Raw genomic sequence first — 53,929 nt, 5'->3', positions numbered from 1 at the left:
CAATGAACGTGTACAAAGAAGGTGCTATTGACTTTAAAAGTCAGGCGCAAAAAACATTGCAGGTTGCATGACATGTATAGGAATAAGAATTTTTAAAAAACTGTATTGACACTTTGGGGTAGAATAACTTGATGTATCTTTCTCTTTCCAAGAACATATTCTTGTATCCCCATTCTTAAGCTTAATGGTGATGGTATCATTTTTTGCTTTGCTATTTGCCTTACAGTTATAAGGGTATACCTGTATATCTCTTGGGGTTAGATTTGTCATCTCAACATTCCAACCTGTTCCCCAACCTGCAAATGCCTGACTGGTTATACCTAAACCTATTAAAATTGAAATAGATGTTCTTATTTGCATTTTCTCTCCTAAGTGTCTATAAAATTTACTTTAATTTCGAAATCATTATATTTACACTTAATGTCTTAAATACAATCAAATATCTTTATGGGTATATTAGGCTTTTTGATCAAATGTATTTACTTTAATATGGGAAAAAGTGCCGTAACTCCACCTGCCATCATCTGAATGGCAATAGCCGCTAAAATAAGTCCCATAACACGCGATATTACCGATAACGCTTCTTCACTAAGAAAGCGTGCAAGCTTAGGTGTGAATTTTAGTAATAACCAAAACAAGACTGAAATCACAGCACATATAATGCTTGCCATCAAAAATTGCCACAAAGTAAAATCATGTGCATGGGTAATAATAACCGCCATAGCACCAGGACCTGCAATGACGGGAATTGCCATTGGTACCACAGCAATAGATGGTTGCTTTTCATCAGCTATCTTCTTTTCACCTTTTTTATGTGTATGATTGCCCCCTTGAATCATCGATAAAGCAATGCGTAAAACGATCAGACCACCTGCTAATTTAAACGCCCCAATACTGATCCCAAAGAAGTTTAAAATCGGCCAGCCAATCCACAGCGAAATCATTAATAATACAAAAATAGCAATGCCACAGATTTTAGCGGTTTTATTACAGTCCTTTTCATCCCGACCTGTAATCAATCCAATATAAATGGCTAAATTACCAATAGGGTTCATAATGACGATTAACGCGATGGCGAAACTTAACATCTACTTTCCTTACTTTCTCTTAACCTATCTAGCTTATTTAGCCTAGCTTATTGTTAGAGTTTTTTCATTAAAGCATTCAATAAATTTAGGCAATAATGATCATATTACAGCCCACCTTGATTGTATAAGCGCTGGCTGAGCATAAGTCGAAGCCTCTATGAAGTGTGATTTTTCCAAATTTCCCCTTCGACTTACGCTCAGGGCACGATGAACACTTGTGAGTGAATATTTAATTTTAGCCTAAATTTATATTCATCGATTGTTTTAATAGCAGTGAAATTCACCAGCTGCTACAATCACACCATCTTTGAACTGATCAAAAAAACAAACTTATGCAGGAAGTATTTAAGGTTTATTTTACGCATCGCACCGTACAGGTTCTTTGGGTGCTTTTTTTCGCCTTTTTAGCACTTAGTATTTTTATAGGTGTATTTGGCAGTCACTGGTGGTGGTTATTTTTACCGATTATCATTGCACCTTTTTATGAATGGTATGCCCATAAATATTTATTGCATGCCAAGCTTACTGAAAAACACGGAGTTTTCCGCAATTTTCAAATAAGGCTACATCATGGTCATCATAAATATCCACAAGATGTTGAGCTATTATTTGCACCATGGTCAGCCATTATCTTGCATCTTATTCAGACTTACCTTTTGTTTGCACTTATTAGTTGGAGCTTTAGTGTAGCACTTGTGCCATTTACATTTGGCATTTTATATTATCTTTTCTATGAATGGATGCATTTGGCTCATCACACCCCTGCATATCAACCCATGACGCAGGTTGGACACAGGTTAAAACGCGCGCACATGCGCCACCATTTTCATAATGAAAACTACTGTTGGGGTATTACTAACTATCTAGGTGACTTATGCTTTGGCACATTTAAAGAACGTAATGATGTTGCCAAAAGTCCAACGGCTAAACAAATCTCTGGGTTTAACGAGTAAGATTAATGCAATATACCGCTCGTTAATCATTTTGCGGTGTTTAATGTCAAAGAAGTTTTTGATGCTTCTGAATGATTGGATTACAGGTAATAGCTAGGACTATTAGCAAAATCAAATCATTCAGAAGTGCGAAAAATTCAATGATAGAAATTCTGTAAAATGGTTTGCGGGCGGTATATAACCCACTTGCGACTTAAGATATTATATTTATTTAATTCTTGCTCATGAAATTTATTCATAAACTCACGATTATTGATCTCAGTATTTAGCTCTTTCTGCGCAAGACTAATTCCATAGCGACGGCACCAGCGCTTAACCGTCCAGACTTGATAACCCATCAGTTCAGAAGCTTCACTGTAAGAAACGCCTTGGTCATGTAAATCATTTAAAACTTTCTCAGCAGGCTTGCCATATTTTTTAAGAACATTTAACTCAAAGTTATTACTGTATTGATTCGGCATTTTGTGCTCCTAAATGAACAATTCTCTCGACACAAGATGAATTGTCACATAGAACACTTGATCAATCCAATAAAATAAAATAATCAAGCACATAACAAAAAGCTATGCCTGAGTTTGTGCATCTTGACTTTGCATATCCTCTAGCGTATTTGCTAGATTAATTTTCAGCTTATCCAATGTCGCGATAAGCGCATTTTTTTCATCTAGATCCACGCCAACTAAGATCTGCGCATAATGCTGTTTTACTGCTTTATCCAGCTCTTCCAAAACAGCAAGTCCACGCTTAGTAACAATAACGCATTTTGCACGACGATCACTCTCATGTGCAATGCGCTCAACAAGACCTTGATCACTCAAGCGATCAAGCACGCGAATAAGATTTTGTGCCTCGATCTCTAGATGTCCTGCTAACTCAATTTGAGTAAGCTTTGGACGAAACCTTGCATGCACCAGTACACGTCGATCTAAAACATTTAAACCTAATTCTTTTGCATGAAAATTATAAATCTTACGAATTAACAATCCTGTATCGCAAATCGCAAATTCTAACAGTTGTGTTGTCGCATCTGACATGCTTAGCTTATTACCTTTTGACGTTGTGCCTGAAGCTGGATTATAACAATGGCACTCATAATTGTCAGCACTATTCCCGCAAGTGTCAGCCAGTCATAACGATCTGCGAAAAAAAAGACGCCAATGACTGCCGCAAAAATAACATTAGCATAGTATAGCACAGAGAAACTTTGTACTTGAATATAACCTAATGCCAACACCAAAAGATATTGTACAAAGAAAAACAACACCCCAATTGCAACGAGTATTAAAAGTGCATAAAGCCATATTTCTTGCCAAAAAGGAATACTAACAACTCCAGCAATAATACTTGAAAACAAAAAGTAATAAAAAACAGTCGTCAAGCCATTATCATAGCTTGAAATTTTACGCACCATAATAATTGATAAAGCCATGGATAAACCCGCACCCAAAGCAACAATGGCGTAAGGATTCATGATTTTAGCATCTGGCTTTAGAATCATCATAACACCAACAAAACCAATAATTAACGGCAACCATAAGGCATGCTGAAACTTTTGTCGCATAAAAATGAATAAGATAAATGGCACAAAAAATGGTGCCGTATTTGCTAACAACACACCATCGACTAGTGGCACATGCATAATTGCAATAAACAAAAAATAGCTGATCCCCAAACTAAAAATCGTTCTTGCCAAATGCTGCCATGGCACTTGGGTTTTTAATAAATTGACCTGCCATTGATGCTTTTTATACAAGATAATTGGCAATATCAAAATCAACGCAACTAAACTCTGACTAAATACAATCACAGGCACGCTTAATCCGATATTAAACTTCTTAATCAAGGCGGCTTGAAACGCATAAATTAATGCACTTAGCAACGTGAAACTAACCCCTAAATAACTATTTCTCATTCGATTTAACTTAAGCATATATTTTATAATTAATGATTATTATAATTTTTAATTTTTAAAATGCAATATTTACATTTTGGCTTTCTGGCTAAGACTAAATATTCACCCATAAGTTCTCACCGTACCCTGAGCGTAAGTTGAAGCGATGCACTAAGCATCAGTCGAAGTGGGTAATCTTGGTAAAATCACACTTCATAGAGGCTTCGACTTACGCTCAGCCAACGCTTACACAAACAAAGTGGGCAGGAATATGGTCATAGCCTACATTTTAAATATAAAAAGACGGCGCACGAGTCAGGTGTTAGGAGTTAAGGAGATAGGTGTTGGGAGTTGAAATAATTATTTTGAAGTTTGGTGTGCGAGCAGCAACTGATTCTGTAACGAAATTTTCTCTAAAGCTAAAATAATTTTATTATTTTGCTCAAGTAGCAACTGATTTTGCTGTGCCTGTTTATAGGCTAGATATAAACTATATTGCTGATATTTCGTGAGATCATCTGCATTTTTGTCCGCTTTAACAAACATATTGCTAAGCTCCGTTTGCAGCTGATCAATCTGCCCTTCATTGCCAACCGTTACTGGATAATTAATTTGTGCTGTTTGTGAAACTGCAACAGGATTTTCAGGCATAATGGCTTGAGGTGCCTGCACACCTCTTAGCTGATCTTCCAAAGAGATCGATTGATTTCCCGGAGAGATGACCTTCATTCGACTACCTGTTTGCGATGTGTCACTGACAATTGTTGCTTGCTGCTGAGGTTGCGATTCAGCCATAGCGCTATGTGTTGGACTAGCTGTCGGCTCTGTTGCTGCAAAAGCTGATGACACACTAAAAGCACTTACGGTTAAAAGAGATAAAACAATGCATATTTTTGTCATTATGGTTGAGACTTTAATGAATAAACATAGCATCACCATAACTATAAAAGCGATAGTTGTCATCTATTGCATGGCGATATGCTTTTTTTATCATATCAATTGAAGAAAAGGCACTAACTAACATAATTAATGTTGATTTTGGCAAATGAAAATTGGTAACCATTGCATCAACAACATGGAATGTTTTCCCAGGATACAGAAAAATATCACTCTCACCATAAAATGCCTTTATCTCACCATTGCCATTAGCTGCCGCGGTTTCCAATGAGCGCACTGAGGTTGTACCCACAGCGATTACACGCCCGCCTTGCGATTTGGTTTTACAAATCTGATCACACACGTTTTGTGGCACATCAATCAATTCACTATGCATAATATGTTCATGAATATCATTCGTTTGCACTGGCTTAAAGGTGCCAGAGCCGACATGCAACGTTACATAAGCAATATCAGCACCTTTGTCTTTTATTTTTTGCAATATCTCTTTTGTGAAATGAAGCCCTGCAGTTGGTGCTGCAACAGAGCCAAGAAGCTCACTATAAACCGTCTGATAGCGTTCTATATCAAAGGTTTCGTCTTGACGCTTCATATAAGGAGGCAGTGGCATATGACCATGCTCAGCCATTAACTGCCATACATTGCCATCAATTAATTCAATATGATATAACCCGTCATTTTTCTCGATCACACGTGCTTTAACATCAGCGATTTCAACCACTGAGTCGAGTTTAGGTGCTTTATTAGCGCGAACATGACTAATAAAAAGCTTATCATTTACTACTTTTTCAATCAGAAATTCAAGTTTGGCACCGGTTTCTTTTTGTCCAAAAAGGCGCGCTGCCATCACCCGTGAATTATTAAAAACAACCAAATCACCTGCTTGTATATAATCAACAATCTCACTGAAAATATGATTTGTTAGTGCTTGTTTTTGGCGATCAAGTACCAATAAACGACTTTGATCACGCTCTTTTGCTGGATAGCGCGCAATAAGATGCTCAGGTAGTTCATAATCAAAAAGTTCTGTTTTCACAAGTGTCACATCCTCTATAAACAATACAATTTAATGAGATAAACTTCTCAAGGGCGTATGCAATACGCCCTTGTATAAAACAAATAGCAATAAAAAAGGCGCCAATCCGGCGCCTTTTTTATTTGTTTGCTTTCGCTAATCGATAATTAAGCGTTAGCAACTGCTTCGATTGAAACGAATTGACGATTTAAAGGACCACCTGTGTGGAACTTAACAACACCATCAGTCGTTGCAAACAATGTGTGATCACGACCACAACCAACGTTAACACCTGCGTGGAATTTTGTACCACGTTGACGTACGATAATTGAACCTGCTTTAACAGTTTCACCACCATAGCGCTTAACACCTAGGTACTTAGGATTGGAATCGCGACCGTTACGAGTACTACCGCCTGCTTTCTTATGAGCCATGTTTTATACTCCTTAAATTAACCTTGAATTGCTGTGATTTTTACCGCAGTGTAATACTGACGATGACCTTGACGTTTCATGCTGTGCTTACGACGACGAAACTTGATAATCTGAACTTTCTTATGACGACCTTGCTCAACGATCTCAGCAACCACTTTGGCACCATCAACAACAGGACAGCCAACTTTGATCTCATCGCCATTTTGCAACATCAACACATCAGTGAACTCAATCGTTTCTCCAACGCCTTTTTCAATTTTTTCTAGCTTAAGTACACCACCTTCTTTGGCTTTGTACTGCTTACCGCCACTTTTAATAATTGCGAACATAGTATTCTCCGAATGCTCAAGCTGACATAATGCCGCTTGACTTTTTGTTATCATAATTTAAAGCGCTTTTTAAAAAGCTCGCAAATTCTATTGTTTTTTGTAGCAAATAGCAATATTCATGGCTTAATAAATTCAACAATATTGCCTGATGGATCTTTTGCATAACATGATACAGTGCCATCGCGATGTTGTTTCAACTTGCCAAAACTCTCTGCTTTTTCAGAATTAAACGCAATATGCGGCGGATGCTGATGCGGCACAACAAACGCAAGCTTTATATTTTGAAATTCAATCATTGCCCACGTATCATCCTGATAAATCAGTTTGGCATTAAAGTGCGACAAATACCATGTAAGTGTTTCCTCTAAATCTTTGACCACAATAGCAACATGATCAATTCTATCCATTTCATCGCCCTTTACTTATAAAATCTTGTCTCTAGTATAAAAACTATTTAAGCAATAGCCAACACTCCGTTAAAAGTTCTGTATCAGCCACTTCATGGTCAAAATTGTAATAGCAAAATATACACGGCAAATCAGCAAGCTCCTCACCTGAGTTTGGCAACCAATCTCTATAAAGTGCATATATTAGCTGGTCAATATTATCACGTGAGCCTTTATGCAAAGCTGTCGCATAGCGCCCCGCTGGTAAATATTTCTCTACAACATCCTGACTCATTTTTAAACTCTCAGGCACGGTAATACCCAAATCAAATCGAAACTCAGTGACAGGTGTTGTCTTTGGATCATCATAAGCAAAACCGAAAGCCTCTCCAGGTTTGGGTTTTAAATCCATCGTTTGCGCTTTTGCCCAAGTGACTAATTGATTGACACTAGCTCCCATAAACTTAGGATCACCTCTATGCTCAACCACTGCTAAACGTCTTGCCTTCATTTCTTTAATTTCAACATTCATTTCCTTTATTCCTTCTTGAGATAACTGATAAGGTACTTTTTCCCATAAAGACCAGTCTTTTTGCATACGAAATGCCTTTGGACTGATACCTGAAGTCTGCTTAAAGGCTCTGGTAAATGCTTCATGGGATTCAAAACCTGCATCAATTGCAATATCAATAATTGATTTATCCGACTCAACAATCAACTGATGAGCTGCCCTTTTTAAGCGCAACCAACGAATGTACTGCTGCACAGACAAACCGACATGAGCAGTAAATAAACGATGAAAATGGTACTTAGAAATGCATGCAATATAACTTAATTGATCCAAGCTAAGTTTCTCATCAAGATGCTTGGCAATATAAGTAATCACTTTTTGTAATTTATCATTCATTTTCAAACTCAACCTCGCTTACTTACTGAGGTTTATGATAAGTCAGTTTATTTCTGATTTTTTGATCATTCTTGCTAATTACAGTTTTTATCTATTTAGTTAGAAAATAAGCTTTTCTAGCTCATTAACATTTTTCGCACAAAGCCTAGCAACAGATAAGACTTTATCTCGCTGAACATGTTCAATATAGGCAATAAAATCATCAGCAATCCTAGCATTATAAAGCTCATAATCCGTAAAGCCATCGCCAACAATTACGGTTTTGCCCGTTAACTGATTTTGGATTTTTGTAGCACCAGTAACTTTTGAATCACAAAAGCCATTGTCATTATTTAAGCCATCAAAGTATCCGTTTTCATCCCAGTTTAAATTCACCGCAAAAACGTGTGATTCTGGAATGCCCAGATACTCAGCAAAAGGTAAAATAAGCTCACTAAAACCACCACTAATAATCCATACTTTGATATGTTGCTCATGCAGTTGCTCAATTAATTTCTTGATACCTATAGTTAATGCGCTAGGGCAATGCTGAGCAACAAACTCATTTACTGTCGCCTTTGTTGGCTTTGCTACTTGTAAACGCGCTTCCAGACTATCACGAAAACTTATCTCACCATTCATGCCGGCATTCGTTAAGGTTTCAATTTGCTGTATTTTAGACCGATCTCCTTGAAGCAACTTAGCCATGATAAACTCTAGTGATTCAAAGCGAATCAGCGTTGAATCAAAATCAAAAATCACATTATTGTACTTACACATAATATTTGCCTTACTTGCTCACTTATTCACTCATTATTTCGATTAATTTGACATCCAAGCACGACAGCATAAATTCAGTCATCGCTGTTTTATGACCTGTTTGATAAAAATCAAGCATCAGTGTATTAAACTCAAGTTGGCGCTTTACGGGTAGATTAATCGCCGGATAGCCACGATCTGATAACTTATGCCCACCAACAGTAACACCATCGAGCAAGGTTTGAACCTCTGGCAAAGTATAATGAATACCCTCTAAGTTTACCGCATCATACACAAACTCGGCTAACTGACGTTTGGCTAAAAATAGCGCTTTCTGACGACTGGGTTTTATTGCTCTTAATAGATCAAATTCCATGTATACCTTCCGTTTTATTAATTTTTAGCTGGATGCAAAATAGTAGGTTTTAAAAACCGTGGATCTTTTTGCTTATAATCCAAGGTAAAATGAAGCCCTCGACTTTCCTTCCTGCGCATTGCAGACTCAACCATCAATTCAGCAACTAACACCAAATTTCTAAGCTCCAACAAATCAGCAGTTACCGTGAAATCAGAATAATAATCAAACACCTCTTGGCGCAACAGCTTAATGCGATGCATTGCGCGCTCTAAGCGTTTATTGCTTCTAACAATTCCCATAAAGTCCCACATGCAACGTCTGATCTCACGCCAATTATGGCGAATAAAAACCTCTTCATCTGAGTCAGTGACTAAAGCGTCATCCCAGCGTGGAATATCTGACATTGGCATTAATTTTGAGAGATTTTGTTTAATATCATTAGCAGCAGCAAAGGCATATACAAGACACTCTAATAACGAATTACTTGCCATGCGATTAGCGCCATGAAGTCCTGTATAAGTCACTTCTCCTGCAGCATACAATCCGACAACATCGGTGCGTGCCTTATCATCAACCACAACACCACCACAAGTGTAATGCGCCGCTGGCACGACGGGAATCTGGTCTTTAGTCAAATCAAGTCCATATTTTAATAAACTTTCATAAATCATCGGAAAGTGTTCTTTAATAAACGCCTCTGGCTTATGTGTAATATCCAAATAAACACATTCTAAGCCATATTTTTTCATCTGCAGGTCAATAGCACGTGCAACCACATCACGTGGTGCAAGCTCAGCACGTTCATCAATCTCAGGCATAAAGCGCTTACCATTAGGTAGACGCAAATATGCACCTTCACCACGCAATGCTTCACTTAATAAAAATGATCCAGCTTTTGGGTGATAAAGGCAAGTCGGATGAAATTGATTAAACTCCAAATTTGCCACACGACACCCAGCACGATAAGCAATGGCAATACCATCGCCACTAGAAACCACGGGATTAGTCGAATATTGATAGACGCGTGAGGCACCTCCTGATGCCAAGACAACAGCACGCGCACCAAAAGTTTCAATTTTGTTTGATTTAAGATTTAACGCATAAGCACCAACACAACGCTGTTGCTGTAAAATCAAGTCAACCACATTGTAATATTCATAGACCTTTATATTCGGATGACTTTTAACTAAAGCCGTTAACGTCGTTTGTACTTCTTTGCCAGTAGCATCCGCAGCATGCAAAATACGTCGATAAGAGTGTCCTCCCTCCATCGTCAGGTGGTAATAATTTTCATGCTCACTATCTAGCGTAAAGTGCACACCTTGATCAATCAGCCATTCAACACATGATTTAGCATTCTCAACAGTAAAACGCACTGCTTTTTTATCACATAAACCATCACCAGCAATAAGCGTATCTTCAATATGCGCCTCTAATGAGTCACCTTTGTCCATCACTGCGGCAATCCCACCTTGTGCGTAAAGGCTAGAGCCTTCACCCAAGGCTGATTTACACAATATCGCCACGTTACACTCATCCGCTAAATTAAGAGCAGCTGTCAGTCCTGCGGTACCTGCACCGACAATTAATACATCTGTTTGTTCAAGCATGTTAATTCATTCACTATTCCGTCAAAACTAAAGCGATTATACGTGATTCTAAGCCCATGTGTTAATATATACCGCTCACAAACCATTTTGCAGCATGTCTGCCATTGAATTTCACACCCCTTTGGGTGATTGATTGAGTTATCGATTTAAGAATTATCCAAAACACACTTGTAGTTATGTAGTTACAAAACTATACTTAGTGACACCTGAAGGTATTGGAGTTTACGACAATGAATATTAACACCTTTACAAGTAGAGAGTTTAATCAAAACCCAAATAAAGCAAAGAAAGCATCTAAAGACAGTATCGTTTTCATCACTGAGCGCGGAACGATTTCGCATGTTTTACTCAGTGTTGATGCATATCATAAATTGCAGAAGATCAATATACCGCAAACCAATATTGTTGATATGTTATCAATGCAAAATGATCAAGACATCGAGTTTGAACCAACTAAGCTTGGGCAAGATCTATTTAAAAAGGACATTTTTTAGATGTATTTACTGGATACCAATGTTATTTCAGAGTTAAGAAAAGCAAGCTCAAACAAAGCAGACCCCAATGTGGTGAACTGGGCTTCATCTATTAGCCCTGTTGAGCTTTTTATTTCAGTCATCACCATCCTTGAGCTGGAGATGGGTATTTTATCCGTGCACCGAAGAGATTTTAAACAAGGTAATATATTACGCAACTGGATGGATAACCACGTTATGACTGCTTTTGCCAATCGAATTATCGCTTTTGATCTCTTTGCTGCCAAACGCTGTGCTCAACTGCATATCCCTAACCCAAAATCAGATCGCGATGCCATGATCGCAGCAAGTGCAATTACTCATGGAATGACTCTGGTAACGCGTAATGTCATTGATTTTAAAGACATGAATGTAACATTAATTAACCCTTGGGATGAGTAACAAGTATAAATAATAGTTTCATTAGTAAGTATAGATATCCCATTCAAGCTCAAATACGATCGCTCAATGTTTTGCTATCATTCTTGGATTTGATCCAAAAACCCAAAACACCTGATGTAATAAATCAAGAATAAGTTGCGTTTTACCCCTCACCCGCGCAGCTTAAGCTGCACGAGCAATCCCACAAGGGGAGAGGTGCTAGCTGGTGCAACTTATTTTGATGAATTCTCACCTAACTCAAAATACCTACTAGTACGTGTTTCTGGCATTTTATAAATCACTGCCAAAGTAATGATTGAGGTAATAATTAAGTAATAACAAGGCGCATAATGTGATCCTGAAACATCTACCAACATTAATGAGATCATCGGTGTAGTACCTGCAAATAAGGCATTACCTACATTATAGGCTGCCGACATCCCGCTATAGCGACATTCTGTTGGGAAAAGCTCGCTAATTGCCACCTGAAAAGATGCTGTCATCGCTGCTACTAATAATGCAAAAATCGACTCAGCAATCAAAATCTGAACAATGCCACCATAATTAAGCCAAATAAACATGGGATAAGCGAGAATGAGCAATAAGAAAATCGGGACGTTTAGCATTACTTTGCGCCCCCACAAATCGGCAAACCAACCAAATAATGGTGAGAACACAGCATAGACAACAGATATAACAACAGTAATCCACATCACAATACTGACATCTAAATGGCGCGTTGCGATAAAGTTATTCGGCAAAAAAGTCGCCATCATGTAATAAGCAATACCAATATAACCAGTTAACACGAATACCCATACAAGTGGCATCTTAGGTCCTTTAAGCGCCGTCATTAATGGGTTTTTTAAGGCTTTTTTCGACTTCTTTATTTCCTCAAAAAATGGCGACTCACGCACTGAATGCTGCAGGAACATTGAGGTTAATGCAAAAATAAACCCAATAAAAAATGCCACACGCCAACCGTATTCAAGCATTTGTGCTTTGCTAAAAACTGTGGCTAACACACCCACCACTACCGCGCTTAGGATCGTACCAACTTGTGATGACATCGCCGCTAAAGCTGTTGCAAATCCACGATATTGCTTTGGTGCACTTTCAGCGAGCATAATCAACACTCCAGTATACTCACCACCAACCGAAAAACCCTGAATCATACGCGCTAAAATTAAAATAACTACCGCCCAAATACCAAAACTATTATACGTTGGCATAATCGTCATAATAAACATCGGAATACACATAAGACCAATGCTCAGCGTGATCGCATAGCGTCGCCCAAGTCGATCACCAATAGAACCTAGGATAAAACCGCCTAATGGACGCATAAAATAACTCGCGGCAAAGATACCAAAAACAGTAATCAAACCGACAGTTCTATTTTCATCGGGAAAAAATAAAATACTTAAGTAAGTCGCCAAATAACCATATAAACTAAATTCAAACCACTCTAAGGCAGCACCCAAAGTCGTAATCGCAACGGTTTTCTTGGTGCTCGCCTTCGTTATCTTTTTTGTCATCCGATTAATTACCTTTTATCTTATCCCGCGCTGAGTCTAACAAACTTCTAAAAATTAATTAACGGATTTCCTATTATTTATTTTGGCTTAAATACTGCACTCGGCGTTTAAGCACAGCAAATTCCTTTTCCGGCGTTAAAATACGCTCAAACTGCGCCTTGGTTTTTAGACACACGGATTCATCTAATTCAATCAGTGAGTCGTTTACACTTTGCAATTTAATTTGCAATTCACACACTTTCTCTAGGTAATAGAGCAAGTAAAGCGCCTCATAGATAGTTTTGCCGGTTGTTAATAAGCCATGATTACGTAAAATCATGACTTTTTTATCCTGCAAACTTTGAACAATTTCATGCCCTTCATTCGCTAATGCAAGACCATTGTAATCATGATAGGCAACATCATTATAAAATCGTAACGCCTGCTGATTACAAAACAGTAATCCCGACTTCAGTGATGATACCGCAACGCCATAGGTGCTATGGGTATGCATCGCACTATGAATACTGCTACTTGCTTTGTAAATCTCAGCATGAATATTAAATGCTTGCGGCATTACCGTATAGCTGTTTTGTGATAAAACTCGTCCATTTAGATCAACTTTAACGAGGTTTTCCGCGCTCACTTCTTCAAAGGGGACATTATGTGGCGTAATTAACACCGCATTTGATTGTGGTATGCGCACACTTAGATGCGTTGCTAATAAATCATCCCAGCCATAGTGGTAGACTACATGGTGACTTGCCGCGAGATCCTCACGCAGTTGTTGCTCTAAATCAGTCATTTTAAAGCGTATCCTTATTGTTCTAAGCTCATCAATGAGGCATTACCACCTGATGCGGTAGTATCAATGCTAATCGTGCGCTCAACAGCCAAGCGATGTAAGTAGAAGGGGCCTCCAGCTTTAGGTCCTGTACCGGATAAACCTTGACCGCCAAAAGGTTGCACGCCAACAACCGCACCAACAATATTGCGATTGACATAAATATTGCCAACGCGAATATGTTTTTTGAAGAAATTAACGGTTTCCTGAATGCGACTATGCACACCAAACGTTAAACCATAACCAGTTGAGTTAATATCTTTAGCAACTTTATCAAGCTCAGTCGCTTTAAAGCGCACAATGTGCAGAACTGGACCAAATACTTCACGCTTAAGCGCATGGATACTATCGATTTCAAACACGACAGGGTAAATATAGTTGCCTTTTTCAAGTGCCTTATCTTCACTCATCTCATGCACAAGCTTTGCTGATTGGCGCATGTTGTTGATATGTGCTTTAAGATTAGCTTGCGCTTCCTGATCGATCACAGGACCAACATCGGTTTCAATAAACGCTGGATCATGTACCTTTAATTCATCCATCGCACCCTTAAGCATGGTGATGACATTATCTGCTATATCTTCTTGTAGATATAAAACGCGCAAAGCAGAACAACGTTGTCCCGCGCTATCGAAAGCCGAGGATATCACATCACGCACTACCTGCTCAGGTAACGATGATGAGTCAACAACCATAACGTTTTGACCACCTGTTTCAGCAACAAATGGTACAATCGCACCTTTTTTGGCTGATAACGTTTGCTGAATGATTTTGGCAACTTCAGTGGATCCTGTAAAGATCACACCCGCAACACGTGGATCTTGTGTTAAGGTACTGCCGACTTCTTCACCTGTACCTGGCACGAATTGTAATACATCTTCAGGAATACCTGCTTGATGCAGTAGTTTAATCGCTTCATAGGCAATAATAGGTGTTTGCTCAGCCGGTTTAGCAACGACTGTATTTCCAGCAGCTAATGCGGCTGTTACCTCGCCTAAGAAAATAGCTAAAGGAAAGTTCCACGGACTGATACATACTATAGCACCGCGACCATGTAGGCTAATTTGATTAAGCTCGCCTGTAGGACCTGGTAAGGTTTTAGGTGCTGCAAACTCAGCACGCGCTTGTGCCGCATAATAACGACAAAAATCAACCGCTTCACGAATCTCATTAACCGCATTTGCCAAGGTTTTACCGGCTTCACGCACAGCAATTGCCATAAATTTTGGCATATTTTCTTCTAATAAATCCGCACACTTATCCAAGGCGTCAGCACGCTTTTCAGCTTCAACCAAACTCCAAGCGTCAAATGCATTATGCGCAACTTCCATGGCTTTTTCGGCCATTGCTTTATCCGCATGATAGACTTTGCCAAATACTTGATTGTTTGCTGGGTTAAAAATATTTTCCGCAGTAAGTTTTGAGGTATCAACACCTTTTATTAACGGCTTAGCAACATAATCATCACGATCAAATTGACTCATTTGTAGTGCTAGTTTTTCTAATGTGCGTGTGTCATTTAAGTTATAACTTTTTGAATTCATTCTTTCTTCTCCAAACATATTCACAGGTAACGCAATTTGCGGATGCGCTTTAAAGCCTAGACGCTTTGCTTTTTCAACAGGATCTTCAACCAAACTTTCAATCGGTGTTTGCTCATCAACAATACGATGAACAAATGATGAGTTGGCACCATTTTCTAATAATCGTCTAACCAAGTAAGGTAGTAGATGCTTATACGTCCCCACTGGCGCGTAAATACGACATGGAATATTAAAATTATCCTTGCCTACAACGTGATCATATAGCGCATCGCCCATGCCATGTAAACACTGGAATTCATAATCGCGATAATCTCCTGCTAATTGCATAACCAATGCCGTTGTATAGGCATTATGCGTCGCAAACTGCGGGTAAATATGTTTGCCATTGGCAAAGAGTTTTTTAATACATGCCTGATACGATACATCGGTATAACATTTTTGGGTAAATACCGGATAACCCTCTAGCCCTTCAACTTGCGCATGTTTAATTTCCGAATCCCAATAAGCCCCTTTGACTAAACGAATCATAAATCGATGCCCTGTGCGCTCTGCCAAATCAATTAGGTAATCAAGTACAAAGCTGGCACGTTTTTGATACGCCTGAACGACAATACCAATTCCTTCAAAGCCTTGTAAAGACGTCTCATGTGCTAAACGACTCACCAATTCAAGAGACAACTCTAAGCGCTCAGTTTCCTCAGCATCAATGTTTAAGCCAATGTTATAACGCTGCGCTAACTCAACTAATTTTAATAACTTAGGATACATCTCAGTGTGTACACGATCTGCTTGTGCTACTTCATAACGTGGGTGCAAGGCAGATAATTTAACTGAAATCCCAGGGTTTGTGCGCACACTGTTTTTGGTGGCTGCAAATCCAATGGCATCAATCGCCTGACGGTACTCATTATAGTAATATTCAGCATCGGCTTTAGTCGTTGCCGCCTCACCCAACATATCATACGAATAGGTAAAGCCCATCGCTTCTTTTTCTTGGGCGCGCTTTAAGGCTTTATCAATCGTTTCACCCATGACATATTGCTGACCAAGAACTTTCATCGCGTGCATTACCGCGCGACGCACAACCGGACGTGAGCGCTTATCTAAGAAGCCTTTTAGTACGCCCTTGAACTTATTTTGATATTGACCTGGCTTTAATATCTTACCAGTTAACATCAAACACCAAGTAGCCGCATTCACAAATAGATACTCACTATCACCAACATGTTCATGCCAATTAGCACTCGTTAATTTATCTTTAATGAGTTTATCTGCCGTATGCTTATCTGGAATACGCAATAAGGCTTCTGCCAAACACATCAGCACAATCCCTTCATCACTTGAAAGGTCATACTTAGTCATAAAAGCATCTAATCCGCTTTTACTTAAGCGTGTTTCACGTACATTCGCGACCAAACCACTGGCAATATCCTGCACAGATAAACGCTCTTTATCTGTGAGTGCCGCTTGCTTGGCAAGCTTCTCTACAATCATTTGTTCATCACACAACCAGTGTTTTGATATCTCTTGCATCAAGACAGATTGATCAAACTTGTTATTTCTATCTAAAATCATCGTTAATTCCTGAGAAGGCAAACTTGTATTGTTTGCTTGCTGTTGAGCTATTTGTTTTTTGACTAACAAAATTTTATCAACCATCATTTGATGAGCATCATCTGCTGGTTTTGATTTAATAAACCAATTAAAAAGATCCTGATCTTCGCATTTAAGCAATGCATGAAATGCCTCTTTTTCAGCTTGTGGTGCTGCTAGATAAGCAAACTCTATATATGGCGAAAGAATAAGGTCTAATTCAAGCATCCCTCTTCTTGCTGCCCAGCGCAGGCGTGACAAGACTTCTTGATCCGTCACATTTTCATTTTCAACAATCATCGTTCTTTCCCCTTAATCACAGCAAAGATGGCGGCTATACTAGCATAAAAGATAAAAAAAACGTAAAGAAAACTAGCGATTCAAAATGCTTGTAATTTTTATCAAGCTTTGACACTGTCCATTTATCAAAGCCATGCTATTATTGTTACAGAACTTGCCAAGCCTCATCTAAGGATAGAAGGAAATAAATGAGTATTTTTAATTTTCTAGAGCTACATACATTTTTAGTTATTTGCGAGATTTTAATTTTAATCGTTGTCGTACGCATGGTTGCTGAGAAACAAAAACCAACCAGTATGATGGCATGGCTTTTAGCGATTATTTTGCTACCTTATGTTGCTGTACCTTTTTACTTTATTTTTGGCATTCGCAAACGTAAGCGCAAACGCCATAAACATGAGTTTAACTTACGTAAAATCGATCATATTGATACTTTCAACCCACACCCTATTCGCACAGTGCTCATTAATCAGGATATTCCAGCACCCACCAGCAACAATCACTTTGAGCTTTATCTTGATGGCATTCATGCCTATGAGGCACTGATTAATCAAATTCACCAAGCCAAAACAAGCATTTATATTAGCACCTATGTTTTTCAAAATGATCATGTAACTTTAAGACTTCTTGCCGCATTAACTGAAAAAGCCAAACAAGGTGTCACCGTTAAGCTTCTTATTGATTCTCTAGGCTCATATCGAGTGTACTTCAATCAGCGTATTTTTAAACGCTTGCGCAAAGCCGGAGGCAAAGTATCTTTTTTTATGCCAATTATTCAAATGCCTTTTCGTAATTATATTAACTTTAGAAATCATCGAAAAATCTACTTATTCGATAATTACACTGTACTGACAGGTGGTATGAATTTAGGCGACGAGTACATGGGACCCACCCCTTGCAATAAACGCTGGGATGACATTTTGTTTAAAATCCAAGGTCATGCAATTTGTCACTTCCACAATATTTTCGCCTCTGATTGGGAGTATTCGGCAAAAGAGCACCTTGATCATATGACCGAAGTTTGTTTGAAAAAAGACTATGGTCAAAACTTAATTCAAGTAGCTCCCTCAGGTCCTGATATCCCTAATGATGCTTTATATGACTCACTTATTGCCGGCATTTATGCCGCACAGACACGCATCTGGATTGTGACTCCCTATTTTGTGCCATCTGATTCATTGCTTGAAGCGCTACAAATTGCCTATCATCGTGGTGTTGATGTCAAACTCATCACCCCAAAAGTGTCCAATCATTTGATTGCTGATTTAGCGCGTAGTAATTTTATGCGCCAACTTGCAAAAACAGGTATTGAAATCGCTTTATTTGACAAGAAGATGATTCACGCAAAAGCCGTGTTATTTGATGATAAAGCCGTTATGCTTGGTTCAGTAAATCTTGATAATAGAAGTTTATTTTTAAATTATGAAGTCGTGACCTATGCTTATGAGGCAAGCATTATCCAACAAGTGAATGAGTGGATGAACGAATTTCTAAAAGATGCTGGCAAGACATTGCCAGCACCATCAAAAGCACGTAAGTTAGGGGAAAGTATGGTTAAAGTCTTATCCCCTTTATTATAGTTATGTTTAAGCCGCCGCAAATTACCCTAAGCTGTGAAAATCAGGTTAAATCTGCTTTTGTCCCTGATTTTTTTAGCATTTTGAGTTGGAACATTTACAAGATTAATCATAAAGATCCTGTTGAGTTTCAACATTTTATCAAGAGTTTACAACAAGCCTATAACCTTGGATTTTACTGCCTACAAGAAGCAAAACATAGCGATAGTGCAAGCTTTCCGTTGGATGACTTTTGCTTGCACTTTGCACCTAATCTGCAACTTAAGTCGCATGCCTACGGTGTGATGACCGCAAGCAGCATTATGAGTCATAAAGCGCAGCAAATCTTATCCAAGAAAACAGAAATTTTATTTAAAACACACAAGTCAAGCCTTGCCAATCACTACGTATTTGCTGACAACACACCACTGATCATCATCAATGTACATGCGATTAATTTTAATAACTCACGCATCTATGCTGAAGAAATTCTGCAACTGCATGATTATCTTGCCAACTATCAAGAAGCTGCCGTCATTATCGCTGGTGACTTTAACAGCTGGAATAAAAAACGTAATTCACTGATCCATGAATTCTGCTGCGCACTAAACTTAACGCAAGCACAATTTGAAGAAGATAAACATATCAAACGCTTTGCCAAGCATCCGCTTGATCTTGTCATGTATCGTAACCTTAATTGCCAATACGCCACGGCAATCGATAGTCGTAAAATTTCAGATCACAATCCATTATTACTTAAATTTCGTCGGGGTTAATGACTATGAATGAATAAAAACAAATTGTATTGCAATTACCCCCTCACCCGCGCAGCGTAAGCTGCACGGCCTCTCCCGCAAGGGGCGAGGCGCTAGCTGATGCAACTTATTTTCCCACCATTTCTATGGATATAAAAAAAGCACCCTTAGGTGCCCTTTTTATTATCAAAATTGCTCATCAATTTGAGCAATGCTACAGCTTATAGTTTACGAGACTTTAAGCTGCCAAAACGCTTCTGGAAGCTATCCACACGTCCAGCTGTATCAACCACACGTTGCTTACCAGTATAGAATGGGTGACACATTGAGCACACATCCAATTGAATATCTTGACACTTCGTTGAACGCGTTTCAAATGTATTGCCACAGCTACAGCTTACTGAAACTTTTTCATACTTTGGTTGAATCTCTAAATTCATCTTTATTTACCTCTTTAAATATATTCTTGCCGCCACCTAAGCCCATCTTAAGCACCGCAGAGTAAAAACGTTGCACATCATAGCGCAAAGCGTATCATCTCTCAAGCTTTTAGCTCGATTAAATTAATGAATTCACTAATTCGGCTATAACCATATTCCTGACCACTTTGATTGTGTAAGCGTTGGCTGAGCATAACTCGAAGCCTCTATGAAGTATGATTACCCACTTCGACTGATGCTCAGTGCATCGCTTCGACTTACGCTCAGGGTACGGTGAGCACTTGTGGGTGAATATTTAGTCTTAGCCACTAATTCGATGAAATATACTTCTCACGGCGCACACGCTTAGCATCAAAGCCACTCTCTGTTAATAGAGCAAACGCATCATCGATCATATTTGGATTACCACATAGGTAGACAACGTCTTCTTGAGGCATTAAATCCAATTGGTCAAACACATGTTGCACATAGCCTTTTTGCTCGTCAATAGCTAAAGTTTCTTGTTCACGAGATAAACATGCTTTGAAGTATAGCGAATTTATCTTTTTTGCATACTGACGGAAATCTTCTGCATAAATCGCATCTGCCTTATACTGCACACCAAGCAATATATGAACCTCTTTGACATCTTCAGCTAAAGCTTTTTCAATCGTTGGCAACATCGCACGATATGGCGCAATACCCGTGCCAGTGCCTACCAAAATAAGCTTACGGATTTTCTCGCCATCCTTTAATACTAGGCGCCCGGCAGGACCCATAGCATTGAACTTATCACCCACGCCCATGTTAAATAATTGCTCTGAAGCAATACCACCATCAACATAAGAAATGGCGATTTCAATCAAGTCCGTATCTTTAGGAATACTTGCGACACTGTAGCTACGGCGCCTTACTTTGCCATCTTCATGATCAAATAAGAAGGTAATAAACTGCCCAGGAACAAAGTTAAATGCACTGCCATCTGCTTTTTTAAATGTCAGGTGTTTAACATTGGGTGCAATCTGTTTTGATTCAACTAACTCTGCTTCAAATTTTTCAATTGCCATAAAATTTAGAATGATCATTTATCAATAATGGGCAACAGTTTACGAGTGTTATTATCAATAATCCATTACTTTGTATGTATTGATGTATAAATAAGTTGCATCAGCTAGTACCTCTCCCCTTGTGGGATTGCTCGTGCAGCTTAAGCTGTATGGGTGAGGGGGAGTTAAAACGCAACTTACTTTTGATTAATTACTATGCGGAAATGTAAATTTGGCTAAGACTTTTTTGACCTCTTTAACCGGCAAGCCAACAACATTATCAAAATCACCTTTTATCTCTTTGACAAAACGCTGACCAATTCCTTGAATGGCGTATCCACCGGCTTTATCACATGGCTCATTCGTCTGCCAATAATCCTTTATTTCTTCATCAGTCAATGATGCAAACAGTACATCGGTTATTCTATATTCATAACATACTGACTCGCCATCACCAACGGCAAAACCAGTAATTACTTGATGCCAGCATCCACTTAACTTATGCATATATTCACAAAACACCTCAAAATTTATCGGTTTTTGCAATATTTCTTCATCAATCACAACAATGGTATCAGCAACTAAAACAAGTATATCTAGTGACCTTATGCTTAACGCCGCCTTAAGCTTTGCCTTCACGACTCGCTCTAGATACATCAACGGCTTTTCATTAGCTAACGAAGATTCATCAATATCTACAGAAAACTTGCTAAACTCAATGGATTCACGACGCAGCAATTCTGCTCGCCTTGGAGATTGTGATGCTAAATAAATCATTTAGTTACTCGGTTGATCAAGAAGATCTAAAACTTCTGCATCACTATCAAAATGTTGAGTTTTTGCAGTATTGATTGGCTTAATTTGCAAGGTTTTATCCAAGTTATAATCATAATTTTGTAAGTACGCATTACGTGCCGCGACATACGGGTCAATTGAGCTATTCATTAATTTTTCATATAAAGATAGGTATTGAACACCTTCGTTTGCCTTATACACACCATAAGCACTCCAACTAACCAGCCTTGGCGCAACAGCATTATAACTTAATGGATTAAAAACAGTATCAACAAGATCGCCTGCTGAACCACCAAAAGTGTTAGGCCCTAAAATTGGCACCACAAAATAAGGAGAGTAACGATAGCCCCACTTTGCCATCGTGAAACCAAAGTTTTGTACGCGACGTGGTAATCCCATATTTTTAGCAACATCAAACAAACCAAATACACCAAAAATGGTATTGGCGACAAAGCGCGCGGTATCGCGCCATACATAATCAAAATTCCATTGCAACAAATCATTTGCAATGCGTCCAGGCTCAAGAATATTATTATAGGTATTATCAATTCCTAACTGTACCGGATCAGGCACGACATAATCATAGCCTTTTGCCATTGGAATTAAGGCATAATCATAAGTCACTTGGTTAAATTTAAAGACAGCACGGTTATAACCTTCCCAAGGATCCCGATTCTGTTGGGTGGCACAGCCACTTAAAACGACGACTGCTAAAAGAGCAATTACTTTATATTTCATTTTTCATGTGATTTTTTCCTGTTGCTGGCAAGTATAGCGGATTTTTCAAAAAGTCGTCAGTAGTTGTTTAAACAAAAGCAAACATGCTTGTTGCAAGCGGTAAATTCAGCAAATTTTGTTTTTTTAATTAACATGCTCCATGCTATACAACAAGAATAAAGCACTTTACAATAAAGTCTGATTTTTGATTTAAGCCAATACCCATGACACAAACCACACAACAAACAATCTCTCCTACAACCAAATGGTTAATTACGATTACCGTGATGCTCGCAGCAATGATTGAGATTATTGATACAACCATTGTTAACGTCGCCCTACCCGACATGGCAGGATCTCTTGGTGCGAGCACTGAAGAAATATCCTGGGTTGTGACTTCTTATATCGTATCTTCTGCGATTTGCATGCCACTTACTGGGTTTTTCGTGCGCACTATTGGACGGCGGCGACTGCTTTTGATCAACATCATTGGGTTTTTGATTTTCTCAATGCTCTGCGGTCTATCAAGTTCTCTTGGCGAGATGGTATTTTTTAGAATTATGCAAGGAATCTTTGGCGCCTCTTTAGTCCCTCTATCGCAATATGTCTTACGTGACACTTTCCCACCTAAAGAGCAAGTTAAAGCCATGGCAGTTTGGGGTGTTGGCATTATGGCAGCGCCTGTATTGGGTCCCACATTAGGGGGATACATTACTGACTGGATTAATTGGCGCTGGATTTTTTATATTAACGTTCCTGTATGCCTTATCGCAATTGTCATGGCGCTGATGTTTATTCGTGAAACAAAGCGGGAGAAACTGAATATTGACTGGGTCGGTCTTGGGCTTATGGCATTAACCATTGCCGCCTTACAGATCTTTCTTGATCGCGGTAACAACGACGGTTGGCTATCATCACACTTTATTCTTGCCATGCTAATATTTTGGGTTATTACGGGTCTAATTTTCATTATCCGTGGTTGGTTTAATCCAAAAAACATCTTAAACCTTCATTTATTTAAAGATCGCAATTATGCAGCATCCTGCATGTTATTAGTCTTTTACACCGCAGGCATATTTGGTCTTATGACCGTACAACCATTAGTAATGCAAGGGTTTATGAACTACTCGGCATCGCTCTCAGGTGAATTAATGATGCCTCGCGGTCTTGCCGCAGCAGCTGCGATGATGTTGATCGCTCCCTTAGCAAAACGCATTGATTTACGCATTATCATTTTACTGGGCATTATTTTTACTGCTTATGGTAACTATCTATATGGTCAGATTCCGCTAATGAGTGATCCGTGGAATTTAACCTACCCTGGCATTATCCAAGGTATTGGCATGGGCTTTTTCTTTGTGCCCGTGTCAACAATGGCTTTGCAAACCTTACGCCCTCAAGATCTCGCCGAAGGCAGTGGTATGTTTAGTTTCTTTAGAAATTTAGGTACATCTGTTGGCACATCCGTAATGATTACCGTACTAAGCCAGCAAGCGCAAGTCGCTTGGAATAATATGATAAAGAATATTAATCCCGCCAATCCAAATTATCAAACTTGGTTACAAAATACCGGCTGGCACGCGCAAGACCCAACGACATTAGGCGTTGTCGCACAAACAATCAACACACAGGCAAACATTATTGCCTTTAATGACGTCGCTTATTTATCTTATCTATTGCTCGCCATTTCAATTCCATTTATTTTGCTCCTAAGCAAACCAGCTAACACGGGACTTAGCATGGATCATTAATGCTATCTTTGATTATCATTAAAGAGTAGCAACCATTCTCTGAGCAAACTCGAAGCGATGCACTGAGCATCAGTCGAAGTGGGAAATTTAGTGGCAGTAAACGGCTTCGACTCACGCTCAGTCAACGCTTACGCAGTAAAGCTCGTAAAAAAAATACAATCATCACTTACTTTTTCAAAGGAAACATCACAAATCCTGCTTTGACATTGGTTAGTATCAGCAAAATCAAACTTAAGAAAAGAGGCAATAACAGCACTAAAAAAGCACCGGTAAAAACGTTTGGGTTATGAATTTCTTTTAAATCGCCACCATTAATCCACATACTGACATAATCAACCAGATGCTGGAAAAGGGCAGCTGACAAGCCAATCGTCATATTGACCACCGCCAGAACAGTACCATGCACTTTACTTGGGAAAATATCATCGACAACAGCAAAGGCTAGTAGCATGCTTGAGACAAAAAAACCAAGTAAAAAATAAAGCACATAAAGCATGCTGATACTAAAAACATCAGGCAGTAATACAATCAGACTAAAGACAATAATCGTCATGACATTCGTGATAACCATCCATGCTTTTTTTGAATTTGTCAAACGGGCAACAATGCCATGCGTGGGACCGCCCACGGCAATGCCAATAAAAATCATTGCACTGATCGATGCTGCAGTAGTTGCATCAAACTGATAGGTATATTGTAAAAACACCACATCATAAAGCTCAGAGAAAGCATTAACTACAGTGCCGACCATAATGCCGGCATAAATGGCGATTAACCATAGATCTTTAGACTTTAGTACGTATAAATGCGCTTTTGAGAGTTTTCTTGAGATTGCCTTGTGTGTTACAAACTCACGTGGTCGCACAAAAAGATAAATTACCAGTGAGAATATCACGCCAATATAGCCAATCAGCCATAATGCACCTTCCCAAGTAAGCTTCTCAATCCAGTATGCCAGTAGCACCTGCCCAAAGATCCCACCTAACACCCCAATCGTATTTGTTAAACCAACCGCAATCGGGAAAACATTATTCGGTAGCACATCAGATGCGACTTTAAGGGCACCTAAAAAAGCAAATGCCGAGCCAATTGCTATCAATATCCGTCCGATCCACATCATGCTAAGCGATTGATCCCAGATAAATACCAAGATCCCAAGACTCATGACAAGACAGGATAATGATAATGTCCACTTACAACCAAAGCGATCAAGCATCAATCCCGCAGGAATTTGAGCGATTGCATAGATTGGAAAATAAATTGCCATCACCGAAACCACTTGATTGATATCTAAGTTAAGTGAATGTGCAATTGGTGCTAGAAGCACACTAGGTGCGGTATGCTGGAAATAATCTAGCGCATAGAATATTGCTGCAACAAGCCATATAAGCCATGCAACAGTCAGTGTTTTTGCTTTCATTAGCTCTCCATTTTTAAGACTACCTTAATAGCTCCAATACTTTGTGTTTTGCCGCACTAAAATCAGTTTTGCCTGAACCTAACTTTGGAATGGCATCGACTTGGAAATAGTTTTGTGGCTTCAATAAATTATTTATCTTAGCGCTATTGACTTGCTGCTTAATATCGCTAGCGTCCATTGCCATGGTATATAAAAGCGATATACATTCGCCTTTTTTCTGATCAGGTGTAGACACAGCTAATATCTCATTCTCTTCATTATCCGCACCTAACAATGACATAACCTCTTCTTCAACTGCAGATAAACTGACCATCTCGCCACCGAGTTTAGCAAAACGTGAATAACGATCCAAAATCGTCAAATAGCCCTCTTCATCAAGCATGCCTTTGTCACCTGTTTGATACCAACGAATGCGATGACGTTTGAAAATAACTTCTGCTGTTTTTTGTGGGTTATGCAAGTAACCTTCCATAACATTGACTCCACCAAAAGTAATCATACCCGCCTCGCCAATCGGCAACTCTTCTTTTGACTCAGGATCAATGATCATAAAGCGCCCACCAGGCACCGAACTGCCAACGGTACCAATCTTATTATTGACCTTATCGCCTTCATTTGGCTGATTGACACTTGCCACGGGACTTAACTCAGTTGTGCCGTACCCTTCGTAAATAATCTTATCAAACTTTTTCTCAAACATAGCTCTGACTTCAGGTAAAAGCTTCTCAGCCCCTGCAACAACGAAGTTTAATGATGAGAATTGCTCAGCTGTCAATTGACGTGCTTTTGAGTAAATTCTAAAGAATGTTGAGGTACCACAGAGAATCGTGGGTTTATATTTATCTGCTAATTCACCCAACATCACAGCATCAGTAGGATCTGGGTGACAAACCATAAACACACCCTCAAGCAACGGTAAAATCGTTGTTGCTGTTAAACCAAAAGCATGGAAAATCGGCAGAATACTTAAGATAGAATCATCCGATTTAGCACCTAAGATAATCATTGATTGTTTGACATTGCCTAGAATATTTTTGTGACTTAACACGACACCTTTAGGTTTGCCCTCACTGCCACTACTAAACAAAATCGCTGCGGTGTGATCCGTTGCCACGCGTGTAACATAGTGATTAATCAACTGCTCGGCAGAGGATAGTTTTACATGCAATAAAGTCTTCAATAAAGTAAATTTATCTAATTGCTGACGCATGTCTTCTAAAAGAATAATTTTTGAGTTGCTAAACACTTCCTCTAAGAAAAAGCCTTTTTTCTTTAACTGCTCAATAAAGCGCCCTGAGGTGATAATTGTTTTGATATTAGACTCAGAAATAGCCGCATCAAGTGCTGATTTAGACGCTGTATAGTTTAAATTCACCAGCGTTTTACCAAGCACAAAGCCACTCATCATTGCCATTGCCCCACCAACACTCGGAGGCAAGCAAATACCAACACGCTCCTGTTCACGTAAAATTGGCTCAAGTAATTTTGATAGCGCAAGCGTTGCAACCAATAAACGCTCAGAACTTAATTCAACTCCCGTTGAATCGGCAATAACTTTTTTACCCTTACGTGCCTTTGCTTGTTTGATCCAAACCTCTGGAATCGATGGCATCAATGAAATATAACGCTCCCAAGCATAGATATTTTTCTCTGCTAAAAGATCCGATAGCTCTTTTTTAGTCAGCGCGATACCAATTGGCTCAAAAAAGCTTAGATGCAGCCACTGCGGCACATTGCGTCCACGCGTATATTTAATACACTCAAAGCCACAAACCTGCATGGGGATAATTTCATTGTTGAGTTTTATTACATCCGCATAAAGCTCTTGAGATACCAAAAGCACCCCTTCTTTATTCCATGAGGTTAAAAAGGATTGTGAAATAATCGTAACACCCGTTCTTTTTAACAAATAATCCACTAACTTTGACGGCGGGTTTTGACACTCCATGACAACAGTCACTGTTTGCTTTGCAATTCTCTGCAGCAAGACGGCTAAAAATAAGTTGACGTTATTACTGATCACTACCGCTGGCTTAAAACCTGGCACATAGTTTACATGATGGAAATTACACATATAGCGCTGACGTTCCTTCAACTGCATGACAGCAATCAAGGTTTTATTTGGCCAGATATACAGCGAACCCAAAATAACGATTATCAGTAGAATAATCACACCTAATACTATTAACATCTATACCACCTCATCATTGGCGATTTTCCATTTATATGCAGAAAACAGTATAGTAAAAAAAATGCCTTAAAAAGTCTAATGATGATTTATAACAAGATCGCCTTCAACTCATCCAGCTTTTTAATTGCTTGCACCTCAATTCCAATATCCTTTTTCGGCATATTGCCCTGTGGCACAATCGCTTGTTTAAAGCCATGTTTTTGTGCCTCACCTAAGCGCTCTTGACCATAGGGAATCGCGCGTATCTCTCCTGAGAGCCCTACTTCACCTAAGATAATCCAGTCCTTTGCAATCGGTCGGTTATATAAGCTTGAAAGAATGACGGCAATAATTGCCAAATCAATACTGGTCTCATTGACCTTAATACCACCAACGATATTGATAAAGACATCGTGATCACTTAATTGCACGCTTAAATGACGCTGCATAATTGCTAATAACATCGCTAAGCGATTAGGGTCAAGTCCTAATGCTAAACGTTTGGGCTGAGCGTAGCCGTTTTCACTAACAAGCGCTTGAACCTCAACAAGTATCGGACGCGTGCCCTCCCATATTGCAATAATAACACTACCTGAGATATCATCCTCAGCACGATTAAGAAAGATTGCCGATGGATTTTTAATCTCACGCATACCCTTATCAGTCATCGCAAAAACACCCAGTTCATTTACCGCACCAAAGCGATTTTTCATCGCCCTGACCATACGATAACGCCCATCGGTTTGCCCTTCGATAAAAATGACACTATCAACAATATGCTCAAGCACTCGAGGACCTGCAACTTCACCTGATTTGGTCACATGCCCAACCAAAAAAACCGCGCAATTTAAGCGTTTAGCCGTTTGCGTTAATAAGCTAGCTGATTCACGGACTTGAGCGACACCCCCTGCAGCGGATTGCAAGGCTTCAATCTGCATCGTTTGAATCGAGTCAACAACGACTAATTGCGGGCGATGCGTCTCGATATACTGACAAATCACTTCTACATTGGTTTCGCTCATCAACAGTAGTTTATCATTAGGTAATTGCATGCGTTGCGCACGCAGTGCAACTTGCTCTAGTGATTCCTCACCTGTGATATAAAGCGCTGTGTGAGTCTGTGATAACACCGTCATAATTTGCAATAAAATCGATGATTTGCCAATTCCTGGATCACCACCAATTAAGGTTACAGAGCCCGGCACAATACCGCCACCCATCACCCGATCAAACTCGGCAAATGGACTATGAATGCGTGGATAATCGGCTAAAGCAACCTCATTGAGCTTTTGTACTTTTGCCTCAACGGCGGCATAGCCCACTTTGTTGGTTATTGATTTTTTGATGCTTATTTGAGTTTCAACTAAAGTATTCCATTCCAAGCAATCAGGGCATTGTCCTTGCCACTTTGGTGATATTGCACCGCACGATTGGCAGACATAATTTGTTTTTGGCTTTGCCATGCACACACCTTTATTTATTTTATTTATCTGAGTGGAACTATCTTACTTGCCTTATTCGTCATGCTTTATCATACCCACCAAATAATTCTCAAGTATCTGGTTGATTTCAAAGCCAGCATCACCCAATAGCTGAAAGCCATATTTTTTGTCATTTTGGTAGTCATCTGCCGAAATCCAGATCACTTTTGATTTACAGGTTAACTCTTGTTTTAACTCAGGCAAACGCACTACAAGCTCGGTCTCTTGCCCAAAATCAAGCGCATTACTATGATAAACAGTTAGTGCACCTTGCTTAACAAAAGGTAAGTAACTTTCTAATGCTGCCTGCTTGGAGGCTAAGGTGATTTCAATTGCTGCCATATTATACTTCCATATCAAGTTTTAATTGTTTACTTTGCTTTTCTTGCTTCTTACGTGCACGCCTTTTCCTTAGCCTTACCAGTAAAAAGCTCACCGTAAATAGAACGAGGAACAAGAGAATAATTGAGATATGCCAATACTCTTTCACTAAATGTGTGAGCGATAGTTTATGCAGTATAACCTCAAGTGCATTACCAAAGTAATAGCCTCCTAGTAAAAACACCAGCACCCAAATAATGGCACCAATGGTATCAAACACCATAAACTTAATATTGCTAATCTTACTCATGCCCAAAGCAAAAGGAATAATCGTTCTTAAGCCATAAGCAAAGCGAAAGCCTAAAATGAGCCAAAAATTATATTTATCAATCATCAGGCTAATACGATCAATCTTCGGTTGCCAATTGGGTTTACGCTTTAAAATCTTAGGACCCAAATAGCGCCCTAAATAAAACAAGAAACAATCATGGATCAAGCAGCCAATAATCGATAAGAGGATAATCCAGCCCAAATCAAGCATACCAGCGGCGGCGGCAATACCCCCTAGCACTAAAAAAGTTTCACCTTCGATAATTGCCGCACCAAACATAAGCCAATAGCCCCATTGTTGAATTAGTGCAATATGTTCTGGTGACATGTAAACCTCATTTATTTTTATTTACTGGAGTTACGCACTTTTGCTATTTCAACACCCCACCTCGCACGCTCGGCACCCCTCTTGCAAAGAGGGGAATTAAAATCACCGTCGCCCAATTCCCCTCTTTGCAAGAGGGGTGGCAGCCGTAGGCTGACGGGGTGTTATAAAGTCATAATTTTTCTAAAGTGCGTAACTTAAGTTATTTACTAGAGTTACTTACTCAATTTTTCCTCAATACGTCTAAATTCTAACGTATCGATGCCATATATGCCAAAGTGAAACAGCTAAATAACGGAATTAATCTAAATAATCCAGTAGTTTGCTTATTAGATCGTCACTACAAAATCACTGACTCTACAAATGAATAAATAAGCAACAATGCAAAGATCGTTAAAATGACTGAGAAGATAATTTCAAGCTTTGCCATATGTTTAACAAAGACATTTCTAACGCGCTCAGAGCCCATAACATAAGCAACAAAACTAAACCAAATCCACGTACTTAAAAACATCACAACAAGAATGCTTAAGTGATACCAAAGCGCTGAGGACTTCAAAACAAACAATGGCAACAAACTAACAAAGAATACAATCACTTTGGGATTAGATAAATTGCACAAAAAACCCGTAAGCCATAAATGACGCTTTGATATTTTAACGACTTCACTGACATTTGCTTCTAATGAGTGTTTGCCTTTGGATGCCTTAAAGCAGTTATAAGCGATATATAATAAATAACATCCGCCGAACAAAGCAATCCAATGCACAATAATCAAAAAATTATCACTCAGATAATCCAATAAAAGCACCACAAGGGTTGCATAAAATACCACACCTGTAGCAATCCCAAGTGCGACAAGTACTGCAGGGTTTCGCCCATACCGAATCGATGATCTTAACACCATGAAAAAATCAGGACCCGGTAACATCAACCCTAACAATTGCAATAGTAACAAACTTAATAACGCAGCAATCAACATCTAATAACAACCCACTTTGATAGAAAATAGAGCAAAAATTCTATCACATAGGCTTTAAAAGCAAACTAAAGAATTGATTTTTCATACGTTTGAATTCAATCCAATGAAACTTACGCAAAGTGATTTACGAGTAGCAGAAAATATTGTTACTATATTTTTTCTGATGCACTACTGCACTAAGAGTGGGAACAATAATATGATTGAGATTCAGAACCTCAAAAAAGAGTATCTATCAAAGCATGCTCGCCATATTGCCCTAAAGAACGTCAATCTTTCGATTAAAGATGGTGAGATCTTTGGCATTATCGGCAAAAGTGGTGCGGGCAAAAGCACGCTTATTCGCTGCATTAATTTACTAGAGCAGCCAACAGAGGGTCATGTTTTCATTAATGCTGAGGATATTACCAAGCTTTCTCAAGACAAGCTAAGAAAGGCGCGCCAGAAAATTGGCATGATTTTTCAGCATTTCAATTTACTCTCATCGCGTACGGTGTTTGATAACATTGCTTTCCCGTTAGAGTTACAACATGCCAGCAAAGCCAAGATCCAAGCTAAAGTCAATGAGCTACTGAACCTTGTTGGATTAGAGCAAAAAGCGCAAGCCTATCCTGATGAGTTAAGCGGCGGACAAAAGCAGCGTGTCGCTATCGCGCGTGCTTTGGCGTGTGATCCCGTGGCATTACTGTGTGATGAGGCGACATCTGCTCTTGATCCAGAGACCACTGATCAGATCTTGCAGCTATTAAAAGAGCTCAATCACAAACTTAATCTGACAATCATTTTGATTACCCATGAGATGGATGTAATTCGCAAGATCTGTGATCAAGTAGCGATTATCGATGATGGCTTGATTCAAGAAACAGGTACCGTCACTGAGCTATTCTTAAATCCAAAAACAGCCATTGCCAAAAGCTTTACTGAAAAAAGCATGCATTTGAACTTACCGGATGAAATAAAAGATAAATTACACAAAGATCCATATACCGCGCCGCATCTGACCCCTGTCATTAAAATGACTTTTTTGGGGGACAGCATTACCACACCTGTGATTGCTGAGCTTAATAGCAAATTCAAAGTAGCTTGCAATATTATCCAAGCCAACATTGAGCGTATTCAAGCACAATCCGTTGGGGTCACCATTTGCCATATGCTTGGCGAGAAAGAACACTGGGAAAAAGCATTAAGCTTCTTACATCAACAACAAATTAAAATTGAGGTGATCGGTTATGCTGCAATCGATGCTTTCTAATCTAGCACTCGCCACATGGCAAACAATCTACATGGTATTTATCGCAACAGTGATTGCGGTTATTGGTGGTTTGATTTTGGGTGTATTGTTACATCTATCGCATAACCAAAAGAACCTTGGCATACGCCTTTTTAATCAGGTTGTAGGCTTTATTGTCAATGTCACTCGATCTATTCCTTATATTATCTTGCTGATTTTGCTTTACCCTCTGACCAAAATCCTTGTGGGTACGACTATTGGCACCACGGCATCAATTGTCCCTCTTGCCATAGCTGCTTTACCTTTTTATGCGCGCCTCGCGGAATCAGCAATCTCAGAAGTCGATAAAGGCTTGATTGAGGCAGCTAATGCCATGGGTGCGACAAAGTGGCAGATTATCTTTAAGGTATTATTACCTGAAGCCAAAACCTTATTGGTGGATGCTGCGACCTTGACGACAATTGGTCTTATTGGCTATTCAGCCATGGCAGGTATCGTTGGCGGTGGCGGTCTTGGCGATCTGACCTACTTCCAAGGCTATAACAACGGCAACTACTTCCTACTTTACGGTGGCGTTGTATTGTTAATCATCTTAGTACAACTATGCCAATCCTATGGCAAGTATCTAAGTGGCAGCAAAAAAATCACCAGCATTTGGGCATTGGTCGTTATTTTAGTGGCAGGATCGGCAGCTCAAGTGACGTATAACACTTATGAAGCAAGTCAAAATACCAATATGATTACCGTGGGTTATACCCAGTCGCCTGAACAGCAGAAAATCATGCAAATGGCGCAGGAAGTTGCCAAAGATGAATACGGGCTTAATGTTAAGCTTATTTCCTTTGGTGATTATAATCTGCCGAATCGCGCGCTAAACAATGGTGATATCGATGCCAACGTTTTCCAACATATTCCATTTTTAGAAAATCAAATCAAAGAATTTGGCTACAAAATCATGGAAATTGGTAAGACATTTATATATCCGATGGGGATTTTCTCTACGAAAATTAAATCGCTTAAAGAAACACCAATCGGTGCTAAAATTGCAATTCCAAATGATCCTACCAATCGTGGACGTGCTTTGATGATTTTAGCGGATGCGGGTTTAATAAAATTAAAGCCGGGTGTCACTTGGAAAGCGACATTAAACGATATCATTGATAATCCACTTAAATTACAAATCATTCCACTGCAAGCAGATCAGATTCCTAACAATCTCGATAGTGTCACCCTTGCGGTGATTAATAATGACTTTTTGCCTAAAGCACATATGACCTTAAAGCAAGCCTTATTTGTTGAGCCAAAAGACTCTCCTTTTGCCAATATTATTGTTGTTCGCGATAATGACAAAAACAATCCGTTATTACTGAAGTTTGTCAAAGCGTATCAATCACCACAAGTGGCAAAACTGGCTAAAGAATTATACCCTGATGATGCGGCTATTCCTGCGTGGTAAACACAAGTTTAATCACCCCTCACCCGTACAGCTTCTGCTCCACAACCTCTCCCACAAGGGGAGAGGTAAAACGTCGTGTAACTTATTTCTTCATCATAACTAAACACCTATAACCCGCAGCCATAATCCCAGCTGCAGGTCTTGGCAAACTCATCATAATAGTTTGTGTTTTTTTCGAGAATCGTTAAATATTCAACAAAGTTTTTATCAAACATCGCCTGTCCAATCTCATGCTCAAGCTCAACCGTCCGCTTAATATCATCTTCTGACAAGGTAACAACATCTCTTTTGGTTAAGTGTATACATGGCTGACATTCAAGTGATCGATGATTTAGGGGTATTTTAAAGGGTGTTTTAGCAATCAAATCATCACGCCTACTTTCATCGCAATCTGCTAATAAGTAACATACTTCTCGGTCATCATAACGTTCAGACTCCAAGATACTATCAGGTAAATCAGTCTGTGCTTTGCTCATCGCACGACGATTTGCTAATAGCACAACGGCCTCAAGATCCTCATCATGCACCTCAAGCCAGTTTAAAATTGCCATCCCCTTTAGAAAGCCCGCGCACCAATGAAACTGTTGTGATGGAAATTGCTTGCGCGCTTTAACCAATGCACTAAAATCATGCTCAGGTTTTAAATGCACAAAATCAAATCCAAGCTTCTTAACCCATGACCGCGCCCTATCAACACGCGCCTGCCAAACACTTGCCTGCCAGCCTGTATCAACAGACAAGACAACCACCTCTTCTAAGCCAAGCTCATAAGCTTGCTGAATGAGTGCGATACTATCATCACCAAAGTTTGCAATAATACAGTACATCGTAAATTACATACCGATTTGTTGCTTAAGTTTATCCAATAACTGCTTTGCTTCAACGCGCGCTTTGTGAGCACCCTTTGCCAAGTATTCATCAATAATATGCTTATTCGCTAACAAATAGTCATACTTCTCACGCATTGGCATTAATAGTTCATCCATTTTTTCAAACAATGTTTGTTTGGCTTCACCCCAACCAATACCTTGCTGGTAGCGTTCAGCCAATGCTTCTACCTCAGATTCATTTGCAAAGTGCTTATACAGTGCAAACACTGTACACTCTGTTGTATCTTTTGGCTCTTCAGGTAGCTGTGAATTGGTCACGATCTTCATCACTTGCTTTCTTAATTGCTTGCTTGGTGCAAATAGCTGAATCGTATTGTTATAACTTTTGGACATCTTACGCCCATCTAAGCCTGGAATTGTTTGCGTTTCTTTATCAACCATCGCTTCAGGCGCTTTAAGCAAATTGCACTTATAGATATGATTTAAACGATTAGCAATATCGCGCGCGATTTCAATATGCTGAATCTGATCTTTACCAACAGGCACCAAATCCGCATTAAACATAATAATATCCGCTGCCATCAACATCGGATAATTAAAAAGCCCCATGGTTATACCTGCTTCCTCATCTTTTTCACCTTCAGCAATATTGGCATCCACTGCTGCCTTATAGGCATGCGCACGATTCAACAACCCTTTGGCAGTCACTGAAGTTAATATCCAATTAAGCTCCATAATTTCAGGAATATCTGACTGGCGATAAAACATGACATGCTCAGGATCAAGTCCCAAAGCCAACCAAGTGGCTGCAATTTCATAGATATATTGTTGTCTTAGCTTACTGTCCCACAATTTAATCAGTGAGTGATAATCGGCAATAAAAAAATAGGCATCAAACTCAGGATTTTTTGCCATTTCAAGCGCGGGTTTAATCGCACCAATATAATTACCTATATGCGGCGTGCCTGATGGCGTAATACCTGTTAAAACGATCTTTTTTGATTGATTATTTGCTTTATTCATATTTTCTATAACTAAATACTAAAATGAGGCACTAGTGTAACAGAAAACCTCCTTCAAACTAAATAAACACTGGTAAATTCGCATGACTGTAGTATAAAATGATGCGTTATGTGTAAGCACCAAGGTAATAAACCACACCATGAGTTGGCTAACGAAAATTATTCCACAATTACGCTCAGATTCACAAAAGAAAGAGCTTCCTGAAGGCGTATGGCACAAGTGCCCTTCTTGTAATGCCGTTTTGTATTTACCCGATTTGATTGAAAACATGTTGGTTTGTTCTAACTGCGAACATCATATGCGTTTAAATGCGCGTCAACGTGCGAGCTATTTCTTTGATAAAGATAGTGCCGTTGAATATTTCAATGATGTTAAACCCAAAGATGTTTTAAAATTCAAAGACACTAAATCCTATAAAGATCGCTTATCTGCAGCGCAAAAGAAAACCAAAGAAAATGATGCCCTTTTAGTGTTTGAAGGTTTAGTTCAAGGTAAAGCTGCCGTTGCTGCTATTTTTGACTTCAGCTTCTTAGGCGGCTCGATGGGCTCGGTTGTTGGTGAGAAATTTGTACGTGCTGTTGATCTTGCCATTGAAAAGAAAGAACCACTTATCTGCTTTACCGCCAGTGGTGGTGCACGCATGCAAGAGTCATTGTTTTCATTAATGCAAATGGCAAAGACCAGTGCCGCTCTAGCCAAATTAGCTGCACATAAGCTGCCATATATCGTGGTATTAACAGATCCAACCACGGGTGGTGTCTCAGCATCTTTGGCAATGCTTGGTGATATTCATATTGCTGAGCCTAATGCATTGATTGGTTTTGCAGGTCCCAGAGTTATTGAGCAAACCGTGCGCGAGAAGCTGCCTGAAGGTTTCCAGCGCAGTGAATTCTTGCTTGAAAAAGGCATGGTTGATCGCATCGTTCACCGTCATCACCTACCACAAGACATTAGTCACCTATTGGATAAATTGCTGCCAACGCAGCATAACCACGCGGGTTAACCGTGCATAACGGCATTTTAGATACTCAATTTTCTCAGTGTATTGAACAAACTATTGATCAAATTACTTCTTTAGATTTTCCGCAGGCAACACTCAATGATTTAAAGCTTTTTCTTAAGCGCTTAAATATCAGCTATGTGCCACGTATTATTACTGTAACAGGCACCAATGGCAAAGGCTCAACCGTTGCCATCTTGTCACATATTTTGCAACATAATGCTATTGATCATATTTGTCATACCTCGCCACATATTCGTTTTTTTAATGAGCGCATTAGTTACAACCAACAGCCCATTAGTGATCACGATTTACTAAACTACTTACAGCAAATTTATAGCTTGTGTTTAGCGCTTGAGATCAAACTGCATTACCACTTCATTAGCTTTGTGAGTACATGGCTTTATATTCAAGCACAAAAACCCAAGTACGCAATTCTTGAGGTTGGTGTTGGCGGCAGGTTGGATCCAGCCAACCTATTTGATGCAGATATTGCCATCATTACCACTGTTGCATTAGATCATTGTGAAATGCTTGGCAACACAATTGAGGAAATTGCACTTGAGAAAGCACATATTGCTAGAGCGAAGAAACCCGTTATTATTGGTGATAATTTCCCTAAAAGTGCGCTTGATTATTTACATCAGATTAATGCCAAAGTTATCTACGCCAAGCATGATAGCAATATAAATAATGCGTTTATTCATCCTAACAGCATGAACTGCGCATTAACTGCCATTAAACACTTTGACAATACACTCTCACTGCCAAATGACTTAGGGGCTTATCGCGTTGCTGGACGCTTTCAGATAATTCAAGATAAGCCCTTAATGATTGCCGATGTTGCTCATAATCCACAGGCTGTGGCGCACTTTTTCACTCAGGTTAAATCCTTATTAATGCAGACACCTAAAACACGCGTACTTGCTATTTTTAGCGCCAATCAGCATAAAGATATAACCAATATTCTTGAATGCGGGAATGGATTTGTTGATCAATGGCTTATTCCTGATTTAAGCACAATTGATCCGCGTTTTTCGCCATTAACTAATCAGCATAAAAATAAGCTTTTTCCACATAACAGCATATTCTTTAATAACGCTACTGCTGCATTTGATTACATCACAGCAACTGCTTATGCTGATGATCTTGTTATTGTTTTTGGGTCATTTGTATTAATAGGTGAGCTAAATAAATATCATGACAAAACCATCTCACCTAAATAACTGAAGTATGAGCAATTAGCGCTCTCTCTAAAGCCAAAACTCGCCTTGTTGCACTAAATTTATCTCCAAACTTTCGCACGCCATCTTCACGCATAGCTTGTGCATGATTTTTCAAATAGTCATCTAAATGCTCTAGCGTTTCAAGCTCATAGCAGGCAACGAATACCTTACTATTACCCTCACACTCAAGTTGCTGATACAGTTTCGCACTGACAAATCCGTTATATTTCAACATCTCGGCAGCATGCTGCTCTAACCATTGAAAAAATACAGTATCAATTTCCTTACTAACATAAAGGGTTACTTCATATTTGATCACGCTAAATCCTTAAATCACCAACGAATGATAGACAAATATTACCACTTTCATCTTAATGTTTAAAATAACTCAGTGCGTTTATTGCAGCTTTAAAGTAGCTGGCGCATAATGCCATATAATTGATAGTCACCATAATCGAGCCATTTAAACACTATGACGATAGAGCAAAACAAAGCCAAACAGCATGTTATTGAAAATGAACTTGAAATGCTTAAGTTTGGCAAACAAATTAGTCAAAGCTTAAACAAGGGGGATGTTATCTATCTTCATGGTGACCTAGGTGCGGGCAAAACAACTTTAACCAAAGGCATTTTGCAAGGCTTAGGTTTCACTGGAAGTGTCAAAAGTCCAACTTATACACTCGTTGAAACCTATCCCATTAACGGTATCACTCTCCAGCATTTTGATCTATATCGTTTAAGCGACCCTGAGGAGCTTGAGTGGATTGGGATTCGTGATTACTTCACCAATGACACGATATCACTGATCGAATGGCCTCAAAAAGGCGGGGATTTTCTACCGCGCCCAACAAAAGAAATTTACATCCAATATGCAAATACTGGACGTGCTATCACTATTTCAGATTAATATTCTACGACAACATTTTGCGCTGCTGACGCACTTTTTAAAGAAAACACATCACTTAAGTGATTTTTGTAACGCGTCACATCATGATTAACTTGTGGATTTTTAATGACATCATTACTCATGAACGTTGGCAATGCCTGCATACCCAAAAATTGATTTGCCTTATGCACAGGCAAATACACGCCATCAACGCCCGCGCCTTGAAAGAACTGTTTAGGATCCTCAAAAGCTTCAGCTGGCGCATTCCAAGTCACAGATAGCATGTATTTTTTATCATGCAACAACCCACCTGAGCCATATTTTTTAGATACGTCATCACGACTACGACCATCATTAACATAAAGCCTGCCATGCCCATGTGTAAATACTTCATCCATATATTTCTTCACCGTCCACGGTGGTCCCATCCACCAAGCCGGCATTTGATAAATAACAACATCTGCCCACAGAATATGGTTAATTTCATCTTCAATATTATAGCCATCCTCAATTGTCGTCACACGAACATCATGCCCCAAAGCGCTAAGATGTGACTGCGCAACGTCAGACATATATTGATTTAATGCGCCTTTAGAGTGTCCAAACTGCTTCTTGGCATTAATGATTAAGATTTTTTTCATTGATTTTCCCAGTGAGAAATAGTTTGCATAGTATACAGCAATTTCCTGCGTGCACTAAATAGCCAAAATAGCAAAATTTAGCAAACAGCTTGATCCGCCCTTTTTCAGCACAGTCAATGCTATTTTATAACATCTCCGCACTTGTTAATTGATCAAAACTTTATCTCTTAAATATTTGCTTTTTAAAAATTATCAACTAGCTTTCTAATTAAGCAAAACTTATATGCCCAGCATTCAACATCAATGAGTGGAGATAATTATGGATAATCCTGCAAACAAACTAACTCGATCAATCAAGCTCCTACCAATAGCACTTGCGGCATTGGTAATCACGGGGTGTAGCATTACACCAAAGGCAGTTGATCATGAAACTCAACTTAACAACACCTACAAAGGTTTACATAATGCATTTAATGCGCAACAAGCAATAGATCATAAGATCACATTATCTGAAGCCATTGCGCGCACGCTAAAATATAATCTAGACCATAAGGTACAGCAAGCACAGCTAATGCTTGAGTCAGGCAATTTAAAAGCTGCCTACATGGAAATGCTACCGGCGCTGAATGCTGGTGTGGATTATAGCTTTAGAAATAATGATTTAATTCAGAATCTGGTTGACTCAAACGGCACAACTCAAAATGGTGAGCAAAGTTTCACACCACGCGAGGTCATTAATCAATCATATGGTTTGCAATGGAGCTTATTAGATCTTGGTTTAAGTTACACCAGAGCGCAGCAACAAGCCAATCGCGTGATGATTGCTGAAGAAGAGCGTCGTAAAATCACACAACAACTTATCCAAGAAGTCGTTTCAGCATATTGGAAAGCATGGACAGCACAAACGATGATCTCTGAGGTAACTCGCTTTAAAGAAAAGGCTGAGCTAGCACTCAAACGTTCCAAGGAAGCTGCAAATAGCAAAGCAAACACACCACAAATTGAGCTTGATTATCAACAAGTTTTAATTAAAGCTATCCGCAAAATCAACCAATTAAATGCACAAATTGCTGATGCTAAATCAACCTTAGCGCGGTTAATGAATGCTTCTCCTGATAGCAAATTTGAACTGACAAATCCAGGTACGGATCTCGCGCAATTACCGGATATCAATCCACAATTCGAGAAAATGGATACTTTAGCATTAATTTATCGTCCAGAATTACGCCAAGCATCATATCAAGCTGAAATTGCCAAAAAAGGCATTCAAGCAGCAATCATTAATATGCTGCCCGGTATTGATTTCACTTTTGGGTATAATGCAACTAACAACGAATTCATGCGAAATCAATACTGGTGGGGTGGCAATATTGGCGCATCTCTTAACTTGATCCAAACGGTATTAACCGGACCTTATGCCATTAGTCTTGCCAATCAAACACATAGTTTTGAACAATTAAAGCAAATTGCCACAACCATTACCGTATTAACGCAAGTGCGTATTGCCTATACTAACTATTTATTATGGCAAGAAGACGCACATTACGCGGTGCAGGAAGCCAAAGTATCCATGGCACTATTTGATCATGCCGAGAAACTTGAAAAAGCCAACCAAGGTAATGAGCAGATTACCATCCGCCGCGGTATTGAAGCGATTTCCGCACAGTTTGATAAAGATGTCACCTTAGCACGTGCGCATGAGGCATTATCCAAACTCTATCAATCCATTGGTTTAGACATTATGCCCGCTGAGGCACGCAATATGCCGCTAGCTGAGCTTGAGAAAAAAGTATCAACAGTGCTCAAAGCACAAAGTCAAGGCGAATTTAATAGTGAAATTAATAAAGCATATGCCGATATCAAGCCAACTTTAGACAAAATTAAAGCAAACATGTTGGCAGAAGAAAAAGCACAAACAACAAAAGCGAAAACACCCACAAATGTAACGCCAACGGCTAACAGCAAGGATAGTAAAGATAATAAGGTTAGTAATGCCGCTCCTGCAACAAGTTCTTCATCAGTAAAAGCAGGAAAAACAGCAAATACGACGAATACCAAATAAGCTTTCGCTATAAGCCCTTGAAATAGCTCAGACTCATTGCTATCTTTCTAGCATTGTCATGAGAAATGGAAACACCTTGTAATGCAATTAACCTACTTTAAAAAAATACTCTTTGGTACCTTTATCGCAATATTTGCTTTTGCCGGAACACCAGCACTTTCAATTGCTAACACACTAGGCAATCCACCTGTAATTATCATAAAACCTCATCCTATTCAACTCAATGCTGCGAGTTGGTTGCTGATGGATTTTGAAACAGGTGACATTATTGCCGATCACAACATGCATGAAAAACGCGCGCCAGCAAGTCTTACCAAGATCATGACGGCTTATATCATTGCAGGTGAGTTAAACCAAGGCACATTAAAGCTAGATCAAACAGTGAAAATAAGTGAAACTGCCGCAAAAACACCTGGCTCTAAAATGTTTGTCAAGCAAGGCTCGCGTGTTAGCGTTGATGATTTATTAAAAGGCATGATCATTCAATCCGGCAATGATGCTGCCGTTGCACTGGCTGAGTTTATTGCCGGCTCTGATAGTAATTTTGTTAATCTTATGAACAAAACTGCCAAAGCACTCGGCATGAACGACACCAATTTTGCCACGGTTGATGGCTTGCCTGGAGATAATCAATACACCACCGCCTATGACATGGCGATTTTAGCACGCAGCTTTATTGAGCATTACCCTAAAGTTTATAAGCTCTATTCTGAAAAAACGTTTACGTTTAATGGCATTGTTCAGCATAATCGCAACAAGCTACTGCGCACGTTTGAAGGAACCGATGGTATCAAAACAGGTTATACCGAAAAAGCAGGTTATAATTTGGTTGCCTCTGCTGTACAGAATAACCAACGCTATATCAGTGTGATTCTTGGCTCACCTAGCGCTTATGTGCGCGAGCAGGAGTCTGAAAAGCTATTGAATTTTGGTTTCAGTAAGTTCGCTGATCAACTACTGTACACAAAAGATAGTGTTATTTCACTTGATGATACTGCTATTACCGATGCCACTAAAGATGCTAAACTCACCGTCATTGGTAAAGACACCATCACCAAAACAATTCCTAAATCGTTTGTTAATCACTTGACTCAAAAAATCGTACTCCTACCGGGGCTTAAAGCACCCATCAACAAAGGACAAAAAGTAGGTACACTTGTCATTAGTGCGGGAGAATACCAAGTGATTGAAATTCCCGTTTATGCCAATAATACTATTGAACGCGCTGGATTCTTTAGCCGTTGGTTTGGCTAAACTCGCTTTTTCAAGATTGTAGTATATACTCAAGGTGCAATAACATTTTTCAAGGATGACATTATGCCGTTTTATTACAATGCAGCAGACTCAAAAAATAGCACACGTAATTTTGTACCGGTTACCGTGCATACAGATCAGTACATCATAACAGGAGAAATATCAATACGCACAGGAGTGCGTCTAACAGATCACATCAATAGCGAAATAACAGGTAAATTTATTGCCTTACGCAATGTCAAAGTTTACTTACAGGAAAATAGCTCACCAATTAACGAATGTGAATTTATGAATATCAATCTCGATAAAATTTTGTTTTTATACCCTAATTGAAAAAAGATTGAATGCCAAATGCTTTGATGACTTCGCAAAACCAGCCATTAGAAGTATAATGCTTTCTAATTGCCGTCAAGGAGCTTATGTGTGACAGAAAAACAAAAAGGGCAAAAGAAGATTGTTAATGCTGCCAAAAAATTATTCGTAAAAAAAGGATTTGATGGAACATCACTACGTGATATTGCGACGAAAGCAAATGTCCCTGTATCTTTGATCTATCATTACTTTGAGAATAAGGTTCACTTATGGCAAGAGGTCAAAGTTAGTCTCTTGATTGATAGTGGCTGGATGGGCGATCACAACCTGGATAAAGACCGTAATTTTGCTGAATTTCTAGAACACTTTATCAATATGCGCTTGCAATTATTATATGCGAACCCTGATATTGTAAGACTCTTTGATTGGCAACGCCTTGAAAGTGGTAAAAATCAGCTGTTTGGTCTGGGTAACGCACCAGAAGGTAGTAAATGGAAAACGCTCTTAGATTACTTAGAGATTTATCGCAATAAAGGTCAGATTACTAGCACACTTAGTGATGAGGCGGTAACCAGCATGGTATTTGGTCTTATTTTGGGTCCATTCGTGCGCACAGGTCAGGCGTATTTTAAAAACAACGATGAATATTCCATTTATAAAAACACCATCACATCAACACTTATTCAAACACTTGCTATAAAGCGCATTGAGTAATTTTCAAAACACTCTACCATAAAGAGCAGTTTAAAAAAATCCGAAAACAAGAAGGGGAAAATCATTCATGAGCAAAGAGAGAAAGCTCAGCATTGAGGTCATTGGTGGTATTATTTTATTTACCGCGGCAGTTGCTGCTATTGTTGTCAATAACTCATGGCTTAGCCCGTATTATCATATGTTAGAAACCGTTTATGCTGGCGTATCCATTGGTAATTTTGCTTTACAGAAAAATCTAGTCCATTGGATTAATGATGGATTTATGGCGCTTTACTTCTTATTAGTTGGCTTAGAAATAAAACGCGAGTTTGTTGGTGGTACACTTTCCAGTAAGTCCAATATTATCATTCCTGCTATTGTTGCTTTATTTGGCTTATTGGTACCTGCACTTATCTACTTTCTCATCAACCAGCATAATCCAAATTATATCGATGGTTGGGCAATTCCAACAGCCACAGATATTGCCTTTACTTTAGGGATATTAGCACTGCTTGGTTCGCGCATTCCGACATCACTTAAAATACTCGTAACCACTATTGCCATCTTTGATGACATTGCCGCGATTGTGATTATTGCCGCATTCTACACTAGCAACTTGTCGCTTATATCACTATTTGCCGCTCTAATCTGCATTGTGGTACTTATTTGCATGAATCGCTTAGGTGTAAGAAAACTTGCACCATTTATGATTGTTGGTGTCATTATGTGGTTGTGTGTTTTACAATCAGGCGTACATGCCACCCTTGCAGGTGTCGCTTTGGCACTCACCATTCCACACACTGAGAAAAACTCCCCGCTGTTAAAACTTGAGCATAGTCTAAATCCGTGGATCATCTTCATGGTTTTACCATTATTTGCCTTTGCCAACGCAGGAATTAGTTTTAGTGGCATGAATTTATCTCATTTAGTTCATCCGGTATCACTTGGGATTATCTTAGGATTATTCTTAGGAAAACAAATCGGAATATTTATTAGTCTTTATCTCTTTAGCAAAACCAAATATTTCACAATCGGACGCCAACTCTCTATGGGGCAACTATACGGCATTGGCTTGGTTTGTGGGATTGGCTTTACCATGAGCCTTTTTATCGGCACACTCGCCTTTGCAACACCAGAGCTTATGAATATGGTCAAAGTTGGTGTTTTAGGTGGTTCATTAATTTCAGGATTTGCCGGCTATCTTGTGCTTAGAAAATGCTGTAAATAACTTATTCACCATGGTTGTTGATTTAATTCCATTTGAATTTCAAAACAGTTTGCAAGCACTATACCAAGGCTATCTATTTTTTGATACAATCGCCTGCATTTATGTCTAAGTACCTAAACAATAGTTTTTTGGTAATAATGGATATTCGGGTCGAGCCCGAATATGACGATTTATGGTCATTCTCGGACTTGATCCGAGAATCCAAAAAATACCTGATAATATTTGCATACGTACTTATATCCATCTTACAAAACAAACTAAGGATTCTTAAATGTCTGAACAATATATTTATTCCATGCATCGCGTTGGTAAGGTTGTGCCGCCCAATCGCTATATCTTAAAGGATATTTCACTATCTTTTTTTGATGGTGCCAAAATTGGGGTCTTAGGTCTTAATGGCTCAGGTAAATCAACACTTTTGCGTATTATGGCAGGGCTTGATACTGAGATCGTCGGTGAAGCAGCACCTCGCAAAGGAGTTAAAATCGGTTATTTACCGCAAGAACCACAACTTGACCCAACAAAAGATGTTAAGGGCAATGTTGAAGAAGCATTAGCTGACTTAAAAGCACTGGTTACACGCTTTGATGAAATTAGCATGAAATTTTGCGAGCCAATGTCCGATGATGAAATGAACAAGCTGCTTGCCGAACAAGGTGAGCTACAAAACAAAATCGATGCAGCTGGTGCTTGGGAGATTGATCGCAAACTTGAGATTGCAGCTGATGCGCTACGTTTACCGGCTTGGGATGCTGATGTATCAAAGCTTTCAGGCGGTGAAGTACGTCGTGTTGCACTATGTAAACTACTATTATCATCTCCTGATATTCTGCTACTAGATGAACCAACAAACCATTTAGACGCTGAAAGTGTCGCTTGGCTTGAGCGCTTCTTACAAGAATACAAAGGCACTGTTGTGGCGATTACCCATGATCGCTACTTCTTAGATAATGTTGCTGAATGGATTCTTGAGCTTGATCGTGGTGAAGGGATTCCTTTTAAAGGTAATTACTCAAGCTGGTTAGAGCAAAAAGAAGCACGTCTAGCCCAAGAAGAGAAAAAACAAACAGCACATAGAAAAGCATTGCAACAAGAGCTTGAATGGGTACGTCAAAATGCCAAAGGTCGCCAAGCCAAATCAAAAGCACGTTTATCGCGCTTTGATGAGTTAAGCTCTCAAGAGTTCCAAGAGCGTAATGCCACGCAAGACTTATACATCCCACCTGGACCTCGTTTAGGCAATAAGGTCATTAACATTGATGGTATCAGCAAAGGCTTTGGTGATCGCTTATTGATTGATCAGCTTGGCTTTGAGGTTCCAGCAGGTTCCATTGTTGGTATTATTGGACCAAATGGCGCGGGTAAATCGACATTCTTTAAAATGATATCAGGCATTGAAACACCTGATGCGGGCAATGTTGAATTCGGTGAAACGGTTGAGCTTGCCTATGTCAACCAATCCCGTGATACCTTAGATGGTAATAAAACCGTCTGGGAAGAGATATCTGATGGACTCGATGTCATCGCTGTTGGCAAGTACACGATTCCCTCACGTCAATACGTTGGACGCTTTAACTTTAAAGGTTCTGATCAGCAGAAATTTATTCACCAACTTTCCGGTGGTGAGCGCAATCGTGTGCATTTAGCGAAGTTACTGCGCAAGGGTGGCAATGTCATATTACTTGATGAACCAACGAATGACCTTGATGTCGAGACATTGCGCGCACTTGAAGAAGCCATTCTTGCCTTCCCAGGTTCGGTGATGATCATCTCGCATGATCGCTGGTTCTTAGATCGCGTAGCAACGCATATCTTAGCCTTTGAGGGTGAAAGTAATGTTGTCTGGTTTGAAGGGAATTATGAGGCCTATATCGAAGATAAGAAAAAACGCCTCGGCGATGACTCAGTTGACCCTCATCGCATTAAGTACAAAAAAATTACAGCGTAGTTCTCAGGCTACTAACATAATCTCTTCTCTTCCCTACCTTATATACGCTGGCTGAGCGTTAGTCGAAGCCACTTATTGCCTTTGAGCCCCCTCGACTGCGCTCAGGGTACAATTGGCATTGTTGGCTGAATATCTTACCGCAACTCACTTTTACGGTAAAGCTCACCACATTATTCATTCTCTATTTTTTCACTCATCACTTGTCCAATCCTCTAGCTCAAGATGCTTTGACAAATGATAAAAGGCTCCATCTTTTGTCACTAATACTGCATTTTCAGCTTTTGCATGCGCTGCAATGAGCATGTCCATGCATGATAATGTCTTACCCTCTTTTTCACAGGTTGCGCGTAATTTTGCGTAAACTTTTGCCGCTTGTGATGTCCATGGCAAGATCTCAACACGCAGTAGAAACTCATTAACAATCATCGGCAAATGTTTTGCACTCGGCTTTTTAGCCACACCCAATAACAACTCAGCCTCAGTAATCGCTGAGATGCAAATGCTCGACATAGGCACATTGATAAGATGTGTTTTAAGTGCAGGATAATCACCTTTAATAATATAACTTGCTGTATTGGTATCAAGCATGTAGCGCTTTGTATTTACCATCAGAATAAATCTCTCTGCGGTGGCATTTCATCATCTCTATCAGCCATAAAGTCCTTAGGGATCTTCTTGCCTTCTTTCATCTCAAAGAAATCCTCCCACGAGCCTGGCTTTTTAGAAATAATAATATCACCCGTTTCAGGATGACGTCTGATATAAACCTCTTTGCAGTCAAAACGATAACTACTAGGTAATCTTACGGCTTGACTACGCCCATTCATGAATAATTTCGCTGTATGAATCATCACAAAACACCTCTAATGAGTAACCTATATAAAGCATAGAGCCGAAATTGATATATATCAAGATATATTACATTATTTGTCGCACCTTGAGCAAAGTCAAAAGGTAAGGATAAAAACAACAAGAGGCTTCGACTAATGCTCAACCAATAAGCTCTACCGCACCCTGAGCGAAGTCGAAGGGAAATACAAAGATATTGGATAGCTTCGACTAACGCTCAGCCAATAATGCCAATCACCCCCTGAGTAAAGTCAAAGCGCTAAAAGTCTAAAGACAGAAATACTATAAAGTGGTTTGCACTAGCTATACAACGCAAAAAACACTGTAAAATGATTTGTGATGAGTATACAATCACCTCGCTTTTAACGTACTCTTTTGGAGCGAAATCTCGTGAGATCAATTAAACGCGCTTTGCTTAGTGTTTCCGACAAAACAGGGATTGTTGACTTTGCCAAGCAATTGCAAAAACTCAATATTGAAATATTATCAACCGGTGGCACTGCCAAGCTATTAGCAGACGCTAATATTCCCGTAATTGAAGTATCAGATTACACGGGCTTCCCTGAGATGATGGATGGGCGTGTCAAAACTCTGCACCCTAAAATCCATGGTGGACTTCTTGGTAGACGCGATATCGATCAAGCGGTTATGCAGCAACATGATATCCCGAATATTGATTTGGTTGTTGTCAATTTATACCCATTTAAACAAACAATCGAAAAACCGAATGTCAGTTTCAGCGAAACGATTGAGAACATTGATATTGGTGGTCCGACAATGTTGCGTTCAGCGGCAAAAAACCATCAAGATGTTACCGTGATTTGTGATCCTAATGACTATACCGACATTACACAAAAACTAAATGACAATCATGGTGCTTTAGACTTTGCGACACGCTTTAGCTTGGCATGTAAGGTCTTTGAACACACCGCACAATACGATGGCATGATTGCTAATCATTTAGGCACATTAAATCCAGCAACTGGAGAGAAAGCACATAACTTTCCTAATACAATCAATCTACAGTTTAACAAAGCTGAAGTGATGCGCTATGGTGAGAATCCTCACCAACAAGCTGCCTTATATATTGAACCTGATTATCCTAATGCGTCAGTAGCACAGGCGACACAGTTACAAGGTAAAGCATTATCTTATAATAATATTGCTGATACTGATGCCGCTTTACAGTGTGTCAAAAGCTTTGACTTACCTGCTTGTGTTATTGTTAAACATGCCAATCCTTGTGGCGTTGCAGTGGCAAGCTCATTAACCGAAGCCTATCAAAAAGCCTTTCAAACCGATCCAACCTCAGCCTTTGGCGGCATTATTGCCTGTAATCAAAAGCTTGATGCGATAACTGCACAAACAATTATTAATCAACAATTTGTTGAAGTTATTATTGCCCCTGAAGTGGATGATTTGGCACTTAAAGCACTCGCAGCTAAGCCCAATGTACGTGTATTGGCTTGTGGTTATGATCAAAAACCAAATCTTGCTGAGCTTGAATTGAAGAAAATTGAAGGTGGACTGTTAGTCCAAGATAAAGACATTTATCAGCTAGATCAAAATGAATTAAAGATTGTCACTCATAAAGCACCTACCGATACAGAGCTACAAGATCTGTTATTTGCGTGGAAAGTGGTTAAATTTGTCAAATCAAACGCTATTGTTTATGCCAAAAACAATATGACTGTCGGCATTGGTGCCGGACAAATGAGCCGCGTATTTAGCTCAAAAATCGCGATTGAAAAAGCACATGATGCCAACTTGAGTATTCAAAGCTCAGTAATGGCATCAGATGCCTTCTTCCCATTTCGCGATGGCATAGATGCCGCTGCCAAATCAGGAGTGAGCGCCATTATCCAACCAGGTGGCTCCATGCGCGATCAAGAGGTCATAGATGCCGCTAACGAGCATGGTATAGCTATGGTGTTTACTGGCATTAGGCATTTTAGGCATTAAATAACAAACACTTGGACAAACAGGGAATATTCAACTATATTAGCAAAAGATCAAATGAATAACTTAATTTAGCGAGGTCTTATGCATCATATCTATGGTATTGGCGATGCCAAACAAAACTTCCCCAAGCTGATTAATTTAGTATCAACCTCTGGTGAGGAGATTTTAATTACACGCGACAAAAAATTAGTCGCTAAAATTATTCCTGTGGAAAAGAAAAAACGCATTATTGGAAAGCTTTCTAAAACAGCATATTACATGGCTGAAGATTTTGACGCGCCCAATGATGCTATTGACCAACTCTTTTATGGTGAATAAATGTATTTACTCGATACCCATTATTTAATTTGGCTATTATATGAGCCTCAAAAACTCTCCGCCAAATTGACTAAAATCATTGAAAACACTGATAATGATATCTTTTTCAGTGCAATGAGTATCTTTGAAATCACTATTAAAGAATCTATTGGCAAACTCAAAGTAGCTCCTGATTTTACCAATCATCTTGAAGAATCCGGATTACAATCTTTGCCCTTTCTAGCTGATCACGCCAATTGGTTACGCACGTTAACACTCGATATTCATAAAGACCCATTTGATCGAGCATTAATCGCTCAATCGGCTGTTGAAGGCATAAACTTAATCACTCAAGATCGACTGATTTTAGAATATAGCAATGTGCTTCGTCATATTAAGGATTTGTGAACGGGTTCCTTCCAAACTTTAAGCTAGCAATTAGCAAACATTTTCGATGCGTTTATTCCTCTCCAATTGCTGATACAACTCCTTAAAGTATTTCTTTTGCCCCCAAATATTCCAATCCCCAATCACATATAAATTCCTCTTTGCTCGAGTAATTGCCACATTGAGTAAATTTGGTTTACCTGAAGCCCACCAAGCACCCCCTTCATTTTGTTGATCACAACCCAGAGCAAGAATAACCGTCTCATTTTCTTTGCCTTGGAAAGTGTGAACTGTACCAATATTATTCTTAATCCAAAAACTCAATTCCTTATACCCCACATTATTAAAGATACTAGACTGACTCATAAGTCGATACATCAATGCTTGTAGTTCCTTCTTTACTGCCTTAAATGGCGTAATCACATATATACTACTCAGTGCGCTCTTACTATTTTTAGTAACCTCCTGTAATAAATATGATACTCGCTCTCCAATTTCTGGCACATATTGCTTAACCGTACAAACACCGCTGACCTGAATCCATTTATTCTGCCCCAAGCTAGAATGAAGCTGTGGTTGTATTTTTTCATTTTCAAAGCCATGGATCATCCGGCTTTCATACGCTATTTTATTTGCCACACTAAACATAGGATCAATGCACCTTCTATGCACCCACAAAGGAATACCAATCCAAGTTTTCTGATTATTAATTGATATATTACAGCCATATTGATTTGCCCGATCCGCTACCTGCTGAACAGAATACTGGTAGGGTAACCAATCTTGATATGAGTTTGGCAAGACACTATCCATGAGCTTATCAACTAATTTTTGTGGTGTCGTAAAAACAGGTTCAATTTGCAAAGGATCTCCAACTACAACTGTTCGCTTCGCACGCCAAATACTACCTACTGCTGCATGAGGAACTGCTTGACCAGCCTCATCAATCATTAACCAACCCAACTGCGCACATCCAATTGATCTAAACATATTTCCAACAGATGCAAATGTCGTAGATAAAACGGGAACCATCAAAAACAGAGATTTCCATAAGGTTTCCTGCCTTATTTGACATCCTCCTTGCAAAAGTTGACTTAACCCAAACAAGACATTTTGCCTAAATAGTTCATAGCAACTGGCTTCATAAAGCCAAGATTGATGTAAATGCATTGCACAAACAAATAGTTCAGATCTCAAACAATTCAAATGCTCACTTTGCCAATAACTTTGTCTTTGGGTGTCTACATCATAAATACTATGAGTATGACAGGGTATACGCAAATCCACCAATGACTGATTTAATTTCTCAAATAAAGCTTCTTTGTTTTTAAATTGTAAAACCGCTTTACCAAGCGCTTCTTGAGCTTTTTCAAGATTGTTTTTTAGATGATTTAATTTCACTTTCCTATCAAAGTCCACATGCGTATCTTTAAATGATAGGTACAATTTTCTTTGCTCAAGCAACTCTTTGGTTATGGTGCTTAACTGATTTTGGTAAGCTTTAACTTTTGCTCTTTTAAAAAGATATGATAACCAATGAGGTTTTTTAAAAAGGCTAAGCTCGTCCTCTATAAACTTAATTCTTTCTTCAAAACGTTTGCATTTCTCCTCAATAGACTCATTTAGTGCAACATAATCTTCATAAGCCAATTTAGCAACATCTAGTGCCTGCCTCTGTTCTATCGTTGCCTTATCTTTATTATATTCTTTAAAATATGCTTGTAACTCCTGAAATTTTTTAATCTTATCTCGATATCTCTCCAGTTCATCATATTTCTTATTAAATTTATATTTTGCTTGTGAAAAGCTTTCTATTTTTTCTTGCTCCACATCTCGCCAGCGCCAAAAGTTTAAATAATCAAATCCTGTTGGACGTTTACTTTCTTGCTCTGAATATGGTTGGTAATGCTTTGTATAAAACATTCTATCTACTAGATTCTTTCTATTACGTGAGCTTCCACCTGCTGCTGAAATCAAGCCCCAACAATGCTCTTGGTCATTCATCGCTTGCAAGTGCCCTTTCCTTTTCTTAGCGTTTACTTGATTAGCAACTGATGATAAATAGGATAAATCACTAAATAAACCATCAATGTCTTTTCTCAAGGGGAGCTCTTTTGAAATATTTTCCACTGCTTTGTTATTAGATGATGCAACAACCATTTCAAAGCCAAAAAGCTCTGATTTAGGATAAAACTGCTCATCCAATGACTTTCTAACATCATCAAAAGAAGCCAATACCTTCGATCGATTAACCAAATTTTCAGCAACAATATCACGCAACAGCGTTGTTTTACCGGTTCCAGGCGGTCCATTTATTGATAGCACTCCCTCATTATGCAATTCGTCAAAAACCGTATTGATAGCAAACTGCTGCATTAAAGACATCTGATGTGATATTTTTGAAGGCCATCTTGCTCTTGGCGTCATATCTGGTGACAACTTATCTGCAATTAGTGGTAACGCATTTGGAGTGTATAAATCAACATGTTTTTCATCAACAAAGCTTAAATAGCTCATTAATGGCTTATGGTCAAAGCCTGCTGATAAAAAGCAAATTACTCTTTCGATATCTTCTATATAAAAGCTATTGAGAATAGGCATTACAAATTCATTTGCATCATTTTCCTCATCAGCTTCTTGAGCACCTTCCTCCTCCTCACGTCTATCAAACAATAGGTTATCTCGAGATAAACCATTTTCCATACCATCATGTCTTAATAATTTTAGCTGCTCTTCTTTTTTGCTACTTTTAATTTCTTTCCAATCAATTTTAAAAAGCCAAAGGTTATCTTCCAGATTTAAATTAGCCCAATCATTTAGCAACTTACTAAGTTTATATAATGAACTTGCATTTAAAACTTTTAAACCCTCATTATCAGGATGTAGTGGCAGCTCATTTTCTATACGACACAAGCCCTCTTGCAATTTCTCACAACTTTTTTCAAACTCTGTCATTACAAGTTGATCTAAAGCATTTTGACAAAGCTTACCCAAAGCCCAAGGCAATGTACTTACTGACATAGTATCAAACAAAGGCGTTCCATTTTGATCAACGGTTAACTTGGCATAACAGCTAAAACCTTCTGTTAAATTTTCATCTTTGCGCTCTTCCCATTCTACTTCTTGATAACCATCTGATACTTCATTAAACACATTATCAACTATCGTATTTATTTCGTTTAAATCAAATAGATTGATATGTAGTGTATACATTATATAATACCCCAAGAAATTTAAACAGTATCTTTTGAAATTCATTTCCGATATATTGTTGAAAGTGAAATGAACAGAGGGCGTATTTATGAGCACAAAAAGGACAAGTTACTCATCCGAGTTTAAGGT

Annotated in this window: 54 protein-coding genes; 20 read left to right on the top strand and 34 right to left on the bottom strand. The window is 39.1% G+C overall.

Going from position 1 to position 53,929, the window contains the following annotated elements; genetic code table 11:
- Positions 1-33: 33 nt before the first annotated feature.
- Together DNJ75_RS09495 and DNJ75_RS09490 are read right to left on the bottom strand one after the other, a co-directional pair.
- Positions 34-360 (bottom strand): hypothetical protein, encoded by a 327-nt coding sequence (locus DNJ75_RS09495; protein WP_117003221.1) that lies wholly within the window; start codon positions 358-360, stop codon positions 34-36.
- Positions 361-479: 119 nt separating this feature from the next.
- Complete coding sequence (locus tag DNJ75_RS09490; protein ID WP_117003220.1) at positions 480-1,088, bottom strand: MarC family protein; 609 nt, start codon at positions 1,086-1,088, stop codon at positions 480-482.
- 332 nt (positions 1,089-1,420) lie between these two features.
- On the opposite strand from DNJ75_RS09490, the gene DNJ75_RS09485 reads away from it, so the two are divergent.
- Positions 1,421-2,041: a sterol desaturase family protein gene (locus tag DNJ75_RS09485; protein WP_117003219.1), complete on the top strand. Its 621-nt coding sequence runs from the start codon at positions 1,421-1,423 to the stop codon at positions 2,039-2,041.
- Positions 2,042-2,178: 137 nt separating this feature from the next.
- On the opposite strand, the gene DNJ75_RS09480 is transcribed toward DNJ75_RS09485, so the two are convergent.
- The 12 genes from DNJ75_RS09480 to nadB form a co-directional block, all read right to left on the bottom strand.
- On the bottom strand, positions 2,179-2,502 hold the full coding sequence (locus DNJ75_RS09480) for a helix-turn-helix domain-containing protein (RefSeq protein ID WP_117003218.1): 324 nt from the start codon (positions 2,500-2,502) through the stop codon (positions 2,179-2,181).
- 102 nt (positions 2,503-2,604) lie between these two features.
- Positions 2,605-3,075 (bottom strand): MarR family winged helix-turn-helix transcriptional regulator, encoded by a 471-nt coding sequence (locus tag DNJ75_RS09475; RefSeq protein ID WP_117003217.1) that lies wholly within the window; start codon positions 3,073-3,075, stop codon positions 2,605-2,607.
- Positions 3,076-3,077: 2 nt separating this feature from the next.
- Positions 3,078-3,953, bottom strand: coding sequence for a DMT family transporter (locus DNJ75_RS09470; RefSeq protein WP_170137216.1), 876 nt, complete (start codon positions 3,951-3,953; stop codon positions 3,078-3,080).
- A 339-nt stretch (positions 3,954-4,292) separates the two neighbouring features.
- Positions 4,293-4,832 (bottom strand): hypothetical protein, encoded by a 540-nt coding sequence (locus DNJ75_RS09465; RefSeq protein ID WP_150468972.1) that lies wholly within the window; start codon positions 4,830-4,832, stop codon positions 4,293-4,295.
- Positions 4,833-4,845: 13 nt separating this feature from the next.
- Positions 4,846-5,865, bottom strand: coding sequence for a tRNA preQ1(34) S-adenosylmethionine ribosyltransferase-isomerase QueA (queA, locus tag DNJ75_RS09460; protein WP_117003214.1), 1,020 nt, complete (start codon positions 5,863-5,865; stop codon positions 4,846-4,848).
- Positions 5,866-6,011: 146 nt separating this feature from the next.
- The gene (gene rpmA, locus DNJ75_RS09455) at positions 6,012-6,278 is read right to left on the bottom strand and encodes a 50S ribosomal protein L27 (RefSeq protein ID WP_117003213.1); all 267 of its coding nucleotides are present in this window, start codon (positions 6,276-6,278) and stop codon (positions 6,012-6,014) included.
- 17 nt (positions 6,279-6,295) lie between these two features.
- Entirely contained in the window at positions 6,296-6,607 is a 312-nt protein-coding gene (gene rplU, locus DNJ75_RS09450) for a 50S ribosomal protein L21 (protein ID WP_117003223.1), read from the bottom strand.
- 116 nt (positions 6,608-6,723) lie between these two features.
- Entirely contained in the window at positions 6,724-7,014 is a 291-nt protein-coding gene (locus DNJ75_RS09445; RefSeq protein ID WP_117003212.1) for a VOC family protein, read from the bottom strand.
- A gap of 43 nt (positions 7,015-7,057) precedes the next feature.
- Positions 7,058-7,900, bottom strand: a complete 843-nt coding sequence (locus DNJ75_RS09440; protein WP_117003211.1) for an AraC family transcriptional regulator — start codon at positions 7,898-7,900, stop codon at positions 7,058-7,060.
- Positions 7,901-7,999: 99 nt separating this feature from the next.
- Positions 8,000-8,659, bottom strand: a complete 660-nt coding sequence (locus tag DNJ75_RS09435; protein WP_117003210.1) for an HAD-IB family phosphatase — start codon at positions 8,657-8,659, stop codon at positions 8,000-8,002.
- A 22-nt stretch (positions 8,660-8,681) separates the two neighbouring features.
- Positions 8,682-9,014, bottom strand: a complete 333-nt coding sequence (locus DNJ75_RS09430) for a hypothetical protein (protein WP_117003209.1) — start codon at positions 9,012-9,014, stop codon at positions 8,682-8,684.
- A gap of 17 nt (positions 9,015-9,031) precedes the next feature.
- Positions 9,032-10,606, bottom strand: coding sequence for an L-aspartate oxidase (nadB, locus tag DNJ75_RS09425; protein WP_117003208.1), 1,575 nt, complete (start codon positions 10,604-10,606; stop codon positions 9,032-9,034).
- 230 nt (positions 10,607-10,836) lie between these two features.
- On the opposite strand from nadB, the gene DNJ75_RS09420 reads away from it, so the two are divergent.
- Complete coding sequence (locus DNJ75_RS09420) at positions 10,837-11,100, top strand: type II toxin-antitoxin system Phd/YefM family antitoxin (RefSeq protein WP_117003207.1); 264 nt, start codon at positions 10,837-10,839, stop codon at positions 11,098-11,100.
- Positions 11,101-11,520: a type II toxin-antitoxin system VapC family toxin gene (locus tag DNJ75_RS09415; RefSeq protein ID WP_117003206.1), complete on the top strand. Its 420-nt coding sequence runs from the start codon at positions 11,101-11,103 to the stop codon at positions 11,518-11,520.
- A 212-nt stretch (positions 11,521-11,732) separates the two neighbouring features.
- Here the strand turns inward: DNJ75_RS09415 and DNJ75_RS09410 are convergent, their stop codons facing one another.
- The 3 genes from DNJ75_RS09410 to putA all read right to left on the bottom strand — a co-directional run bounded on the left by DNJ75_RS09410 (position 11,733) and on the right by putA (position 17,297).
- A complete protein-coding gene (locus DNJ75_RS09410) occupies positions 11,733-13,037 on the bottom strand; it encodes an MFS transporter (RefSeq protein ID WP_117003205.1) in 1,305 nt (434 codons plus the stop codon).
- 73 nt (positions 13,038-13,110) lie between these two features.
- Positions 13,111-13,833: a class II aldolase/adducin family protein gene (locus tag DNJ75_RS09405; protein ID WP_117003204.1), complete on the bottom strand. Its 723-nt coding sequence runs from the start codon at positions 13,831-13,833 to the stop codon at positions 13,111-13,113.
- Positions 13,834-13,835: 2 nt separating this feature from the next.
- The gene (gene putA / locus DNJ75_RS09400; protein ID WP_117003203.1) at positions 13,836-17,297 is read right to left on the bottom strand and encodes a bifunctional proline dehydrogenase/L-glutamate gamma-semialdehyde dehydrogenase PutA; all 3,462 of its coding nucleotides are present in this window, start codon (positions 17,295-17,297) and stop codon (positions 13,836-13,838) included.
- Positions 17,298-17,485: 188 nt separating this feature from the next.
- Here putA and cls point away from each other — a divergent pair, with 188 nt between their 5' ends.
- A complete protein-coding gene (gene cls, locus DNJ75_RS09395) occupies positions 17,486-18,877 on the top strand; it encodes a cardiolipin synthase (protein ID WP_117003202.1) in 1,392 nt (463 codons plus the stop codon).
- A gap of 2 nt (positions 18,878-18,879) precedes the next feature.
- Positions 18,880-19,629 (top strand): endonuclease/exonuclease/phosphatase family protein, encoded by a 750-nt coding sequence (locus DNJ75_RS09390; RefSeq protein WP_117003201.1) that lies wholly within the window; start codon positions 18,880-18,882, stop codon positions 19,627-19,629.
- Positions 19,630-19,829: 200 nt separating this feature from the next.
- Here the strand turns inward: DNJ75_RS09390 and rpmE are convergent, their stop codons facing one another.
- The 4 genes from rpmE to DNJ75_RS09370 all read right to left on the bottom strand — a co-directional run bounded on the left by rpmE (position 19,830) and on the right by DNJ75_RS09370 (position 22,606).
- On the bottom strand, positions 19,830-20,048 hold the full coding sequence (rpmE, locus tag DNJ75_RS09385; RefSeq protein ID WP_117003200.1) for a 50S ribosomal protein L31: 219 nt from the start codon (positions 20,046-20,048) through the stop codon (positions 19,830-19,832).
- A 308-nt stretch (positions 20,049-20,356) separates the two neighbouring features.
- The gene (locus DNJ75_RS09380) at positions 20,357-21,094 is read right to left on the bottom strand and encodes an FAD-binding oxidoreductase (RefSeq protein WP_117003199.1); all 738 of its coding nucleotides are present in this window, start codon (positions 21,092-21,094) and stop codon (positions 20,357-20,359) included.
- 186 nt (positions 21,095-21,280) lie between these two features.
- Entirely contained in the window at positions 21,281-21,850 is a 570-nt protein-coding gene (locus DNJ75_RS09375; RefSeq protein WP_117003198.1) for a Maf family protein, read from the bottom strand.
- Complete coding sequence (locus DNJ75_RS09370) at positions 21,851-22,606, bottom strand: MlaA family lipoprotein (RefSeq protein ID WP_117003197.1); 756 nt, start codon at positions 22,604-22,606, stop codon at positions 21,851-21,853.
- 203 nt (positions 22,607-22,809) lie between these two features.
- Between DNJ75_RS09370 and DNJ75_RS09365 the strand changes: the two genes are divergently transcribed.
- Positions 22,810-24,336 carry a DHA2 family efflux MFS transporter permease subunit gene (locus tag DNJ75_RS09365; RefSeq protein WP_117003196.1) on the top strand — a complete coding sequence of 509 codons (1,527 nt, stop codon included), beginning with the start codon at positions 22,810-22,812 and terminating at the stop codon, positions 24,334-24,336.
- A 166-nt stretch (positions 24,337-24,502) separates the two neighbouring features.
- Here the strand turns inward: DNJ75_RS09365 and DNJ75_RS09360 are convergent, their stop codons facing one another.
- From DNJ75_RS09360 to DNJ75_RS09335, 6 genes are all read right to left on the bottom strand, one after another.
- Positions 24,503-25,756, bottom strand: coding sequence for an MFS transporter (locus tag DNJ75_RS09360; RefSeq protein ID WP_117003195.1), 1,254 nt, complete (start codon positions 25,754-25,756; stop codon positions 24,503-24,505).
- Between the two features lie 19 nt (positions 25,757-25,775).
- Positions 25,776-27,947 carry an AMP-binding protein gene (locus DNJ75_RS09355; protein WP_117003194.1) on the bottom strand — a complete coding sequence of 724 codons (2,172 nt, stop codon included), beginning with the start codon at positions 27,945-27,947 and terminating at the stop codon, positions 25,776-25,778.
- 86 nt (positions 27,948-28,033) lie between these two features.
- Positions 28,034-29,389: a DNA repair protein RadA gene (gene radA, locus DNJ75_RS09350; RefSeq protein ID WP_117003193.1), complete on the bottom strand. Its 1,356-nt coding sequence runs from the start codon at positions 29,387-29,389 to the stop codon at positions 28,034-28,036.
- 51 nt (positions 29,390-29,440) lie between these two features.
- Positions 29,441-29,749, bottom strand: a complete 309-nt coding sequence (locus DNJ75_RS09345; protein WP_117003192.1) for a PilZ domain-containing protein — start codon at positions 29,747-29,749, stop codon at positions 29,441-29,443.
- Between the two features lies 1 nt (position 29,750).
- Positions 29,751-30,386 carry a DedA family protein gene (locus DNJ75_RS09340; RefSeq protein WP_117003191.1) on the bottom strand — a complete coding sequence of 212 codons (636 nt, stop codon included), beginning with the start codon at positions 30,384-30,386 and terminating at the stop codon, positions 29,751-29,753.
- A 337-nt stretch (positions 30,387-30,723) separates the two neighbouring features.
- Positions 30,724-31,365 carry a LysE family translocator gene (locus DNJ75_RS09335; protein ID WP_117003190.1) on the bottom strand — a complete coding sequence of 214 codons (642 nt, stop codon included), beginning with the start codon at positions 31,363-31,365 and terminating at the stop codon, positions 30,724-30,726.
- Between the two features lie 196 nt (positions 31,366-31,561).
- On the opposite strand from DNJ75_RS09335, the gene DNJ75_RS09330 reads away from it, so the two are divergent.
- Positions 31,562-32,614 carry a methionine ABC transporter ATP-binding protein gene (locus DNJ75_RS09330; RefSeq protein WP_117003189.1) on the top strand — a complete coding sequence of 351 codons (1,053 nt, stop codon included), beginning with the start codon at positions 31,562-31,564 and terminating at the stop codon, positions 32,612-32,614.
- Positions 32,592-34,049 carry a MetQ/NlpA family ABC transporter substrate-binding protein gene (locus tag DNJ75_RS09325; RefSeq protein ID WP_117003188.1) on the top strand — a complete coding sequence of 486 codons (1,458 nt, stop codon included), beginning with the start codon at positions 32,592-32,594 and terminating at the stop codon, positions 34,047-34,049. The genes DNJ75_RS09330 and DNJ75_RS09325 overlap by 23 nt, the downstream gene beginning before the upstream one ends.
- A gap of 107 nt (positions 34,050-34,156) precedes the next feature.
- On the opposite strand, the gene DNJ75_RS09320 is transcribed toward DNJ75_RS09325, so the two are convergent.
- Entirely contained in the window at positions 34,157-34,876 is a 720-nt protein-coding gene (locus DNJ75_RS09320) for an adenine nucleotide alpha hydrolase family protein (protein WP_117003187.1), read from the bottom strand.
- Between the two features lie 6 nt (positions 34,877-34,882).
- Entirely contained in the window at positions 34,883-35,902 is a 1,020-nt protein-coding gene (locus DNJ75_RS09315; protein WP_117003186.1) for a tryptophan--tRNA ligase, read from the bottom strand.
- Between the two features lie 139 nt (positions 35,903-36,041).
- Between DNJ75_RS09315 and accD the strand changes: the two genes are divergently transcribed.
- Positions 36,042-36,905, top strand: a complete 864-nt coding sequence (gene accD, locus DNJ75_RS09310) for an acetyl-CoA carboxylase, carboxyltransferase subunit beta (RefSeq protein WP_117003185.1) — start codon at positions 36,042-36,044, stop codon at positions 36,903-36,905.
- A 2-nt stretch (positions 36,906-36,907) separates the two neighbouring features.
- Entirely contained in the window at positions 36,908-38,128 is a 1,221-nt protein-coding gene (locus DNJ75_RS09305) for a bifunctional folylpolyglutamate synthase/dihydrofolate synthase (RefSeq protein ID WP_117003184.1), read from the top strand.
- On the opposite strand, the gene DNJ75_RS09300 is transcribed toward DNJ75_RS09305, so the two are convergent.
- A complete protein-coding gene (locus DNJ75_RS09300) occupies positions 38,121-38,447 on the bottom strand; it encodes a DUF4286 family protein (RefSeq protein ID WP_117003183.1) in 327 nt (108 codons plus the stop codon). The genes DNJ75_RS09305 and DNJ75_RS09300 overlap by 8 nt on opposite strands.
- A 153-nt stretch (positions 38,448-38,600) precedes the next feature.
- Between DNJ75_RS09300 and tsaE the strand changes: the two genes are divergently transcribed.
- A complete protein-coding gene (gene tsaE / locus DNJ75_RS09295) occupies positions 38,601-39,035 on the top strand; it encodes a tRNA (adenosine(37)-N6)-threonylcarbamoyltransferase complex ATPase subunit type 1 TsaE (RefSeq protein WP_224742283.1) in 435 nt (144 codons plus the stop codon).
- On the opposite strand, the gene DNJ75_RS09290 is transcribed toward tsaE, so the two are convergent.
- Positions 39,032-39,655: an NAD(P)H-dependent oxidoreductase gene (locus tag DNJ75_RS09290; protein WP_117003182.1), complete on the bottom strand. Its 624-nt coding sequence runs from the start codon at positions 39,653-39,655 to the stop codon at positions 39,032-39,034. The two genes, tsaE and DNJ75_RS09290, sit on opposite strands and share 4 nt — an antisense overlap.
- A gap of 259 nt (positions 39,656-39,914) precedes the next feature.
- On the opposite strand from DNJ75_RS09290, the gene DNJ75_RS09285 reads away from it, so the two are divergent.
- The 6 genes from DNJ75_RS09285 (at position 39,915) to ettA (ending at position 47,092) form a co-directional block, all read left to right on the top strand.
- Positions 39,915-41,657 carry a TolC family protein gene (locus DNJ75_RS09285; RefSeq protein ID WP_117003181.1) on the top strand — a complete coding sequence of 581 codons (1,743 nt, stop codon included), beginning with the start codon at positions 39,915-39,917 and terminating at the stop codon, positions 41,655-41,657.
- Positions 41,658-41,738: 81 nt separating this feature from the next.
- Complete coding sequence (locus tag DNJ75_RS09280) at positions 41,739-42,911, top strand: D-alanyl-D-alanine carboxypeptidase family protein (protein ID WP_117003180.1); 1,173 nt, start codon at positions 41,739-41,741, stop codon at positions 42,909-42,911.
- A gap of 63 nt (positions 42,912-42,974) precedes the next feature.
- Positions 42,975-43,244 (top strand): DUF6812 domain-containing protein, encoded by a 270-nt coding sequence (locus DNJ75_RS09275; protein ID WP_117003179.1) that lies wholly within the window; start codon positions 42,975-42,977, stop codon positions 43,242-43,244.
- Between the two features lie 90 nt (positions 43,245-43,334).
- On the top strand, positions 43,335-43,937 hold the full coding sequence (locus DNJ75_RS09270; protein WP_157968290.1) for a TetR/AcrR family transcriptional regulator: 603 nt from the start codon (positions 43,335-43,337) through the stop codon (positions 43,935-43,937).
- A gap of 67 nt (positions 43,938-44,004) precedes the next feature.
- Positions 44,005-45,144 carry a Na+/H+ antiporter NhaA gene (gene nhaA / locus DNJ75_RS09265; protein WP_117003177.1) on the top strand — a complete coding sequence of 380 codons (1,140 nt, stop codon included), beginning with the start codon at positions 44,005-44,007 and terminating at the stop codon, positions 45,142-45,144.
- A gap of 271 nt (positions 45,145-45,415) precedes the next feature.
- On the top strand, positions 45,416-47,092 hold the full coding sequence (gene ettA, locus DNJ75_RS09260; RefSeq protein WP_117003176.1) for an energy-dependent translational throttle protein EttA: 1,677 nt from the start codon (positions 45,416-45,418) through the stop codon (positions 47,090-47,092).
- Positions 47,093-47,281: 189 nt separating this feature from the next.
- Here the strand turns inward: ettA and DNJ75_RS09255 are convergent, their stop codons facing one another.
- A complete protein-coding gene (locus tag DNJ75_RS09255; RefSeq protein WP_117003175.1) occupies positions 47,282-47,701 on the bottom strand; it encodes a type II toxin-antitoxin system VapC family toxin in 420 nt (139 codons plus the stop codon).
- Positions 47,701-47,943 carry an antitoxin gene (locus DNJ75_RS09250; protein WP_117003174.1) on the bottom strand — a complete coding sequence of 81 codons (243 nt, stop codon included), beginning with the start codon at positions 47,941-47,943 and terminating at the stop codon, positions 47,701-47,703. The genes DNJ75_RS09255 and DNJ75_RS09250 overlap by 1 nt, the downstream gene beginning before the upstream one ends.
- Positions 47,944-48,331: 388 nt before the next feature.
- Between DNJ75_RS09250 and purH the strand changes: the two genes are divergently transcribed.
- The 3 genes from purH (at position 48,332) to DNJ75_RS09235 (ending at position 50,608) form a co-directional block, all read left to right on the top strand.
- The gene (gene purH, locus DNJ75_RS09245) at positions 48,332-49,903 is read left to right on the top strand and encodes a bifunctional phosphoribosylaminoimidazolecarboxamide formyltransferase/IMP cyclohydrolase (RefSeq protein WP_117003173.1); all 1,572 of its coding nucleotides are present in this window, start codon (positions 48,332-48,334) and stop codon (positions 49,901-49,903) included.
- Positions 49,904-49,984: 81 nt separating this feature from the next.
- Positions 49,985-50,221 (top strand): type II toxin-antitoxin system Phd/YefM family antitoxin, encoded by a 237-nt coding sequence (locus tag DNJ75_RS09240; RefSeq protein ID WP_117003172.1) that lies wholly within the window; start codon positions 49,985-49,987, stop codon positions 50,219-50,221.
- Positions 50,222-50,608, top strand: coding sequence for a type II toxin-antitoxin system VapC family toxin (locus DNJ75_RS09235; RefSeq protein ID WP_117003171.1), 387 nt, complete (start codon positions 50,222-50,224; stop codon positions 50,606-50,608).
- Between the two features lie 30 nt (positions 50,609-50,638).
- Here DNJ75_RS09235 and DNJ75_RS09230 read toward each other — a convergent pair whose 3' ends face one another.
- Positions 50,639-53,800, bottom strand: a complete 3,162-nt coding sequence (locus tag DNJ75_RS09230; RefSeq protein WP_150468971.1) for a DEAD/DEAH box helicase — start codon at positions 53,798-53,800, stop codon at positions 50,639-50,641.
- Positions 53,801-53,929 lie beyond the last annotated feature (129 nt).

Origin of the sequence: Cysteiniphilum litorale, from assembly GCF_003428165.1 — a bacterium.
Classification (GTDB): domain Bacteria; phylum Pseudomonadota; class Gammaproteobacteria; order Francisellales; family Francisellaceae; genus Caedibacter; species Caedibacter litoralis.
This window is presented reverse-complemented; position numbering and strand designations above follow the sequence as displayed.

Bases quoted from the DNA above. Each gene is read 5' to 3' on its own strand.
- DNJ75_RS09495 (WP_117003221.1), bottom strand. From the start codon at position 360: ATGCAAATAAGAACATCTATTTCAATTTTAATAGGTTTAGGTATAACC.
- DNJ75_RS09490 (WP_117003220.1), bottom strand. From the start codon at position 1,088: ATGTTAAGTTTCGCCATCGCGTTAATCGTCATTATGAACCCTATTGGT.
- DNJ75_RS09485 (WP_117003219.1), top strand. From the start codon at position 1,421: ATGCAGGAAGTATTTAAGGTTTATTTTACGCATCGCACCGTACAGGTT.
- DNJ75_RS09480 (WP_117003218.1), bottom strand. From the start codon at position 2,502: ATGCCGAATCAATACAGTAATAACTTTGAGTTAAATGTTCTTAAAAAA.
- DNJ75_RS09475 (WP_117003217.1), bottom strand. From the start codon at position 3,075: ATGTCAGATGCGACAACACAACTGTTAGAATTTGCGATTTGCGATACA.
- DNJ75_RS09470 (WP_170137216.1), bottom strand. From the start codon at position 3,953: ATGAGAAATAGTTATTTAGGGGTTAGTTTCACGTTGCTAAGTGCATTA.
- DNJ75_RS09465 (WP_150468972.1), bottom strand. From the start codon at position 4,832: ATGACAAAAATATGCATTGTTTTATCTCTTTTAACCGTAAGTGCTTTT.
- rpmA (WP_117003213.1), bottom strand. From the start codon at position 6,278: ATGGCTCATAAGAAAGCAGGCGGTAGTACTCGTAACGGTCGCGATTCC.
- rplU (WP_117003223.1), bottom strand. From the start codon at position 6,607: ATGTTCGCAATTATTAAAAGTGGCGGTAAGCAGTACAAAGCCAAAGAA.
- DNJ75_RS09445 (WP_117003212.1), bottom strand. From the start codon at position 7,014: ATGGATAGAATTGATCATGTTGCTATTGTGGTCAAAGATTTAGAGGAA.
- DNJ75_RS09440 (WP_117003211.1), bottom strand. From the start codon at position 7,900: ATGAATGATAAATTACAAAAAGTGATTACTTATATTGCCAAGCATCTT.
- DNJ75_RS09435 (WP_117003210.1), bottom strand. From the start codon at position 8,659: ATGTGTAAGTACAATAATGTGATTTTTGATTTTGATTCAACGCTGATT.
- DNJ75_RS09430 (WP_117003209.1), bottom strand. From the start codon at position 9,014: ATGGAATTTGATCTATTAAGAGCAATAAAACCCAGTCGTCAGAAAGCG.
- nadB (WP_117003208.1), bottom strand. From the start codon at position 10,606: ATGCTTGAACAAACAGATGTATTAATTGTCGGTGCAGGTACCGCAGGA.
- DNJ75_RS09420 (WP_117003207.1), top strand. From the start codon at position 10,837: ATGAATATTAACACCTTTACAAGTAGAGAGTTTAATCAAAACCCAAAT.
- DNJ75_RS09415 (WP_117003206.1), top strand. From the start codon at position 11,101: ATGTATTTACTGGATACCAATGTTATTTCAGAGTTAAGAAAAGCAAGC.
- DNJ75_RS09410 (WP_117003205.1), bottom strand. From the start codon at position 13,037: ATGACAAAAAAGATAACGAAGGCGAGCACCAAGAAAACCGTTGCGATT.
- putA (WP_117003203.1), bottom strand. From the start codon at position 17,297: ATGATTGTTGAAAATGAAAATGTGACGGATCAAGAAGTCTTGTCACGC.
- cls (WP_117003202.1), top strand. From the start codon at position 17,486: ATGAGTATTTTTAATTTTCTAGAGCTACATACATTTTTAGTTATTTGC.
- DNJ75_RS09390 (WP_117003201.1), top strand. From the start codon at position 18,880: ATGTTTAAGCCGCCGCAAATTACCCTAAGCTGTGAAAATCAGGTTAAA.
- rpmE (WP_117003200.1), bottom strand. From the start codon at position 20,048: ATGAATTTAGAGATTCAACCAAAGTATGAAAAAGTTTCAGTAAGCTGT.
- DNJ75_RS09380 (WP_117003199.1), bottom strand. From the start codon at position 21,094: ATGGCAATTGAAAAATTTGAAGCAGAGTTAGTTGAATCAAAACAGATT.
- DNJ75_RS09375 (WP_117003198.1), bottom strand. From the start codon at position 21,850: ATGATTTATTTAGCATCACAATCTCCAAGGCGAGCAGAATTGCTGCGT.
- DNJ75_RS09370 (WP_117003197.1), bottom strand. From the start codon at position 22,606: ATGAAATATAAAGTAATTGCTCTTTTAGCAGTCGTCGTTTTAAGTGGC.
- DNJ75_RS09365 (WP_117003196.1), top strand. From the start codon at position 22,810: ATGACACAAACCACACAACAAACAATCTCTCCTACAACCAAATGGTTA.
- DNJ75_RS09360 (WP_117003195.1), bottom strand. From the start codon at position 25,756: ATGAAAGCAAAAACACTGACTGTTGCATGGCTTATATGGCTTGTTGCA.
- DNJ75_RS09355 (WP_117003194.1), bottom strand. From the start codon at position 27,947: ATGTTAATAGTATTAGGTGTGATTATTCTACTGATAATCGTTATTTTG.
- radA (WP_117003193.1), bottom strand. From the start codon at position 29,389: ATGGCAAAGCCAAAAACAAATTATGTCTGCCAATCGTGCGGTGCAATA.
- DNJ75_RS09345 (WP_117003192.1), bottom strand. From the start codon at position 29,749: ATGGCAGCAATTGAAATCACCTTAGCCTCCAAGCAGGCAGCATTAGAA.
- DNJ75_RS09340 (WP_117003191.1), bottom strand. From the start codon at position 30,386: ATGTCACCAGAACATATTGCACTAATTCAACAATGGGGCTATTGGCTT.
- DNJ75_RS09335 (WP_117003190.1), bottom strand. From the start codon at position 31,365: ATGTTGATTGCTGCGTTATTAAGTTTGTTACTATTGCAATTGTTAGGG.
- DNJ75_RS09330 (WP_117003189.1), top strand. From the start codon at position 31,562: ATGATTGAGATTCAGAACCTCAAAAAAGAGTATCTATCAAAGCATGCT.
- DNJ75_RS09325 (WP_117003188.1), top strand. From the start codon at position 32,592: ATGCTGCAATCGATGCTTTCTAATCTAGCACTCGCCACATGGCAAACA.
- DNJ75_RS09320 (WP_117003187.1), bottom strand. From the start codon at position 34,876: ATGTACTGTATTATTGCAAACTTTGGTGATGATAGTATCGCACTCATT.
- DNJ75_RS09315 (WP_117003186.1), bottom strand. From the start codon at position 35,902: ATGAATAAAGCAAATAATCAATCAAAAAAGATCGTTTTAACAGGTATT.
- accD (WP_117003185.1), top strand. From the start codon at position 36,042: ATGAGTTGGCTAACGAAAATTATTCCACAATTACGCTCAGATTCACAA.
- tsaE (WP_224742283.1), top strand. From the start codon at position 38,601: ATGACGATAGAGCAAAACAAAGCCAAACAGCATGTTATTGAAAATGAA.
- DNJ75_RS09290 (WP_117003182.1), bottom strand. From the start codon at position 39,655: ATGAAAAAAATCTTAATCATTAATGCCAAGAAGCAGTTTGGACACTCT.
- DNJ75_RS09285 (WP_117003181.1), top strand. From the start codon at position 39,915: ATGGATAATCCTGCAAACAAACTAACTCGATCAATCAAGCTCCTACCA.
- DNJ75_RS09280 (WP_117003180.1), top strand. From the start codon at position 41,739: ATGCAATTAACCTACTTTAAAAAAATACTCTTTGGTACCTTTATCGCA.
- DNJ75_RS09275 (WP_117003179.1), top strand. From the start codon at position 42,975: ATGCCGTTTTATTACAATGCAGCAGACTCAAAAAATAGCACACGTAAT.
- nhaA (WP_117003177.1), top strand. From the start codon at position 44,005: ATGAGCAAAGAGAGAAAGCTCAGCATTGAGGTCATTGGTGGTATTATT.
- ettA (WP_117003176.1), top strand. From the start codon at position 45,416: ATGTCTGAACAATATATTTATTCCATGCATCGCGTTGGTAAGGTTGTG.
- DNJ75_RS09255 (WP_117003175.1), bottom strand. From the start codon at position 47,701: ATGGTAAATACAAAGCGCTACATGCTTGATACCAATACAGCAAGTTAT.
- DNJ75_RS09250 (WP_117003174.1), bottom strand. From the start codon at position 47,943: ATGATTCATACAGCGAAATTATTCATGAATGGGCGTAGTCAAGCCGTA.
- DNJ75_RS09240 (WP_117003172.1), top strand. From the start codon at position 49,985: ATGCATCATATCTATGGTATTGGCGATGCCAAACAAAACTTCCCCAAG.
- DNJ75_RS09235 (WP_117003171.1), top strand. From the start codon at position 50,222: ATGTATTTACTCGATACCCATTATTTAATTTGGCTATTATATGAGCCT.
- DNJ75_RS09230 (WP_150468971.1), bottom strand. From the start codon at position 53,800: ATGTATACACTACATATCAATCTATTTGATTTAAACGAAATAAATACG.